Here is a 52777-nt window from a genome sequence, read left to right on the forward strand (position 1 = left end):
CACCAGCAGCGTCGGCAGGGACATGACCCCGTAGCGTCGCGTGGCCTGCGGGTTGTCGTCGGAGTTGAGCTTGGCGATGACCATTCGGTCGCTGAACTCCTGTGCCAGCTCGACGAGGCTCTTCTCGATCATCTTGCACGGCGGGCACCACTCTGCCCAGAAGTCGACAACGACGGGGCGGTCGTTGGCCAGCACCAGCTCGGCGAACGTGCCGTCGGTGACGGTGATCAGGGAGCTGACGCTCGTTTCCTGGGGCATGTTTCCTCCCGGTGCGCGATGGCGTGGGTGAGCTGGGTGTGCAACTGCTGACGGACCGCTCCGAGCCGATCGAGGTAGTCGTCGACCTCGGCGAGCTTGCGTCGCAGCACCAGCACGGAAGCCGGACAGACGTCGCCGGACGAGTTGCCCGCTCGCAGACAGGCGACGAACGGACGGACGTCCTCCAGGCCGAAGCCGACGTCGAGCAGCGCCCGGATCTCCCGGACGACCCGCAGCTCCGCCTCGTCGTAGACGCGGTAGCCGTTCGCCGAGCGCTGCGGGTTCACCAACCCGTGGGCTTCGTAGTAGCGCAGCGTTCGGGTGCTCGTGCCGGCCCGTTCCGCCAGCTCGCCGATCAGCATCAGACCTCCTCGACCAGCCTGTCGCGACCAGGCTAAACCTTGTCGTCAGCGTCAAGGCAAGGCTGCTCACGTGCCACGAGCACGGCTCAGGGCGCCGCGAGGCGGCGCCCTGAGCGTCTGCTGGCTGCCGGACTAGCCGATGCGGAACTGGTCGCCGTAGACGGCGAACACCAGTGGCGTGTTCAGGTTGAAGTTGCCGTTGTTGAGGAACACCCGCTGGGCGGTGTCGACACGGGAGGTGTCCGAGTGGGCCTCCTCCTTCTTCATCTCGATGACCCGCTCGTCGAGGAACGCGTTGAGCCAGGTCCGCTCGTCGCCGCCCTGGGCTGGCGGCTTGGCCCGGTTCAGGGCGCGGCTGCGGATCTGGCGCATGCCCTCGTACCCGTGCATGACCGCCGTGTCGTAGTAGGCGAACTGACCAAGCGCCCGGACCTGGTCGTTCTTGCCGTCGCGTACCGACGGGTTGAAGTAGACCCTGTCGCGTTCGGCCTCCTGGGCGGCCAGGAACACGGAGTCGGTGGCCGCGGTCCGCCAGTCGCGGGGGAAGTTGGGGTCGAGGCCGGCGTGCGACGGGGTGCCGTTGACGGTGCGCAGCGCCGGCAGGTAGCCGGCGAGGACGTTGCCCGGCTTGGTGCGGGTGTACGCCTCGACCAGTTCGAGCATGTCGCCGGTTCCGGAGCAGAAGCCGATGATGCCGGCGGTGTAGCCCCGACCGTCGCCGATGTCCTCGATGTAGGAGAACTGCGCGCGCCAGTCGAGCGAGGAGTTCTCCGCGGCCGAGACGAGCTGCATGGCGACGTTTTTCTTCGCCGGGTCGTCGAGGTTGGTGCCGGTCGGGGTGGTGGGCGTGGGGGTGGGGGTGGGCGTGCCGCCGCCCGGCAGGGTCCACCGCTGGTTCGTGGTGCCGCCGCAGGTCCAGATCTGCAACCGGGCGCCGTTCGCGGTGCTCCGGTCGGTGACGTCGAGGCACTTGCCGGAGCCCGAGTTGACGAGCGCACCGTTGCTGGCGGTCCACTTCTGCGCGCCGGAGTTGTTGCAGTCGTACAGCTGCACCTTGGCGCCGTTGGTGGTCGACGCGGCGGTGACGTCGAGGCACTTGCCGATCGCCCGGATCGAGTTGTCGGTGTTGCCCACGGTCCACGTCTGGGCAGCGCTGCCGTTGCAGTCGTAGAGCTGGACGGGCGTGCCGTTGGCCGAGCTGGCGCCGGCCACGTCGATGCACTTACCGCCGAGGCCGGTGATCGGGCCGGCGGTCGCGGCGCTCGCCGACGGCAGGCCGTAGCCGACGGCGGCGACGCCGACCAGCAGGGTGCCCACGACGTAGGCGGCTGTTCTCTTGTGAACCATGGTGTTCCTCGGGGAAGGGGCGGTGTGCCGCCGGCCGGTCGGTTCGCGGTGCCCGCCGGGGCCGGAGCGCCGCGCCGGGCCAAGCATCAGGAAACTGTATTAACAGATACCAGTACGTCGATTCCTCGTCAATCGACGACCGCGAGGCGTGACGGCGTCTGTTCATCAGGTCGTTGGCGGAACGTACCCGCCGGTGGCAGACCATGGCCGTCAGCGGCCTGAACGCGGAGGACCCGGCCGCGTCCGGCCGCGGCTTCCGCACCACCCTCGGCCAGCTGCGGGCCGTCGCCGCTCGAACCGGGTAGGACGAGTGGGAACGCGGACGGCACCCGCCGAGTGCCGTCCGCGTGGTCACTGCTCCCGGTAGGTGGCCAGGTCGAAGTCGGCGTGCACGCCGTCGCCGCCCAGGTCCTGCACCCACAGGCCGAGGAACGCGCCGGTGAAGCCCCACGCCGCCGGCTCACCGTCGATGATCAGCGCGGCGTGCTCGTCGGACAGAATGGTCGCGTCCAGCTCTACCGGTAGCCGCTGCCAACCGGCGCCGAGGTCGTAGTCGAAGCGCACCGCCGGCCCGTCGAAGACGGCCCGCAGGCCGACCCGGGAGACGCCGTCGGCATCGACGGTCAGATCGGGGTACGCGGTGCGCCGCCCGTTGTCGGAGCTGAGCAGCTCCAGCACCGTGCGGCCGTCGTCGGCCCGGGTCAGATAGAGGTGGTACCAGTTGAGGGTGTTGTAGTAGGCGGTGATCCCGGCGAGCTGACGGTGGTCGGCCGGTTCGAACTCCACAACGGTCTCCAGCGAGCACTCCATCGCGCCGACGCGTCGCCCGACCAGGCTGGGTGCCTGGCGACCGACCGGCGACTGCCCGCCGTGGACCCGCAGGTACGACGGGCGGGTGTGCAGGTCGACCCAGTCCGGGGTGGCCGGCCGACGCAGCGTCGACCAGCACCGGCCCAGCTCGGGGGCGTCGAAGTGGTCCGTCTCGGGCTCCGCCGGCCAGGGGTGCGCGGGCAGGTCGGGTGCGACGACGTCGTCCGCGGGCACCCCTCCGGCGATCCGCGGCCAGCCGCCCGACGGCCACTCGACCCGCTGGATCGCGGTCTCCCGACCCAGCACGCAGTTGCCCAGCGGGGAGTACGGGCGGCCAACCAGGTGGGCCAGGTACCACTCGCCGTTCTGCGTGTGGACCAGGCTGCCGTGACCCGCCTTCTGCAAGCGCAGGTCGGGCCGCCCGAAGGACGTGAGCAGCGGGCCGTCCGGTTCCACCTCGTACGGACCGAACAGCTCCCGGGACCGGGCCACTGTGACCTGGTGCTCCCAGCTGGTGCCGCCCTCGGCGGTGATCAGCCAGTACCAGCCGTCGTGGCGGTACAGGTGCGGACCCTCGGTGACCCCGGCAGGTGAGCCGGTGAAGAGGATGCGAGGGCTGCCGACCAGGCGGCGTGCGGCCCGGTCGTACTGTTGGATCTCGATGCCGCCGAAGCGGTCGCGGCCGGGTCGCCAGTCCGCGCTCATGCCCAGCAGCCACGTGGTGCCGTCGTCGTCGTGGAACAGCGACGCGTCGAACCCGCGCCCGTGCAGTTTCACCGGATCGGACCATGGGCCGTTGATGTCCTTGGCGGTAACCAGGAAGTTCTGCGGATCCCAGTAGCCGCTGGCGAAGCTGGCCACGTCGCTGTAGACGAGGTGGAACTGACCGTCGTGGTACGTCAGGTCGGGCGCCCACACACCGTTGGAGTCACCGCATCCGCGCAGATCGAGCAGGCGCCGGTCGGTGATGATCCCACCCAGGCTGCGCCAGTTCACCAGATCGCGCGAGTGGTGCACGAGCACGCCCGGATACCACTCGAAGGTCGAGGTGGCCAGGTAGTAGTCGTCGCCGACGCGCAGGATCGACGGGTCCGGGTGGAACCCGGCAAGGACGGGATTTCGGATCGACCGGGTAGCGGTCGCCACAGTAGCGATGTCGGTCGACACGAGCACTCCTCTGGGCGGGCTGACGGCAACTTCCGGAAACTCGCGGTCCCCGGCCATTGAAGGTTCCACCTACGCTAGCCGGTCTTTTCGCAATAAGACAGAGGCCTTGACCGTTGCGACAACAGCTCGTAGCGTGCCGGCCATCGATCGGTATTACCGGCGAAGTAGTGAAAGTTTCGGAGATCCGAAGACCCCCATTCGCCGGCTCAGCCGGATGACGAGGCACCACCGCGAGCAGACCCGAAGTTTCCAGCAGGACGCAGGGGGGACCGTGGGCACGGAGAACGGCCGAAACGTCACCATCGCCATGATCGCGCGGTTGGCCGGAGTCTCCGTGCCCACCGTCTCCCGGGTCATCAACGGCCGCTCCGACGTCGCCCCCGACACCAGGGACCGCGTCGAGGCGCTCCTCAACCGGCATGGCTACCGCCGTCGGTCACCGGCCCGGCGCACCGATGCCGCCCTCATCGACCTGGTCTTCAACGACCTGGACAGCCCGTGGGCCGTGGAGATCATCCGTGGGGTGGAGGACGTCGGCCAGACCAGCGGTGTCGGCACCGTCGTGTCGGCCATCCACTGGCGCATCTCCTCGGCCAAGCAGTGGCTCGACAACATGCGGACGCGCTCCACCGAGGGGATCATCTTCGTGACCTCGATGGTGAACCCGCCGTTGCAGGCCGAGCTGCGCCGGCTCCACCTGCCGGTCGTCATCATCGACCCGGCCGGGGTCGACCCGCAGGAGTCACCCACCATCGGCGCCACCAACTGGGCGGGCAGCCTCAGCGCCAACCAGTACCTGATCAGCCTCGGCCACCGGCGCATCGGCTTCATCGCCGGCCCGCCGCATCTGATGTGCAGTCGGGCCCGGATGGACGGCTACCGGGCCGCCCTCGGCGCCGCCGGGATCCCCATCGACGACGCCCTGATCCGCCCCGGCAACTTCTACCACGAGGCCGGCTTCACAGCGGGTACGCAGCTACTGGCCCTGCCCGACCCACCCACCGCCATCTGTGCCTCCAGCGACCAGATGGCCCTCGGCGTCTACGAGGCGGTCCGCAAGCGGGGCCTGCGGGTGCCCGACGACGTCAGCGTCGTCGGCTTCGACGACCTGCCGGAGGTGCGGTGGTGCTCGCCACCGCTGACCACCGTCCGGCAACCCCTGGCCGAGATGGGCATGCTGGCCGCGCGGACAGTGCTGCGCCTCGCCGGCGGCGAGCGGACCGAGAGTCCTCGAGTCGAACTCGCCACCGAGTTGATCGTCCGCGACAGCGCCGCACCACCACGCTCGTGACCTCCCTCAGCCGACGCGCAACGCGTCGTCGACGCCCGTCTCCCGGCGGCCGAGGTGCGCCGGGTCCCGATCGGAGAGCAGATCCAGCGCGGCCTTCAGGCAGGCGCCGTTCTCCCGGGACGAACTGAACCACCACGTCCTGGCGTACCGGTCACCACAGTGGCGCGCCGTACCCCGAAGATCCGCTCAGCTCGCGCTCACGAGTCGTACGTGTCGAAGCCGGCGTGGTCCGCCACCACCTTGTGCGCTGGTACACCCCGATCCACCAGCCAGCTCCGCATCGCGGCGGGCTCGTTGTAGTCGGCGCCACAGTGCCGCCGGTCAGCGCCACAGTTCCCACTGCGAGCGCGAGGACCGTACGGCGAACCAACCGCCGGTGCTCCCCGTACCACCGCCTGGCCGCGCCGAATCGTCCCCGCATGCCGCAAGGCTATTCCGCCCGCGCTCACGACTGTCGTCGGCGCACCAGCGGACCATCCCGAGCAGCGAACGAAGATCGTCGTCTATGACGTCTGTCGATTTCATGTCGGGCGTTGACGTCTTCCGCTCGGTGGAGAGTGGGTGCCACAATGAGGGCGGCGCTCAAGCGGTCACCGCTGGGCCCGGGGGAGGGCCTTCCGCAGGAAGCGGACGGTGGGCACCAACCCGGAGGCCGTCTCATGACCTATCTGCCAGACGCTACTGCCATTTCCGGCGTGGTCGATCTGCTCGTCGGCGTGCTGCAACTGGCCGCCGCGGTCGTCACTCTGTTGGCGGCTGCCGTGAGTGTCCGGGGGCGTCGTTCAGGTCGCGGCGAAGACGACGCCCGACGCACCTTGAGATTGTCGAACCGACAGTGCCATTGTGGTATGTCGATGAAGAGCCGCGCGCGGGGCTGACGTCCGTCCACTGGGCAGCCGGGATCCAGATGTGATCTCCGGGGGGCGGTGACACGAGCGATGGACCAACCAGAGTCTGCCGTCCACGAGATCGCCCGTCACCGGGTCGCACAGTGACCGGTCGGGCGGCTCATCTGCGCGAAGGAACCCCGCCCATGCGTACACCGAAGACCCGAGCAGCGCTCCTGGCGGGCCTGCTCCTCGCCGCGAGCGCGCTCGCCGTTGTCAACCCACCAACCGCGAGTGCGGCGCCCGACCCGGTCACCGTGACCGTCAACACCCGTGCGGGTCTGGCGACCGTCCCGGACACCGCTCTCGGCGTCAACCACGCCATCTGGGACTCGAACCTCGGCACCGCCGAGACGTCGGACCTGCTCAGAGATGCCGGCGTGCAGATGATGCGCTACCCCGGCGGCTCGTACGCCGACATCTACCACTGGAAGGACCACACAGCGCCCGGCGGGTACGTCGCGCCGGGGACCGACTTCGACACGTTCATGGCGGGGGTCCGGCGCGTCGGCGCGCAGCCGATGATCATCGCGAACTACGGCACCGGCACGCCGGCCGAGGCCGCCGACTGGGTGCGGTACGCCAACGTGACGAAGGGCTACGACGCGCGGTACTGGACCGTCGGCAACGAGAACTACGGCAACGGCCACTACGGGTCCGCGTGGGAGGCCGACGACCACCCGGACAAGAGCGCGACGCAGTACGCGAGGCTGGTCGTCGAGTACGCCGACGCGATGAAGGCGGTCGACCCGAGCATCAAGGTCGGGGCGGTGCTGACCATGCCGGGCAACTGGCCGGACGGGATCACGGCCGGCAGCGATCCGGGCCCGTGGAACCAGACAGTGCTCTCCATCGCCGGCCCGAAGATCGACTTCGTGGACGTGCACTGGTACCCGGGCGGCACCGCCGCCGAGTCGCTGGCCCGCGTCGACCACCTCCCCGACGCCACCTACCTGCTGCGGCAGCAGCTCGCCCGATACGCCGGCCCGAACGCCGACCGCATCGGCATCAGCTTCACCGAGCTGAACGTCGACGCCGGCCGGAACACGCAACCGGCCGCGCTCTTCCTTGCCGACGTCTACAGCGGTCTGCTGGAGAACGGTGTCTTCACCGCCCACTGGTGGAACGTGCACAACGGCATGGGCACCGTGACGCAGGTGGCCGGCCAGACCGACTACGGCGACTTCGGGATGCTCTCCAGCGGCGCCTGCACCGGGGACGGCTCGGTCTGCCAACCGCCGCTGAACACACCGTTCGCGCCGTACCACGGGCTGAGCATGATGAAGCTCTTCGCGAAGACCGGCGACCAGTTCGTTCGCGCCGGCACCGACGAGCCCCTGGTCACCGCCCACGCCGTTCGCCGGAGCAACGGTGACCTCGCCGTGCTGCTGGTGAACAAGGACCCGGACAACGACCACCCGGTCACCATCGACTACGCCGGGTTCACCCCGTCGGCCGTCGCGCCGACGGTCTCCACCCTCACCAACGGCGCCACCGGCATCGCCACCAGCCGGTCCGGCTCGGCGACCAGCCGGACGTTGCCGGCGTACTCGTTGACCACGCTCGTGCTGCGCCCGGCCGGCGCGACAGCCGGCCGGCCGGCCGCACCCGGCCAGCCGGCCGCGAGCGATGTCACCGACCGCGCCGCGACGATCACCTGGCCGGCGGCCGCCCCGGGCGCAAGCCCGATCGCCAAGTACGAGGTGCACCGGCAGCACGGCGCGCTCAGCGAGCAGCTCGGCGAGACGACGACGACCTCGTTCACCGTCGACAACCTCGTGCCGGGCAGCAGGTACACCGTCAACGTGCTGGCCCGCGACACCGCCGGACGGGTCTCCTGGGCCTCACCGCCGCTCACCTTCGCGACCGGCAGCCCCGCCGCCAGTACGTGCACCGTCCGCTTCAGCGCCAACAACGACTGGGGCAACGGTTACATCGGTGGCGTCGACATCATCAACAACGGGTCCAGCCCGATCAACGGCTGGACGCTCACCTGGACCTGGCCCACCGGCTGGCAGCAGGTGAGCAGTGGTTGGAGCGCCACCTGGGAGCAGGTCGGCACCGCGGTGCGGGTCACGCCCACCGCCGACAACCGGCAGATCGCCGCCAGCGGCACCGTGAGCGCCGGCTTCGTCGGCGCGTACGGCGGGCCGAACGTGCTGCCCACGGCGTTCACCCTCAACGGCACCGTCTGCGCCACCGGCTGACCGATTGGCCAGGGGCGTCGATGGTCAGGTCGGCTCGGGTTGGCCCCTCAGGCCATCCCCGACGTGTGTGATGCCTGTGGGTCATCAAAATGATTCACAGGCATCACGCTCGTCCGGGAAAGGCTGGCCCCCAGAACAGCCGCAGTCAGCGCCCCTGGCGCAGGATGACAGTGGCCGAGCCGGTGTCGTCCGCCCACGGGTCGAGCACGAGGGTGTACGTGCCGCCTTTCGGCAGCGGACCCGTCTCGAACCGCCCCGTCCCGCCGATGACGCAGCCGCTTCCCACCGCGTCGCCGGCCGGGCTGTTCAGGAGCAGGATCCCGCACCGGTCGGGCAGGCTGGCGGCGGTCACCTCGACGGTGATGCGACGACCGGCGTCGGCGGGGAACCGCAGCCGACTCACCGCGCCGGGCCGGCTGACGGTCACGGTGGCGGACCGACCGTCGGCGACGGTGTCGGCCTGCTCGTCGGTGGCGTCGCGCAACCGCACGTCCGCCGAGCCGGTGTCGGTGGAGGTCCCGTCGACCTCCAGCACGTACCGGCCGGTGGCCGGCAGGACGAACCCGTCGACCTGGCCCTGTCCGCCGATCACGCAGCCGCTGGCCACCTGGTCACCGGCCGGGTCGCTCAGGCGCAGCAGGTTGCACCGGTCCGGCAGTGTGGCGTCGGTGACCTGGAGGAAGACCTTCTGACCGGCGCGCCCGTCGAAGGCCAGGCGGCTGACCGCGCCCGGTTGCGCGAGGGTTGCCCGAACGGCGGGCCCGTCCAGCGTGAGCGTCTTCTCCTCGTCGGTCACCGCAACGACCCGTACGGTCGCCCGACCGAGGTCCGCATCCCACGGGTCGAGCACCACCTGATGGTCGCCGGTGGCGGTCAACGTGGTCGTGTCGATGAAGCCGACGCCGGAGATGACGCAGCCGGTGGCCAGCTGACGGCCCTGCGGGTCGAGCAGCAGCAACACGCCGCAGCGATCCGGCACTGTGGCGGCGGGCACCTCCACGAAGATCTTCTGACCGGCCCGGCCCGGTACCTTCATCGCGGCCGTTGCGCCGGCCCGGGTCACCGCCAGGTCGACGTCACCGGCAGCGGGGGCGTCGCGCTGCGCGCGGGCGGCGGCCTCGGCGAACGCCACCTGCCCGGTGAGACCGACGTCGAGCACACAGTCGGCGAAGATCTGCGGATCGGTGACACCCGCTCGTCGGCAGACGAGTTCGGCGGTGGCCCGGTTGGGCAGGTCCCCGACGGTGAGCAGTCGGTCCGGGAAGCGCCGGTCGGTGAACGTGCCGGTGGTCTGCCCCGGCTCGTAGTCGAACAGCGACCGCTGCGCCTCGACGCGCCAGCTGTCGGCGAAGCCGGGGTACAGCGCCTCGAACGTGGGCGGCTGCGCCACCCGCTTTCCGCCACGCACGGTCAGGTCGTCGCCGGGGTTGCCGTCATGGTCGCCGAGCAGGCCCTCCAGCGTCCCGGCCCGGGTGGTGGGCGCGCCGACGCTCACGCTCAACCCCCACACCCCGATCGGCTGCGCGGTCAGTCGGGCGCCGTCCGGCCACTCCACTGTCACAGTGCCATCTCCCCAGGTGGTGACGGTGCCACCGCGTGGCAACCTCACCCCGTCGGGCGCCGACACCGGCGCGGCGCCGTTCACCCGGATCGCCGGGCCGTCGGGTGTGACGTACACGCCGACCCGGTCACCGGCCACCCTCGCCGCGACAGCGGAGTTCACGGCCACCACCGAGCTGGCCGGGAACATCGTCTGTCGTACCTGGACCTCGAGGTCGTCAGCCGTCGAGCGGGTCAGCACGAACTCCCCGGCGGCCTGGAAGTCGTACCGCAGACCGTCGTAGGTGAGCAGGTGCGGGTCGCCGTTGCTGTTCGCGCACCGGTAGCCCTTGCCGATCACCGAGATCGAACAACCACCACCACCGGGTGGTCGGGGCTTGGGCTGGTCGCAGTCCTTGCCGTTGGACGGCAGCTTCATCCCGCTGTACGTCGTACGCAGCGGCACCCCCACGGCCTTGCGGTACGCGTTCTCCGCCAGCACCGCGTGCACCTCGGCGGGGTCCACTGTGCTCGCCTGTTGACCGCCCTGCGTGCAGAACTGCCCCCGGTCGGTGTCGTTGACCTCGTCGAGGGCGTGGTTCATCTCGTGGATCAAGGTGGCGCACTGGTCCTCGGTGAAGCCGGCCCCTTCCTCCGGCAGCGCCCGCCCGTCGTTCTCCGGCACCCAGTTGATCTGCACGTCGCTGCCCGGGACGTACGTCGTGGTGCTGCTCTCCGAGCCGAAGATGGGTCTGCGCACCTTGATCTGCTTGCCGGAGCGTTCCAGCTCGTCGAGCACGGCGCCGTTGCCCGAGCCGCGGATCTGTCCGACGCAGCCCGCGTACTCCGTCTGCAGGTCGCTGTTGACGCTGACCACGGCGGACGCCGCCTGTGGGGCGAGCAGCACCAGGACGCCCGCCAGCACGACACCCAGTCGCATTCGGCTCCGCAACCCGGTCACCCGCCCTTCACCTCGAACTCGACAGCGCCCTGCTCTGCCGTCGCGGCGCAGGCATCCGCCGGTACGCCGCGCAGCGGCGCTCGCAGGTAGCCCAGCACCAGCCGGTACGCCCCCGGTTGGTCGACCGGCCACCAGGTGACGGCGGCGCCGCCCCGCCCGTCCGGCGCGGAGGTCATCAGCGCCGGGCCGACCGGGCTCTGCGGGTCGCTGCCCAAGGTCAGCTCCACCGACCCGCGCGGCGGCACCCGCACCAGGTTCTCGGCCAGGTACGCGGTGAAGTCCCGGTAGTAGGCGGCGTCGCCGACCGCTGGTGCCACCGCCGTGCCGTCGCGGGTCAACGACATGACAGTCACCGCCCCGTCCGGCACCCGACTGAGTTGGCACTCGGCGTCGCGCTTGTTGACCAGCTTCAGCCGCAGGCTGATCTGCTCACCCACCCGGTACGACGGCTGTGCGGCGCTGACGGTCAGGCCGACCGTCGCCGTGCCGCCGCTCGGGGCCGGTGCCGGACGTGACCGTCTGCACCCGACAGTGGTCGCCATCAGTAGTAGGGCGAGACAGCCGGCGAGCGAAGCCGTCCCTATGCGGGGTACGCCCATGGGCCGCGCGCCTCCTCCGGGTGCCGACGGTCGGCACGGATCCCGGCCATCCTGCGCCGCGGGTGCCGGGAGCGCTGTCGTGATCCGGCCCGGTGGATGTCCGCTAGCCGACCGGAGGGGCCGGAAATCGATCATCGGGGGCGTTATGCTGCGGGACCGGACGCACGGGGGAGAGGTGGTCGATCATGACGCAGTCGCAGCCGGAGGTCGCCCTGCAACCGGACAAGCCGAACGCGGCGCGGATGTTCGACTACTACCTCGGCGGCAAGGACAACTTCGCCGCCGACCGGGCCGCCGCCGAGATGGTGTTGCAGGTGGCGCCGTGGATGCCCGAGGCGGCCCGGCAGGGCCGTGACCTGATTGCCCGGACGGTCCGGCACCTCGTGCAGGAGCGGGGCATCCGGCAGATCATCGACCTCGGGTCCGGGCTGCCAACCCGGGACAATGTCCACGAGATCGCGCACCGCATCGACAGGGACGTGCGGGTCGTCTACGTCGACAACGATCCGGTGGTCTGCGCGCACGGCCGCGCCCTGCTCGCCGACTCGACGTCGGTGTCGGTGGTGCGGGCCGACCTGCGCGACCCCGCGCAGGTGCTCGACCACCCGGAGATCAGCGCCGCGATCGACGTCGGGAGCCCGGTCGCGGTGCTGATGATGTTCGTTCTGCACCTGGTGCCCGACGAGCAGGATCCGCAGCGGATCGTGGCCACCTACCGCGATGCGCTCGCCCCCGGCAGCTACCTGGCGCTGTCGCACGCCAGCACCGACGTGCACCCCGACCTGATGGCCCGGATCTCCGCGATCTACGCCCGGGCGAACAGCCCCTTCGTGCCGCGCAGCCACGCCGACATCTCCCGGTTCTTCGGCGACTTCGTCCTGGAGCCGCCCGGGCTGGTCAACATGTGGCCGTACGCCGAGCCGCCGGCCACCGAGGACGCGCAGGTCGCCCGCACCGGCTACAGCGGCGTCGCCCGCAAGCCCTGACCCGGGTCGACAGGCGGGTCACCGCCCCGCTCGCCCACCGGACCCCGAAGCGCCCGCCCCCGGTCGAGGGGACGGGCGCTTCGCTGTGCGGGGTTGGTCAGCCGACCACGGACCGCAGCGGCACACGCGCCTCGCGCAGCGCGCGTACCAGATCCCTGGCGAACGGGTGCTCGTCCATCTGAAGTCCCTGCGGGTTCGGGATCACGACGTACGCCGAACCGTTCTTCGCGGACGCCCGCGCGTCGGTGGTGAAGCGTTCGACGATCGCCCGGGTGCGGGGCAGGTCGCCGGCCGCCACCTGGATGGTGATCGGCCGCCAGCCGCCGCCCAGGTCCGGCGACACCGGCGCGGCCGCGGCGCTGGCGCGCGCCGCGTCGACGCCGGCCGGGCGCCGCGCGTCGGGCGCGGCAGTCGCCGGGTAGAGCAGCGCGTTGGCGACCAGGTGCAGACCATTCTCGTTGTACGCGCGGAAGAGCGGATTGAACGCGAACAGCACCGCCCGACCGGCGCCGGTCGGCTCGTCGACGACGGCCGCGGTGCCCTTCAGCGTCTCCGCCCCGACTGTGTAACCGTTGGCCCAGAAGGTGTCACCCGTCGGGTACGTGAGCACGTTCGTCCCGGTGGTGCTCGGGGTGAGGATCGGGTCGCTGTTGTTGAACTCGAAGTCCTCCGCCGGGCGACCCAGCGCCACCGGGCTGTCCTGGTCGACGTCGACGCGCAGGTGCGAGCCGATCACCAGGTAGTCCGCCGGCTTGGTCTTCTCAGTGGTCGAGGTGAGCCCTGCGGCGCGGGCGACCCGGGTGCCCTCGTTGCGCAACCCGAGGTAGGTGTGGCCCCGGCCGATCCAGTCGCGCAGGTTGGCCTGCCCGGCGGCGGTCAGACCGCCGGTGGCGCTGCTGCCGTCCGGCACCAGCAGCACGCTACGCCCGGTGAACGCCTCGGTGTTGTCGTTGATGTCGGCAGTGGTGACCGGCTTCAGGTCGAGCCCCCAGCGCTTGCCGAGCACGTAACGGGCCTCGCCGTGCGAGCCGGAGGTGGTGGAGATGCCGGTGCCCTGGAACAACCCCACGTCGGGCAGGTCGAGGCGGGTGCCGGCGGGCCGGCCGCCCGGGGTGAGGGTGACCCCGAGAGATTGGGCCAGCCGGTCCACGGTCCGGCTCACAGTGGCCGCCGGGATGGAGACAGTGCTGGTCGTGAGGTCGCGGACCAGGGGTACGCCACGGCCGAGCAGGCTGAAGGTGAACTCCGCGGCGGCGGCCGAGTCGAGCGGGTACGTGTACGAGCCCCAGGGCCACGCCACACCGGTGCGACCGCCGGAGACCTTGCGGACCAGTTCGGCCCTCGGTCGGACGGAGTCTCCGGTGTAGATGGTGTTGATGCCCATCAGTAGCGGGTTGCTCCAGGACGACACGTCGTAGAAGTACGGGAACGGCACGTACGGGTCCTCGCCCATGATGGCCTGGATCCAGTGCTTCTGCGGCTGGTCCATCGGGATCCAGTACGCGCCCTTGGGCACTGTCACGTTGGTGGCGCTGCGCCCGCCGAAGACCCGCGCGGTGGGCACCCGGGTCGCCTTCTGCACCTCGTACACCTCGACGTCCATCCGGCGCAGCCGCTCGACGAGTTGGCGGACGTCGGCGAGCTGCCGGTCGGGCAGCAGGAAGTACGAGCGGATGGTGAGGTCCGGCACCGGGAACTGGACCTCGTTGGTGGGCTGCACCACCTCGTTGGGCTCCAGCGTGCCCGCCCTGCCCTGGGCGAGCGCGTCGGTCCAGATGTCGAAGTAGCCGTCCAGCACCTCGCGCTTGTTCGCGGCGGCCCAGCCGAGCGTCGACCACTGGGTGTGGAACTGCTGCTGGACCCGGTCGGCCACTGCCGACGCGCTGCCCTTCTCGTACGTCATGCCGGCCGCGCCGAAGCCGGTGGTCGGCACCGTGTCGCCGTAGCCCATGAAGAACATGTCGTACGTGTCGTAGTTGAAGTAGCACTCGGTGGTGACGGTCTCGTCGCAGGCCCCGTTGAAGCCGAAGCCGGCCTTGTTGGCCTCGCCGATGCGGTTGATCCAGTCCACCGCCTCACCGGCGATCTCGTGGTGGATCGGGTCGGCGTTGGGTGGGAAGAAGTACTGCCGGCCGCCCATCTCGTGCGCGTCGATGAAGACCTGCGGCGGGTAGCGGCGCAGCAGGTCGAGCTTGCCGTCGGTCTCCTGCTGGGTGCGGGCGAACCAGTCCCGGTTCAGGTCGAAGCCGAACTCGTTCTGCCGGCGGGTCGCGTCGCGGCCGTCCGGGTTCTGGGTGGGGACGATGATGGTGACCAGGTTGTCGTTGCGCTGGGCGACAGCGCAGGACAGGCCCGCCGCCAACTCGTACAGCGTCTTGAGCGCCGCGTCGGCGCCGCTCTTCTCGCCGCCGTGCACGTTCGCGGTGACCCAGACGATGGCCGGGCTGTCCTTCGCCGTCCGGGCGGCCGTTCGCGCGCTGGTCCGGCGCGGGTCACGCAGGTCCCGGATGTCGTCGGCGATCTCGCGTAGCGCGGCGGGCCGCACGTGGCGTTCGTTGGACACCACCGCGTACGGCAACGGCTGGCCGAGCACGCTGGTGGTCATCACGCCGGTGACGACCCGGTTGGAGGCGCGATCGACGGCCCCGAGGTAGGTCCGGACCTCGTCGTTGGTGACGACCCGCTCCTGGCCCACGCCGAGCGGGAAGCCGAGCACGTTCTCCGGAGTGGGCACCGTGCCCAACCGGGCGGTCGGGTCGTCGCTGCAGCGGGAGGGCTGGGCGGCGCTCGCGGCCGGTGTGCCGCCGAGCAGGGGAGTCATGCCGAGCAGGAGCGCGATCGTTGCGGCACGTGCCAGCCGCCTGGCGGGGACCATCCGGAACGGACGCATTGATGGGGCCATGAGTCGTGTTTCCCCTCTCGGGAACAACCTCGCAGTGGCCGGAGCCTATGAACCACCGATACGACGGTCAAGGGTTGATCGATATTACCGACTACTCGGCGTGCCGGTCCCGACGCGGACTGGCAGGATGGTGGCATGGGCTTGTCGTCGTCTGCGAGGGGGAGACGTGCCGGAGATGATCACGCTCTCGGTCCATCCGGATCTTCCGTCCGCCGATGCTCGGCGTTCGCTGGCATCCTGGCTGCGCGCTGAGGATCGGCTGCGGGAGGGGGTGACGACAACGTCCCCCGACGGGATGTCGGCGGACCGCGCGGACGTCCTACGGGTGGCGGCCAGCGACGCGGGCACCGCCATGGTGCTGGTGCAGGCGATCGCCGGCTGGCTGACCCACCGCCGCGACGATGTGACGGTGAAGCTCACCCGGCCCGACGGCTGGTCGGCCGAGGTGGATGTGCACCGGGCTCGGGACATGGACCAGGTGACAGCGCTCATCGAGGCCGCGGTGCGCGCGGTGACACCCGCGCAGCGGTGACCGGCCCGCCACCGGCCGAGAGATCGGCCGGCGACGGGCCGGGTGGCACACGTACGGCTACCAGGTCGTCAGGCCGAGGCCGATCGTCTTGGTGAGCGTGGCGTTGTCGTCGTCGCCGTCGAGCGACCAGATCATGGCGCCGGCCAGACCGGCCCGTCGGATGTAGAGCGTCTTCTGCAACACGACCGCCGGGTCGTCGTACGTCCACAACGTCGTACCGTCGAACAACCAGGCGTGCCCGGCGCGCAGGTCGCGGTGCACCGTGTAGCCGTTGGCGGCCAGGGTCTTGAGCTTCTTGTAGTCCTCGTACCCGGCCTCGAAGGTGGCCGGCGCGGGCCCGGTGGCCGGCTGGAACAGGCCGTTGCCGCCGCCGGTGACGCCGGTCCAGCCCCGACCGTAGTAGGGGATGCCGAGCACGAGCTTGTCGCGCGGCGCGCCACGGGCGATCCACCCGTCGATGGCCACCTCGACGGAGAAGTCCGGGTTGTCCGGGGCACCCGCCGGGACGCGCAGCGCCGACTGCTGGTTGGCCCGCGCGTCCCAGCCGCCGTGGAAGTCGTACCCCTGAACGGTGGCGAAGTCCAGGTACTTGAAGATCTTGCGGCCCTCGTAGCCGGCGTCCATGGTGGCCGGGCTGGCCGGCAGGAACGCGGTCAGCGGGTGGTGCGCCCGGGTCGTGCGCCCGTACGCGTCCAGCTGCCGGCGGAACTCGGCGAGCAGCTTGGTGAAGTTCTCCCGGTCCTCCGGACGTATGACGTTGCCGGGCTCACCCTCCGAGCCGGGCCACTCCCAGTCGAGGTCGATGCCGTCGAAGACGCCGGCCCCGGCACCTGGGGCGCTGCCCGGGAGATTGCCCTTGAGGTAGAGGTCGATGCAGGACGCGACGAACGCCTTGCGGGAGGCGTCGGTGCGGGCGGCGTTCGAGAAGTACGTCGACCAGCTCCAGCCGCCCAGCGAGATCAGCACCTCCAGTTTGGGGTGCTTGGCCTTGAGCTTGGCGAGCTGGCCGAAGTTGCCATTGAGGGCCTGGCCCGGGGCGTCCGCGACGCCGTCGACGCTCTCCTCGGCCGGGACGGGGCGCTGGTAGTCGGCCCAGGCGTCGCCCTCACCCGGCCCACCGTCCACGTAGCAGCGGCCGTCCTCGCTGACGTTGCCGAAGGCGTAGTTGAGGTGGGTGAGGCGGCTCGCCGCCCCGGAGGTTTCGAGCTTCTTGACCGGGAAGGCCCGGCCGTAGATGCCCCACTGGGTGAAGTAGCCGACCCGGTGGTAACCGGTGCGACGCTGGTGGTTGTCACCGGCGCTGGCGGCGGTGGGCGGAGCGGCGGTGAGGAGCAGGGTCGCCAGGGTGACGACGGCGGTGAGGCGGTGGTGGCGGAATGGTCGCATCGGCACACTCCCACGAGACATCAAGCAGAATTAGTAAAGAGACTTATCTGATTGATGAAGTTAAGCCGATCACCGTCCAGGGTCAAGAGCCGTCCAGCCACATGGGGGATTGTGACGGCGTTACCGGGTGGTAACGATGTTGTGCCATGGACTCCGCCGTGACTCTGATCGGACTACCCGTCGCCCTCGGCATCATCATGCTCGGTCTGGGTCTCGGACTGACCATGGCGGACTTCCGCCGGGTGGCCCAACACCCACGAGCCGCCGTCATCGCCCTGGTCTGCCAGGTGCTGGTGCTGCCGGCGCTCTGCTTCTGCCTCGTCCTCGCGTTCGACCTGGCACCCGAGCTGGCCGTCGGCATGATGCTGCTGGCAGCATCACCGGGCGGCACCACGGCCAACCTCTACAGCCACCTGTTCGGTGGGCACGTGGCCCTGAACATCACCCTGACCGCCATCAACTCGGTGCTCGCCGTGTTCACCCTGCCGATCCTGGTCAACCTGTCGGCGGCGTACTTCCTGCCCGAGGGCAGGAGCATCGGCCTCCAGCTCGACAAGGTGCTCCAGGTCTTCGCCATCGTGCTCGTCCCGGTAGCGATCGGCATGCTCATCCGGGCGCGGATGCCGCAGGTGGCCGAGCGGCTGAACCGCCCGGTCCGGATCCTCTCCGTCGTCGTACTCGTCGCGGTGATCGCCGGCGCGGTGCTCGGCGAGCGGGAGAACATCGCCGACTACTTCGTCTCGGTCGGCCTGGCCGTGCTCGCCTTCAACCTGCTCAGCCTCGCCATCGGGTACGGGGCGCCGCGCCTCGCCGGTGTCGACCGGAGCGCCGCGACGGCCGCCGGGTTCGAGATCGGCATCCACAACAGCACCCTGGCCATCACGATCGCGCTCAGCCCGGCGCTGCTCAACAGCACCCAGATGGCGATCCCGGGCGCCGTCTACGGCATCGTCATGTTCTTCACCGCGGCGGCCTTCGGCTACCTGGTGACCCGGGTCGGCGCCCGGTCCGCCACCGCCGTGTCGCCCTGACGGCTGGCGCCGTGTCGCCCTGACGGCAGCGCCCTGTCGCCCTGACGGCGGCCGTCAGGGCGACAAGAGCGGGCGGCGGCGGTCAGCCGACCTGGTTGTTGTCCTTCTGCTCGCCCCAACCGTGCCAGCGGTCGATCTCGATCAGGGCACTGACCCGGGCTCGTTCCCGGCGTGGGTAAGCGTTGCCCGTGTAGTGCTTCGACAACCGGTCGATGTCCGCCAGGCCCTCGTCGGCGCGCAGCTCGGCGACGTGCCCGATGATGCTGACGTGGGTGTACCAGCCGGCCTCGTCGAGCACGGTGAGCGACACCCGGGGGTCGTTGCGGACGTGCTCCAACCGGCGGCGGCTCTCGTCCATGTTCACCAGGATCCGGCCGTTCTCCCACAGGTACCAGGTGGCGGCGGACACCGGTTGGCCACCGTTGCGAAGGGTGGTCATGACGGCGGGGTTCGGCTTCTGGAGCATGGCGACCGCGGCCTCGGGAAGCGGTGGCTTGGACATGAAGTCTCCTCGTCGCGACAACGTTTACCCCTGCACGTTACGCACCCGCCGGTCCACTCCGGTCCGAATGGGGCGCACAGCGGGCTGAGGTCGGCATCCCGGGAACCCAGCCCATGGCAGCCACGTCGTAGGGAGCATGACGCGTAGCAGCGCCCACGTACCCCAGCCAACGGCCGCCAACGGCGCCCCCCGAGTCATGACTCCAACTCGCGTCATGGGACTGGCCCTGGTCGCCGGCCTGGCGCTGGTCACCGGCTGTACGGCGGAGCCGGCCCCCGCGCCGCCACCTGACCGGGGAGTGCCGGCCGGCGGGTTCCGGCTCGTCGCGTTCGACTCCTGCCCGGAGGCGCTGCGGCAGCTGAAGACGGCTGCCAGCGCGTACGTCGGGCCCTGGGGGTTCGGGCCGAACGGGGACGCGCGTGCCTTCGGCAGCGCCGAACGGGATGTGGCGCCCGCCGCGGCGGGGGTTGCGGATGCGGCGTCCACAGCCGCCGCCCCCGGCTACTCGGGCACCAACACGCACGAGGCCGGGGCCGATGAACCGGACCTGGTCAAGACCGACGGCAGGCGGATCGTCACCGTGCAGCACGGCACGCTGTACGTGGTCGACCCGGCCACCCGCCGGCTGACCGGAGAGCTGGACCTGACACCGGGCGCCGATCAGTTCCGCGGGGCCGAGGACGCCCTGCTGCTGCACGGTGACCGGGCGCTGGTGCTGCGCCGCAACGGGTGGGCCGGGAGGTTGAGACCGGCCGCCACCGAGGGAGGCGGGCGGGTCGTGGGCGCCCCGGCGCCGGACGGCATCGTCGGCCCTCAGCTGATCATGGTCGACCTGTCCGGCCAGCCGAAGATCATCGGCGAATACCGGATCGACGGCGACCTGGTGGACGCCCGCCAGGTCGGCACAACGGTTCGGGTCGTGGTCCGCTCCGCGCCCCGGCTGAACTTCCCGCATCGGGAACGGGCCACCGATGAGCAGCGCACCACCGCCAACCGCGAGATCATCGACAACGCCACCGCCGACGACTGGCTGCCCCGGTACGAGGTCACCTCCGGCGGGCGAACCAGCGCCGGACGGGTCGGCTGCGAGCGGGTGAGCCGGCCCGCCGTCTACTCCGGCACGTCGCTGGTGACCGTGCTCAGCTTCGACCTCGCTGCGGCAGCGCTCGGTGCTGGCGACCCGGTCACCGTGATCGCCGACGGCGACACCGTCTACAGCAACGGACCCCGGCTGTACGTCGCCAACGATCAGCGCTGGCGGGTGCTGCCGATGCTGACCGCGCGGAACATCGCACCGGATCCCAGGGACGAGACCACCGAGATCTACCAGTTCGACATCACTGGCACCGGTGCCCCGCGATACGTCGCTGCCGCGTCCGTACCGGGCTGGCTCGTCAACCAGTACGCCATGTCCGAGTGGGACGGGCATCTGAGGGTGGCCACCACCAGTGGCCGCACATGGGGCGACAGGCCGAACTCGACGTCCAGCGTGTATGTCCTGCGTGCCGACGGCACGGCGCTGACCCAGGTCGGAAAGGTCACCGGGCTGGGCAAGGGGGAACGGATATACGCCGTACGGTTCGTCGGTGGCACCGGGTACGTCGTCACCTTCCGGCAGACCGACCCGCTCTACACCGTCGATCTGCGTGATCCGGGGGCGCCGAAGGTGACCGGCGAACTGAAGATCAACGGGTATTCGGCGTACCTGCATCCGGCCGGCGAAGGACGGCTGCTCGGTGTCGGGCAGGAGGCGTCCAGCCAGGGCCGTATCCAGGGCACCCAGCTCTCGCTCTTCGACGTCTCCTCCCCGGCCAAGCCGACCCGCGTCGCCCAGTATCACGTCAGGCAGGGGCACTCCGAGGCGGAGTTCGACCCGCACGCGTTCCTCTACTGGCCGGCAGAACGCCTGGTCGTGGTCCCACTGACCGTCCACGGCACGGCCCGGCCGAGCAACGTGGCTGTGGCCCTGCGAGCCGGCGACGGCGGGTTCACCGAGGTTGGCACGATCGACCACACGTCGGACACGGGAGGTCCGGAGGGTCTCACGCCGATCCGCCGGTCACTGGTGGTCGACGGGGTGCTCTGGACCGTCTCCGCCGGTGGCCTCAAGGCGACCAGCCTCTCCACGATGCAGACCCTCGGCTGGCTGCCCACGGCGTGAACGGCGTGGCGGTGTCCGGCGTAGGGTCGTGCCGCTGTTCGGAGGGGGTCGGTCCGCACCCGCGTCCGGGGCGTCGCGCCTCGCCGGAGAAGATGTCAGCATGAGCGATTCCGTACTGCCCCAGCGCGTCGTCGTCACCGGTGCCACCGGCAAGCTCGGCCGTGCCGTGGTCGCGCACCTGCGCGCCGTGGGCGTCGACGTGCTGGCGGTGGACCGCGCCGGTGGCCGCGACCCACGCGACGTGAACGGCGAGTTCCTGCTGGTCGACCTGACCGACTACGGGCAGGTGGTGGAGGCGTTCACCGGGGGCGCCGACGAGCACGCGGGCGGCGTCGACGCCGTCGTGCACCTCGCGGCGATCCCGGCCCCCGGGCTGATGTCGAACGCGACAACCTTCGCGAACAATTCCGCCGCGACGTACAACGTGTTCGCCGCGGCCCGGGCGGCCGGGATCAAGCGGGTCGTGTGGGCGTCGAGCGAGACGGTGCTCGGGCTGCCGTTCGACACCCCACCGCCGTACGCGCCGGTCGACGAGGAGTACGCGCCACGGCCCGAGTCGACGTACTCGTTGAACAAGGCCCTGGAGGAGGAGATGGCCCGGCACTTCTGCCGGTGGGACCCGCAGCTGGTCATGGTGGGTCTGCGCTTCTCCAACGTGATGGACGTCGAGGACTACGCGCCGTTCCCCTCGTTCGACGCCGACCCGCGGCTGCGCCGGTGGAACCTGTGGGGCTACATCGACGCCCGCGACGGGGCCCAGGCGGTCGAGCGCGCGCTCGCGCACGACCAGCCCGGTGCCGACGTCTTCGTCATCGCCAACGCCGACACCGTCATGACCAGGTCCAGCGCCAGCCTGATGGCCGAGGTCTACCCGGGCGTCGAGATCCGTAAGGAGCTGGGTGAGCACGAGACGCTGCTCAGCATCGACAAGGCCCGCCGGGTGCTGGGGTACGAGCCACAGCACTCCTGGCGGGACCACGTCGACCAGACGTAGGCCTCACGTGGGGGTTCATAAACAGTTTTGACGTTACGAAACATCGATCGTTGTTAACCGGTCTGTCCGCGCTGCCGCGTCTCCTCCTACCTTTCGGCACAGCCCTCCGACTTCGGCGTCACCCGGACGCGAATCGCGGAGTCGGCACCTTGGAGGAGATCACCCGTGTTGCAACGACTCCCAGCCGCTGGCTTCGCGCTCGTCCTGGCGCTGGCCGGAGCCATCGGCGTCGGTGGTCCGGCCCAGGCCGAGCCGACCGGCACCATCAGGTACGCGGACGGCCCGAACGCGGTGGCCGACCGCTACATCGTCACGCTCAGGCCCACCGCGTTGGCGGCCACCACCGTCGACGGCAAGGCCCGTGAGCTGACCGGCCGCTTCGGTGGCCAGACCCGACACGTCTACGCGTCGGCCCTGCCCGGCTTCTCGGTGAGCATGTCCGCGAAGCAGGCGCAACGACTGGCCGCCGACCCGTCCGTCGCGTCCGTCGAGCAGGTCCAGCGCATCGGCGTGCTGAACACCCAGACCAACCCGCCGAACTGGGGAGACGACCGGGTCGACCAGCGCAACCTGCCGTTGAACCAGACCTTCACCTACCCGGCCAACCCGGGTCAGGGGGTCACCGTCTACGTTCTCGACACCGGCATCAACGCCAACCACAACGAGTTCACCGGCAGGGTGCGGCAGGGCACCGACATGGTGGACGACGACAGCACCCCGCAGGACTGCCACGGGCACGGCACGCACGTCGCCGGCACCGCGGTGGGCACCACGTACGGAATCGCGAAGAAGGCGGGCGTGGTCGCCGTACGGGTGCTGAACTGCCAGGGCAGCGGCACGAACGACGACCTGATCGCGGGGATCAACTGGGTACGCGCCAACGCGCAGAAGCCGGCGGTGGTCAACTACAGCATCGGCTGCGGCAGCCGGTGCACCAGCCAGGCGATGGACAGTGCCGTCACCAGCCTGATCAGCTCGGGTGTGCAGTTCGTGCAGGCGGCCGGCAACTCCTCGGACGACGCCTGCTACTACAGCCCGCAGGCGGTCACCGCGGCCATCACGGTCGGCAACAGCACCAGCTCCGACGGACGCAACAGCAGCAGCAACTACGGCTCCGGTACGGCGTCGTGGTCGAACTGCACCTGGAGGACGTACTCGCTGACCGGGGTGGAGAACCCGCGGTAGTAGTTGTCGGTCGGCAGTTGCGAGGTGCTGAGGAACTCGTACTCGATCACCACGGTGTCGCCCTGGGCCAGCATCCGGTCGAAGATGATCTCCGCGACGAGTAGACCGGAGCCGTGCTCCGAGCGGACCCGCCCGAGCCGACAGTTGCGGACCGCGTTGATCCGCGTCGAGGCGGTCACGTCGTCGGTGCGGAAGATGCCCACCGTCCGTGAGACCCGGTCGGTGTTGGCCCGGAGCACCTGCCGGCAGGTCAAGCTGATCTCCTGGCGTCGGTCGCCCACCACGTAGAGGTCGTGCAGACTGAGCCGGGTCAGCTCGTGGTACAGCCACCGGTCGACCTCGGCCACCATCTTGGCGACGCTGGTGCCGTCACTGAAGAGGCGGTCGATCTCGATCGTTCCGGGTGGCTGGCTCAGCCAGCGGCCCCGAGGCCGGCGCGGGCCAAGTTGGACGATCAACGACTCGGCCGGCAGTGACAGGATCGTTTCGAGGAGCCGGACCGCTTTGATCGACTCCGGGCGCTCCGGCCGGCTGCGACCGCGTCGCCAGTAACTCAACGTGGTGAGGCTGACGCTGACGCCGGCCGTCGAGAGCTTCTCCTGGATCTCCTCCAGCCGCATGCCGCGGTCCTCAATGGCGAGGTGGAGGGCCGCCGAGAACGGACCGGTACGCAGCGCGTGCGCCAGGTCCCGACCCAGCTCGGAACGGGCCTTCTCCATGTCGGCTGAGTATGGTCACGTCACCGCCGCCGCGCCAGCGGTGTCGGCGTGCTCAGCGCGCCGCCTGGTAGGCGCGGCCGACGGCGGTCGCCGTGCTGCCGGTACGGAACAGGCCGGTCTGGTCCTTGTCGGTGGCGGGCAGGCCGAACCACGCGTACCGCTGGAGCCAGGACAGCCCACCCAGCATCCGGGTCGCCGCGGTGAGGAACGCGGCCTGCTGTGCCTGGGTGGGGAAGCGGACGCCGTTGGAGAAGTTGATGAGGGCGAACTCGGTGAGCCAGACCGGCAGCTTGTACCGGTCGTGCACGGCCTGGAGGTACGACCTGAGCTGGTTGACAGCGTTGGCGGTGGTGAAGTCGCCGCCGTACCAGTGCAGGGCGATGAAGTCGACGCGGTAGCCGCGCTGCTTCGCCCCGGCCATGAACCGGTCGAGCCATTCGCCTGGCCGGTCGCCGCCCCAGGCAACTGCCGGGCTGCCCAGCGGAAGGCCGGTGGCCTGCAACTGCGGCCACAGCTCCAACGCCTGCTCGACGGTCATCTCCGCCTGGCCCTTCAGGTCCGGCTCGTTGAACCCGAGCAGGTAGCGGCCGTTCTTCCTGGCCTGTTGCAGGTTGCTGGCGGTGACGCTCTTCGCTCCCCAGATCATCGGGACGAAATCGGCGCCCTTCGGGCTGGTGACACCCGAATGGGCCACGTCCCAGGTGTAGTACCAACTCGCCCCGGAGTTCGCCAGCGCCTGGCTGACGCCGTCGAAGGTCCACACCCCGACGCCCTTGCGCTTCGAGGTCGCCACCGGGGCCGCCGGAGCGACCGGACGCCCGGTTGTCGGCTTCGCCGTCGGCGTCGGCGTCGGGGTCGCCCCCGCCGGGCTCGTGGTGGCGGCGGGGGTGGTCGCGCTGGGCGCGCCGGGTTTCGGGCTCGCGGGCGGCGGCGCGTCGAGCGCCTGTGTCGCCGCCGGGGCGGGCGTCGGCCCGGTCGGCTGCACCACGACGATCACACCCGTCACCAGTACGGCGACCACGGCGGCCACGAGGAGCGGCCACAGCAGCCGCCTCGCGCCGATCGGGAGGCGGCCGAGCAGACCGCGCCGGGGTTCCGCGTGGGCGCCCCGGGTGACCCCTGGTGTGACGGCTCCATCCGGACCGGATCCGCGCATCATCTCGACTCCTTCATGTGGTCGTACCGCTACCCGTTCTGAAGGGCTGGCAGAAGATCCGCTACAGCCTCCCCTCAGGAGACTCACCGGTCGCACCGGGATAACAGTTTCCACCGCTGGTGTCGGTCGTCGATCACCAGACGTCCGGCGGGATCAGATTCATCGCCGTCAACGTCCTCGCTTGACCACGGTGAGCGCGTAACCTACGGCCCGGTCAGCGTCGCAGGGTCGCGGACGGTGACTCCCCGAACCGCGTCCGGTACTCGGTCGCGAACCGGCCGAGGTGCACGAAGCCGTGTTGCAGGGCAACCGTCGTCACGGACATTCCCGGCGGGGCCGAGCGGAGCGTGCGGTGCGCCGCGTCGAGCCGGCACGCTCGCAGGTACGCGGTCGGGGTGGTCTGCAACTCGCGGCGGAAACAGTCCTGAAGTGTTCGTACGCTCACCCGTAGCGCCTCGGCGACGTCACCGACGGTCAGTGCCTCTCCATGGTGTTCGGAGATCAGGGCGCAGGCCCGGCGGACGAGACGCCCGGGGTGGGCGTGCTGGCCCGGCTCGGCCAGAAGGTGGGAGTGGCTGTGCTGGTGGGCCAGCAACAGCTTGCCGATGAGCCCCTGTTCGAAACGGGCGGCTACCTGCGGATGGTCGAGCAGGGACGCGTCCGCCGGCTGGGACAGCTCGTCGGCGAGGAACGCCACCCCGCGCGCCCATGCCTGCGCTGTCGGCGTGGTCATGAGCATGCCGACGTCGAGGCGGACCGGCTCATCCACCGGGTGGCCCAGCAGGCGGGCGAGTTCCCGGTCGACGGCGCGCCGGTCGGCGTAGAAGATCCGGTGGGGCGATCCCTCGGACCACCGCATGTCCGAGGGGTCGTACGGGGACAGGACCGAGGCGACGGCGGGGGTCGAGGTCACGGTCTGACCGGCGTGCCGGACCATCGTGCTGCCGGCGCTGGGGATCTGGACGAGGTAGAAGCTCTCCAGCGCGGGCGGTTGAATGCGCACCGCCTGCCCGTAGTCCAGGTCGATGACACCCACCCCGCCCGCCCGGCGAGCCGCCATCCGCAGTTGCACGTTGTGCACGCCCGGCTGTGGGGTGAGCCGGTGTGGACAGAAGACCCGACCCACCTCGGCGCGAGCCCGGTCGACGTCGTCCGTGCGGACCGTCACCGCATCCATCCGACACCTCCCGGGCGTCCCGTCGCGCTGACCGTAAGGGTCGATCGGCCCGGACCAGACCCGAAAGCCGTCGACCCGACAGGAGAAGGGTCCGGCCGCGTACTGCGGATAGCGCCCGCGTCGCGCGGATAGCGACCCTGCCGGCCTGCTCGCTAGCGTGCGGCCACCGCGGGCGGTCAGCGCCGGCACGGTTCGCACGTCCTTCGGAGGAGATCATGAGGATTGCCGTCGTTGGTGCCGGATTCGCCGGTGTGAGCGCAGCGAAGGTGCTGCGGCAGAGCGGATTCGACGTCACAGTGTTCGAGCGCGCGCCCGACGTCGGTGGGGTGTGGAGTCGTACCAGGCGTTACCCCGGCCTGCACACCCAGAACGACAAGGGCACCTACCACCTCTCCGACCTGCCGATGCCCGCCGACTACCCGCAGTGGCCGTCGGGTGAGCAGGTCCAGCGGTACCTGGAGAGCTATGTGGAGAAGTTCGGGCTGGCAAGCGCGCTGCGCCTGTCCACGGAGGTCGCCTCCGCCGAGCTCGTCAACGACGAGACCGGGTGGCTGGTCACCTCGCGGCCGGCGGGCGCCCAGGCCCCGCTGACTGTGGAACGGTACGACCACCTGATCGTCGCCAACGGCATCTTCTCCGACCCGTTCGTCCCGTCCTTCGACGGGCACGCGAACTTCGCCGCCGCCGGAGGGCGCGTACTGGCGACGGGGGAGTTCCACGACATCGAGGCGGCCCGAGGTAAGAACGTCCTCGTGGTGGGGTACGGCAAGTCGTCCTGCGACGTGGCGGTCCCGGTGAGCGAGGTCGCCGCTCAGACCCACGTCGTGGCGCGCGAGCTGCTCTGGAAGATGCCCCGCAAGCTCGGTGGGGCGCTCAACTACAAGTACCTGCTGCTCACCCGGATGGGCGAGGCGCTCTTCCGCTACCTGCACCTGAGGGGCTTCGAGCGGTTCCTGCACGGCCCGGGGAACGGTCTGCGCCGACGCATGGTCGACAGCGTCGGCTCGGTCGCGACCCGGCAGCTCAACCTGCGCGAGTTGGGTCTCGTACCCAACGGCAGCTTCGAGGACATCGCCCGCAGCACGGTCAGCCTCGCCACCGAGGGCTTCTTCGAGCGGGTCACCGACGGCCGCATCGCCGTGCACCGGGAACAGGTGATCACCGAGTTGCTGGTCGACGGCGGCCGGCCCGCCGCCCGCCTGGCCGACGGCACGGTGCTCCCCGCCGACCTGGTGATCTGTGGCACCGGCTTCCGCCAGCACGTGCCGTTCTTCGACGACGCGTTGCACGCCCGGCTCCAGGACGACGCCGGCAACTTCATGCTCTACCGGCAGATCCTGCCGATCGGCGTGCCGCGGCTGACGTTCGCCGGCTACAACTCGTCGTTCTTCAGCCCGCTCAGCGCGGAGATGGCGGCGGTCTGGACGGCCGCGCACCTGCGGGGTGGGATCACCCTGCCGACCGAGGTCCGGATGCGCGACGAGGTGCGCGCCCGGCTGTTCTGGATGACGAAGCGCACCAACGGACGGCACGCTCGCGGCACGAACATCATCCCGTTCTCGATGCACAACGTCGACGAGGTGCTCGACGAGTTGGGGCTCAACGTCGGCCCGCTGACCCGGGCCCGGCAGTGGCTGTTCCCCGTCGACCCGGGCACCTACCGCCGGGTGACGGCACAGATGATCCGGCGTACCGCCGACCCGGTATCCGCCATCAGCGGCGGGGGCCCGTTAAAGATGGATAAAATACGCAGATAGGGGTCCAGGTGGTGCCCGTCGGCGAGGGAGGCTCGGGGACGATGGCAGCGGAACAGGGTCACCGCCGTGGCGTGCCCGTGCCGGCGGCCCTGGCCGGCTGAGCTGTCTCGCCGTCCGTGCTGACGCGCACCGAGTTCTTCCGTGGTCTTGGGGACAGTAGGAGCCCCCGCTCGGCGACCGTCCTGGAACTGCTGTTCGACATCGTCTACGTCTTCGCGCTGGCCCGCCTCGCCGGGCGGGTCGCGGACGACCTGACCATCGTTCGGCACACGCTGCTGTCCGAGGCGGGCCAGACCGTCCTGTTCTTCACGGCGATGTGGATGATCTGGTCGCTCAACGCCCTGTTGGCGAGCACCTACGACCCTCGGCGCCCCGACCTGCAGGTCGTCCTGCTGGCGACGATGTTCGGCACGCTGGTGCTGGCGGTGACCCTGCCCCAGGCCTTCGGTCAACGCGGCGTCGTCTTCGCCTGCGCCTACGTCGTCATCCAGGTCGGTCGACCGCTCTTCCTGGCGTTCGCCCTGCGGGGCCACCCGGTGCGCGCGTTCTCGCTCCGGGTGCTGACCTGGCACCTGGCGACCAGCGTGCTCTGGATCAGCGGCGGCATCAGTGGTGGCCTCGGTCGGGGCATCTTCTGGACCATCGCCCTCGCCATCGAGATGATCGGCGCTGCCACCACCTACCCCCTGCCCCGAGTGGGCGGGAGACAGCTCACCAGCCTGGGGGTCACCGTCTCCCAGGAGCATCTCGCCGAGCGGTACAACCAGTTCTTCATGATCGCTCTTGCCGAGGTGGTGCTCGAAGCCGGGGCGGCGGTCAGCTTCCCGGGCTTCTCGACCGAGGGAACCATCGTCCTCGTCGCCTCGTTCGTGGCGGTCGTCTCGTTCTGGCGGATCTACTTCTACCACGTCAGGTCTGGTTACGCCGCTACCCCGAGCGGGGAGGGAATCCAGCTGTCGCGGTGGGCGAGCTACAGCCTGCTGCTGATCGTCGGTGGCATCATTTGCACCGCAGTCGGCTTCGGACAGATCATCGAGGACCCGCACCCGCCGATCGACTGGGCCCTGGTGGCCATCGTCTTCGGCGGCCCGGTGCTGTTCCTGATCGGGCGGAGCACCCTGGAGCGGGAGGACCGGTCCGCGCCGCGGTGTCGGGCGCTGTACTTCGGCGCGTTGGCGCTGGTCGTGGCGGCCCCGCCGATGGTGCTGCTCCCGCCGGTCGCGGTGGCGGCCGCCGCGGCGGTGATCCTGGCCGGCATCACCGTGTACGACCAGCGAGCCCACAAGCGTGGGGCGGAGACCAACCCGACGCTGTGACACGGCATTGCGGGCCGGCGACCAGTCCGCGTATGGTCGTCGGGCACGCCGTCGAGCTGGAAGGAGGTCAGAACAATGTCCGATGTTCTGCGCCCCCTCCGCGCTCCGGCGTCCGCGCGGATCTGATCTGGGGCGCGCGCTTCCCGGAGGACCAACCCATGACTGATCTGGTCATCCGTCCGCTCGTCGCGGGCGAGGAAAACCTGTTCGACTCCATGCCTGATCCGCTACCCCAACTGCGCCAGGTCGCGTACGCCGACGGGATCGCCGGCGGTGGCTACCGACCCGAGAACACCTGGGTCGCCCTCCGTGCCGGCCGGGTGGTCGGTCGGGCGGCCTGGGTCCTCCCGCCGGGTGCCATCGGTGCCCCGTGGCTGGAACGGTTCGACCTGGAGGCCGAGCCGGAGGTGGGCGCCGAACTGCTGCGCGCCGCCCACGACGCGCTGGGCGGTCCCCGTCTGTACTACGCCGCGCTGCCGGCGCACTGGCGGCGTCGGCCCGAGGTGCTGGCCGTGGTGCGGGCACCCATGGAGGCCGCCCGGCTCGCCGGGCTGGTCGAGCGGGGGGAGCGGCTGCGCTGCTCCTGGACGGGCACACCCCTGCCGGCGTCCTCCGGACGGTACGACTTCCGGGCGCCCGTTGACCTGGCGGAGATCAACGCCCTGGTCGCCAGGATCGCCGGGCCGGACGTGCTGACCGGCGTCGAGAACGCACGAGCGGTCGGCGGCGTCGACCTCGCCACCGATCCGCTCGCCTGGCTGGGCGACGCCACCGAGGGGTGGCGCGTCGCGGTGGACGCCGGTAAGCCGGTGGGCCTGGCCGGAACGGCCGGCGACGCCTGCTTCCCACTGCTCGCCTATCTCGGCCTCCTCGACGAGGCGGCCCGGCCCGAACTGCTGGCCGAGGCGGTCCGGGTGCTGGCCGCCGGCGGTGCCCGCGAGGTCATCGCCGACGTCGATTCCCACCGCGTGGCGGTGCTGGCGGAGCTGGAGCGGACCGGCTTCCGGCAGTTGCGCTCCCGGGTCGTCTTCGCGCCGCCGAACACCCAGGAATAGCTGACCGGGTGCGCCCGGTCACCCGGGCGCACCCTCAGCCGACGCCGAGCGCGACCCCTGTCAGCATCTGACCATGACGGAGATCATCGCGCTTCTCGTCGGCGGGTTGGCGCTCGTCGGGGCGGCGGTCGCCGGGCTCTACCTCTGGCCGGTGGGCCGCCGCGGGCTACGGGTCGCGCCGGCCCGACCGCTCGACTTCGACACGGCCACCCGTGCCGCCGCGGCCATCATCGCCGCCGAGGCGGCCGATCCGGAGGTGCGACCGGAGTCGCGCAGCCGCCTGCTGAGCCATGGCTCCCGAACCGGCCGGGCCGTGCTGTTGCTGCACGGGTACACCCTCGCTCCGGAGCAGTACGAAGGGTTGGCCGAGGAGTTCTTCGACAGTGGGTACAACGTCTGGGTTCCCCGGGCTCCCCAGCACGGGACCGTCGACCGGCAGGCCCACCACCGGGTCGAGGCCGGTGAGCTGACGGCGTACGCCGCGCGGGGATGGGCCGTCGCGGCGGCCCTGGGAGACGAGGTCGGCGTCGTGGGGATCTCCGGAGGCGCCGTGCTGGCCGCCTGGCTGGCCCAGGTGCCGGGCAACGTCGTACGGCATCTGCTGTTGCTGTCGCCGTTCTTCGGCCCGAACCCGCGACAGGCGCCGGCCTACGCGGTGAAACCGCTCATCGTGCTGTACGGGCGTCGCGTCCTGCGGGACCGCGTCACGTCGCGCGGATATTCGCTCGCCGCAGTCACCCAGTACCTGACGATCGCCCGTACCCTGCCGAATCCGCCCCGGCGGACCGGTCTGCGGACAGCGGCGGTCGCGATCAGCCCGCTCGACGGCGTGGTGGATCTCAGGGCGGCGGTCGACGTGCCGCGCCGGATCGCCGACGCGAACGCGATACCGCTGCGGGTGTGCACCCTGCCGGCGACGTTGGGCGTCGAACACAACACCCTCAACCTGGGCGCCGACGGGAACGAGTGGCGCCGGCGGTACGTCGCGCTCTACGAGGGCGAGCCGGCGCCGACGAGCGACGCGCCAATCCATCAGTAAGCGACGTCGCCCCGGGGCCCCCGCCCCGCCGATCTTGCACTTTTGGTTGTCGACATGAGTGGGATGCCCCTTATGCCGTGACAGTAAGTGCAAGATCGCGGGGCCGGGGGGCGTGATCGCGCGAGGTTCTACTTGCCGTTGAACACCGGCGGGGCGTAGCCGGCTGGCTTGTCGCCGATGCCGAGGCCGGGGCTCACCACCCAGGACTGGTACTGCGGGGTGAACATCACGTAGGGCGCCCCGAGCCGCGGGGCGCTGGCCTCGTCGAGACGGCGGCGGGCGTCGGCCGGGATCTCGAAGTCGAGCGCACCGAAGTTGCTGGCGACCTGCTCGGCGCTGCTCGCACCGATGATCACCGAGGCCACGGCGGGTTGGGTGGCGACCCAGTTGATCGCGACCTGGGCCATGCTGCGGCCGAGCTCGTTGCCGACGCTCTCCAGGGCGTCGATGACCTGCCACTCGCTGGCGCTGACCTCGCGGCCGCCGGCGTCGGGGTTGGTCAACCGGCCGGTCCCGCTCAGGCCGTCGCCGCTGCGCCGGTACTTGCCGCTGAGCAGGCCACTGGCGATCGGGCTCCACGCGGTGAGCCCCATGCCCAGAGACTGGGCCATCGCCACGTACTCCGCCTCGATGCCGCGACTGACCAGTGAGTACGGCAGCTGCACGTTGATCATCGGGGCCAGGCCGTGTGCCTCGGCGTAGCTCTGCGCCCGAGCCGCGTACCAGGCCGGGACGTCGGAGAGCCCGGCGTAGCGGATCTTGCCGGAGCGCACCAGGTCGTCGAAGGTGTGCACGACCTCCTCGACCGGGGTGATCCGGTCCCAGGTGTGCAGCAGGTACAGGTCGATGTAGTCGGTGCCGAGCCGGCGCAGCGATGCCTCCACGGCTCGCATGATGTGCTTGCGACCGTTGCCGCTGGCGTTCGGGTCGGACGGGTCGACGGTGTTGGTGGCCTTGCTGGTGAGCACGAGCCGGTCGCGTACGCCGGCCCGGTCGATCAGACGGCCGAGGATCTTCTCGCTCTCGCCGGCGGTGTAGAAGTCCGCCGTATCGATGAAGTTCCCGCCCGCCTCCAGGTACTGCCGGAAGATGGGCTCGGCCTCCTCCTCGGTCTTGCCGTACGCGGCGTGAAACCCGTCGACACCGAAGTTCATCGTGCCCAGCGCCAGCCGGCTCACCCGCAGACCGGACCGCCCGAGCAGGTAGTAGTGGTTCATCGTGGTGCCCTCCCGATCGTGGTGTCGGCCCGCTGCGGACCGTGCGTTCCCGACCTTGGCTCGACAAAAATGGACCTGCAAGTCCAAAAACTGAGGTACGGTTGGACCCTCAGGTCCAGACCAGGAGGTCTCATGACACGGGCGTTGACCCGCAAGGGCGAGGCGACCCGGGCGCGGATCGTCGCCGGCGCGGCCGCCGAGATCCGCGAGCGCGGCGTCGACGAGGTACGCCTTGAGGACGTGATGGCCCACACCGGCACCAGCAAGGGCCAGCTCTTCCACTACTTCCCGGATGGGAAAGAGGGGTTGCTGCTCGCGGTGGCCCAGCACGAGGCGGACCAGGTGCTCATCGACCAGGAGCCGATGCTGAGCAACCTGACGTCCTGGCCGGCCTGGTTCGCCTGGCGCGACCTACTGATCGAGCGCTACCGCGCGCAGGGGGTGAAATGCCCGCTCAACGGTCTGCTCGGCCAGACCGGGCGACGGGCGCCCGGCGCGCAGGCGATCGTGACCGGGCTCATGTGGCGCTGGCAGAAGGCGATCACCGAGGGCATCCGGCACATGCAGTCGACCGGCGACATCGCCCCGGACCTCGACGCCGACCGGGCCGCCGCGGCACTGCTCGCCGGCATCCAGGGCGGCGTACTGCTGCTGCTCTCCACCGGAAAGATCGACCACCTCGAAGCCGTCCTCGACCTCACCATCGACTCCCTTCGGGCAGGTGCCCGGACGACATGACTGTGTCAGGATCTGCTCGTCCGGCCACGCCGGTCACGGTCGGAGAGAGGCGGTCGGTCATGTCGGCAGGAATGGCGGCGGCACTGGTGGGCGGCGGGGTCGTGATCTTCGCTGGCCTGCTGCTGGTGATCATCGGCGGGCTGGGGCGCCGCGCTCGGGCCGGGCGACTGGCGGGCCGATACACGTCCCGCCGGGGCAACTCGTCGGACAACAGCTCGTCGAGCATGGGCGGGAGCTGAGCCGAAGCCGAGGGTGGCGCACCTGGAACTCAAGGCCCGCGACCGGCTGTTGGTGACCGGCCCCACCGGCGCGGGCAAGTCGACTCTGCTTGCCGTGCTCGCCGGTCACCAGGCCAACGCCGGAGCGCTCTGGCGACGACCGGAGCTGCGGGTCGGTCTGCTCGCTCAGGACAGCGTCTTCGAGGATGCGCGGCGGGCGGCACGGCAGGTCTTCGACGGTGCCGTCGGGGTGGAGCGGGCCGAGGTCGTACCGCTGTCGTCCCTCGGGCTGCTCGCCCCGGCAGACCTCGACCGCCCGGTGGCCGACCTGTCGGTGGGACAGCGCCGTCGGCTCGCCCTGACGGTGCTCGTCGCCGATCCGCCGGAACTGCTGCTGCTCGACGAGCCCACCAACCATCTTTCGCCGACGCTCTGCGACGGGTTGGAGGACGCCCTGGGCGCCGGCTTCAGTGCCATCGTCGTGGCTAGCCACGACCGCAGACTCCGCTCCCGCTGGCCAGGCAAAAGCTTCCCCTCCCGCCAACCACCCCCACCTCGTTGATCATGAAGTTGTCGACCTCCGGCCCGAGTCGTGGCAATAACTTCATGATCAACGGGGTGGGGGTGGTTGGAAACGTTTTCGTAACGGGCCCTTGACCTCTCCGGCATCTGCGGAGCAGACTCCCCGGAAACGTTTACAGCTATCGGGTGGAGGTGCCGGACGTGGGTCGTAAACGTTTACAGGAACCGGCGGACGGCCGGCCCACGGTGCACACCGTCGCCGCCCGCGCCGGCGTCTCCATCGCGTCCGCCTCGCGGGTGCTCAACGGCGTCGGCGGCAGCCCCGAGACGATCCGCAAGGTTCGTGAGGCGGCGGCCGAGGTGGGCTACGTGCCCAACGCGATCGCCAGGTCGCTGCAGTCCCAGCGCACCGGCCTCGTCGCGCTCGCGGTGGAGGACATCGGCAACCCGGTCTACGTGGAGATGATGCGGGCCATCGAGGCCGTTGTCGCGTCCTCCGGGCGGCAACTGCTGGTGCACGCCACCGGCGGGCGGATCGACAACGAGACCGCCCTGCTGCGACGGCTGGCCAACCGCTACGTGGACGGCATGATCGTCTCGCCGATCCGGGTCACCGACGACCACCTCGCCGCGCTGGTGGACAGTCCGGTGCCGGTGGTGGTCGTCGGCCAGCTCGGCGCGGACGCCCCGATCGACAACGTGCGTACCGACTCACGAGCCGGTGTGGCGCTGGCCGTGGATCATCTCATCGCCACTGGCCGACGGCGGATCGGTTTCGTCAACGGCCCGCTCGACACCGTCCCGGGCGCCGCCCGCGACGCCGGATTCCGGGCCGCCCTGGCCCGACACGGCATCCCGCTCGACGACGAGCTGATCGAGGTCGGCGACTTCCAGTACGCGGCCGGCCGCGCCGCCACCGAGCGACTGCTCGCCCGCGCCGACCCGGACGCTCTGGTCTGCGCCAACGACCTCATCGCGGTCGGCGCGCTGCACGCCCTGCTGGTCGCCGGTCGTCGGGTGCCGCAGGACGTCGCACTGGTCGGCATGGACGACACCGAGCTGGCCCGGATGATGTTCCCCCAGCTCTCCAGCGTCTCGCTCGGCTCGGCCGAGCGTGGTCGCCGGGCCGCCGAACTGCTCCTGCAACGCATTGCCGACGCCACAGTGCCGCCGCGGCGCGAGCAGGTGCCGCCAAGTCTCGTCGTCCGCGCGTCCAGCGCCGCGACGTTGCCGGTCCCTCGACCCGCCACCGCGCCGGCTGGCCCACCGACCATCCACCCGTCCAGCGAAGGGGTGACCGCATGACCACCCTGGCCGAGCGGCCGGACGTCGAGCGGGCCGAGCCGGCCCGCCGGCCGAACCGGTTCCGCTCCGACCGCACCACCATCTACCTCCTGTTGCTGCCGTCGCTGCTGCCGATCCTGGTGCTGTCGGTGTTCCCACTGCTGCGGGGCATCTACCTCGGCTTCACCGACGCCCGCGCCGGTCGCAACGTCGAGGTCAGCTTCACCGGCCTTGCCAACTACCGCGAACTCCTCGGTGACGAGCTGTTCTGGAACTCGTTCAAGATCGGCCTGCTCTGGGCGGTCGGGGTGACGGTGTTGCAGTTCCTGCTCGCCCTCGGGCTGGCGCTGCTGCTCAACCAGCAACTGCGGTTCCGAGGTGTGGCGCGGGTGCTGGCCGTCGTGCCGTGGGCGATGCCGCCGGTAGTGGTCGGCATCCTCTGGAAGCTCGTCTACCACCCCGACGCCGGCCTGATCAACGAATTCTTCCACCGCATCGGCGCCGACGGACTGCGCACGAACTGGCTGGGCGACTTCAGCACCGCCCTGCCGGCGGTGATCATCGTGGGGGTCTGGGCGGGCATGCCGCAGACCACAGTCGTCCTGCTCGCCGGTCTGCAGGGAGTGGGTCGCGAGCTGCACGAAGCGGCGGCGGTGGACGGGGCCAGCACCTGGCACCGGTTCCGACATGTCACGTTGCCCGCGCTGGCGCCGGTGATCGTGGCGATCACCTCGCTGGACTTCATCTGGAACTTCAACTCGTTCGGCCTGGTCTACGTGCTCACCGCCGGTGGACCGGGCGGCAAGACGATGCTGCCGATGCTCTTCGCGTACGAGGAGGCGTTCCGCTACGGCAACTACGGCTACGCGGCGGCGCTCGGCAACGTCATGGTCGTGATCATCATCGCGTTGCTCGCTGTCTATCTCCGTCGCCGGCTCAGGGAGGCGAACTGACATGTTCGGAAAACCGAGCCGCACGAGCCGGACGCTGCAGTACCTGGCGCTCGCCGGTTACCTGATCTTCCTCGGGTTCCCGCTGGTCTGGCTGCTCTCCACGGCGTTCAAACCGCCGCGCGAGCTGGTACGCCTGCACCCGACGTTGATTCCGGACAACCCGACAGTGCAGAACTTCGTCCAGGCCTTCACCGAGCAGGAGCTGGGCCGGGCGGCGCTCAACAGCCTCCAGGTCTCCCTCGCCTCGGCGGTGCTGACCGTGCTGATCGCCATGCCGGCGTCGTACGCCCTCGCCCGGTTCCGCTCCAAGCTCGGCACCGCCGCGCTCGGCTGGGTGCTGCTGTCCCAGCTCTTCCCGTTCGTGCTGCTGATCATCCCGATCTTCCTGGTGCTGCGGCAGGTCGGCCTGGCCAACACGCACGCCGGGCTGGTGCTGATCTACGTGGTCTGGGCGCTGCCGTTCGCGCTGTGGATGTTGCAGGGCTTCGTCCGCAACATCCCGAGGGAGCTGGAGGAGGCCGCCTCCGTCGACGGCGCGACCCGGGTGCAGGTCCTGCGACGGGTGGTCTTCCCGCTGCTCGCTCCGGGTCTGGTCGCGACCGCGCTGTTCTCCTTCATCTCGGCCTGGAACGAGTTCTTCTTCGCACTGGTGCTGATCAAGACCCCGGAGCTGGCCACCCTGCCGGTGGCGTTGGCCCGGTTCGTCGGCATCGAGGGCACCGCCCGGCTGGGACCCCTGGCCGCCGGCTCGCTGCTGGCCACGCTGCCCAGCCTGATCTTCTTCGCGTTCATGCAGCGCCGGCTCTCGTCCGGGTCGCTCGCGGGCGCCGTCAAGGGCTGACCCGTCCCCCCAGACCACCACCACCAAGGAGGTAACCCCTCATGCTCCGTACCCGATTCCGTCGACTCGCGGCGGCCGCCGCGGTCACGGTCGTCGGCCTCGGCGCGCTCACCGCGTGCGGTGCCGGCGACGACGAGGCCACCTCCGGCCCGGCCAAGCTGCGCTTCCTCAGCCTCGCCTGGCAGAAGGAGTCGTTGCAGGTCAACAAGGATCTGGTCGCCAAGTGGAACGCCGAGCACCCGGACATTCAGGTCGAGTACGTCCAGGGTGACTGGAACTCGGTGCACGACCAGCTTCTCACCTCGTTCGAGGGCGGCGACGCACCGGACATCGTGCACTACGAGGCGTCCTCCATCGGCGAGTTCAGCAAGCAGGGGTACCTGGCCGACCTCTCCGACCTGGTCTCCGACGACTTGAAGGGCCAGATCGACAAGGGCATCTGGGACACCGCCACCGTCGACGGCAAGGTCACCGGTGTGCCGTTTCTGCTGGAGTCGCAGGTCGTCATCGCCAACAAGAAGCTGCTCGACGCCGCCGGTGTCGCCGTGCCGCCGGCCGATGGCGGCTGGACCTGGGACGAGTTCCAGGCCAACGCGCAGAAGCTCACCAAGCCTGGCCAGTACGGTGCGGCCTGGGCGCTGAAGTCGCCGACCAACCGGGTGCTGAACCTGGCGCTCAACTACGACGGCACGTTCTTCTACGGCGACGGTGGGCGCACCGAGGTCAAGGTCGGCGACGCGGAGAAGGAGGTCCCGAAGCGGATCCACGACATGCTCTACACCGCCAAGTCCGCCTCCCCGGAGGCGCTCGGCATGAGCGGCGCGGACACCCTGCCCGGCTTCTTCGGCGGCAAGTACGCGATGCTGCCCGGCTCGGTGTCGCTGCGCCAGCAGATGGTCGAGCAGGCGCCGGCCGGCTTCGAATGGGTCACCCTGCCCCCGATCAAGGGGCTCTCCACCAAGCAGGCCGCCAACCCGCAGACGCTGTCGATCTCCGAGGACAGCAAGCACAAGAAGCAGGCCGCGCAGTTCCTGGAGTACTTCCTGAACCCGACCAACATGGCCGCCCTGGCCAAGGGCGACTGGTTGGTGCCGACCGGCAAGCAGGCCAACGAGGAACTGCTCAAGCTCACCGCCGGCAAGCAGGGCTGGGACGTCGCCGCGGACAGCGCCACGGACCTGACCGTCGCCCCGTTCCAGCAGGCCGACGGCTACCCGGAGTGGAAGACCAAGTACGCCACCCCGGCTCTCCAGCAGTACTTCGCCAACAAGATCACCCTCGATCAGCTCGGCACGCAGCTGGTCGACGGTGGCAAGCAGGTTCTGAGGTAACGACATGTCACTCTTGCTCGACACATCGGTCGGTTGCCTGGTCGGCGCCGCGGTCGGAGACGCCCTGGGTGGCGCCACCGAGACGGCGCTGCCTGAGCAGATCCGTACCCGCTTCGGCGGCTGGGTCGAGGGCATCGTGCCCCCGTACCACGCCGACTGGGCCACAGCGCGACCCCTTGCGCCGTACCACAAGGGCGACGGGCACATCACCGACGACACGTTGATGACCCACGCCCTGGTCCGCGCGTACGCGGCCAAACGCGACCACCTAGACGCGTACGACGTGGTGGACCTGCTGGTTCCCGACCTGATCGAGCGGGTGGTGTACATCCCCGACCTGGAGCGCGACGGGGTGACCTTCCACCGGCTCGCGGCCGCCGAACGGTGGCTGGTCACCCGACTGCACCACGCCCACGCGGATCCGCGTGAGGCCGGGGTCGGCAACATCGTCAACTGTGGCGCGGCCATGTACATGGCCCCGGTCGGCATCGTCAACGCGGGCGACCCGGCCGGGGCGTACGCCGAGGCGGTGGAAATCGCCGGTGCGCACCAGCACAGCTACGGGCGGGAGGCCGCCGCCGTGTTCGCGGCCTCGGTAGCGGCGGCGGCGACTCCCGGCGCGGACGTCGAGGACGTCGTCGCGGCGGCGCTGGACCTGGCCCGCGACGGCACCCGCGCGGCCATCGACGCGGTGGTCAAGGAGGCCCGCGGCCACCACGACTGGAAGCAGGCCATTCCGGCGCTGCGGGCCGCGGTCGCCCCCTACGACACGGTGGGGGAGGAGTACCGCAGCCCTGGGCTCGGCGCGCGGCGGCCCAGTCGGCTGCACGCCATCGAGGAGCTGCCGGTGGCTCTCGGCATGCTCGTGGTGGCTGGCGGCGACTTCCGGGCCGCGGTTCTCGGCTCGGTCAACTACGGCCGGGACGCCGACTCCACCGCCACCATGGCCGCCGCCATCGCCGGGGCGCTCGGTGGCGCCGACGCGGTGCCGTCGGAGTGGTCCGACGTGGTGGCCACCGCCTCCAAGACCGACCTGGTGGAGCCGGCCCGGGTCCTCGCGACGGTGGCCGGCGAGGTCTTCGAGCGCGACCAGACCCGGTTCGCCCGCCGGGCGGAGCGGTTCGCCGGGCTCGCCGCCGGTGCCACCCGGGGGGCTGGGGGCGAAACCCGGTGAGGATCACCTGGGTCCAGCCGGAGGACCTGTTGCCGCACGAGCTGGCGGCCAGCCGGGACGAGGGGCGCGACGTCGCCGCGATCGCCGAGCGGTGGACGGCGGCCGGCGGGGACCTGACCCCACCGGTCAGCGGGGCGTCGGTGACCCCGGTGCCGCCGGAGCTGCGGGCCCTCGCGACGGAGCTGCTGGACGCCGCCGACGCGCTGCCCGCCGCCGACACCGCCGACGAGGCCGACGACCTGGCCTCGCTGCGCGCCGGCTGGCCGGCCAGATGGTCCCTGCCGACCGAGGCGGCGTACGACCGGCTGCACGGCGGGTGGCTCGGCCGGGCGGTCGGGTGCCTGCTCGGCAAGCCGGTGGAGAAGATTCCGCGCAAGGGCATTCGGGAGATCCTCACTGCGACCGGCAGGTGGCCACTGCGCGACTGGTTCACCGCGACGGGACTCCCGGCCGACGTGGCCGCCCGCTGGCCGTGGAACCGGCGCAGCGCGCCGACCAGCCTCGCCGAGAACATCGACGGGATGCCCGAGGACGACGACCTGAACTACGCGTTGCTGGCCCTGCGCGTGCTGGAGACGCACGGTCGGGGCTTCGCCAGCGCCGACGTGGCGCAGGCGTGGCTGGACTGGCTGCCCGCTGGGCGGGTCTTCACCGCCGAGCGGGTGGCCTACCGCAACCTGCTGCTCGGGTACCCGCCACCGCAGAGCGCCCGCCGGCACAACCCGTTCCGCGAGTGGATCGGCGCGCAGATCCGCACCGACGTGTACGGCTGGGTCAACCCCGGCCGCCCGGACCGCGCCGCCGAGCTGGCGGTGCGGGACGCGACGGTCAGCCACGTCCGGGGTGGGGTGCACGGCGCGCTCTGGGCGGCGGCCCTGGCCGCCGCCGCGCCGGTGGCCGACACCGTGGACGAGGTGCTGGACGCCGCCGAGGCGGTTCTACCGCCGGGTAGCCGATTCGCCGTCACCGTTCGGGAGGCACGCGCCCTCGGCGCGGGCACCGACGACTGGGAGCGCGTGGTTGACGAGCTGTACGCACGGCACGGCCACCTGCACTGGGTGCACGTCCGCAACAACGCGGCGCTGGTGGCCGCGGCCCTGGCGTACGGCCGGGGGGACCTGGAACGGTCCATCACCGCTGTGGTCAGCGGCGGCTGGGACACCGACTCGACCGGCGCGACGGTCGGCGCGGTGACCGGTGCGCTCAGCGGTGCGTCCGGGCTGCCGCAGCGGTGGGTAGCCCCGCTGCGCAACCGGCTGGCCAGCAGCATCGCCGGCTTCGACGGGATCGGCTTCGACGAGCTGGCCGAGCGGACCCTCGCCCTGGCGCAGCCGGCGACGGAAGGGAGCGTGGCATGAGCGCGCGGGTGGCGGTGGTGGGCAGCAGCAACCTGGACCTGGTGGTCACGGCGTCGCGGCTGCCCCGCCCCGGCGAGACGGTGCTCGGGGAGAACTTCCGGACCGTACCCGGCGGCAAGGGCGCCAACCAGGCCGTCGCCGCCGCCCGGGCCGGAGCGGCCTGCGACTTCGTGGGCGCGGTCGGCGACGACGATTTCGGTACCCGGATGCGGGCGAGTCTCGTCGACGCCGGCGTGGACGTTCGTGGTCTGCGGACCGCCGCCGGCCCCTCGGGTGTCGCGTTGATCGCCGTCGACCGGGACGCGGAGAACTTCATACTGGTCGCGCCCGGCGCCAACGGCACGCTGACCGAGCTGGACGTGGACGACCAGGCGACGATCGCGGCGGCGGACGTGCTGCTGCTGCAACTCGAGGTGCCGCTGACCGCCGTGCTCCAGGCGGCGCACTGGGCCCGGGCCGACGGCACCACAGTGGTGCTGAACGCCGCGCCCGCCGCCGCGCTGCCCACCGCCCTGCTCGACCTGGTCGACGTGCTGGTGGTCAACGAGCACGAGGCGGCTGTCGTCGCCGAGGTCGCCTCCGACGACCCACCGGTCCTGCTCGATGCCCTGCTGAAGCTGGTGCCCCGGGTGGTGCTCACCCTCGGCGCGCGCGGGGCCGCGTACGCCGATCGACACGGCCTGCGTCTCGCGGTCCCGGCGCCGCAGATCGACGCCGTGGACACCACCGCTGCCGGTGACGCGTTCACCGGCGCGCTCGCCGTGAGCTGGGCCGAACGCGGCGCCAGCAGCGAGGACACCGTCACCGCCAGCCTGCGCTGGGCCTGCGCCGCCGGCGCGGCCTGCGCCCAGCGGCACGGAGCGTCCACAGCCCTGCCCGACCGGCCGGCCATCGACGCCCTCTACGACGCGACCTACCGAGGTGCACCGTGAGCTTCAACCCGTACGTCCCACGCCCGATCGACCGGCCGACCGAGGTGCCGTTGGGCGGACACGCCGACCTGAGCACCCTGGACGAGGCGAAGATCTTCGCCGCGCCGCCCGACCCGGCGGACTGGCCGGCCTGGCGCGAGCAGATCGCCCGCTGGCGGGTCGACGCCCGGGACCGGATCGGCTACGTCGGCGAGCACTACGACGAGATCGCCGGTGACTGCTTCAGCGTCTGCCTGGCCTGGCTCTGGGACGAGACCCTCTACGACCACGAGCGCGGTGTCTTCACCGTCGACGCGTTCCTCGACGCTGCCGGGCTGGACTTCGGCGGCTTCGACGGGGTGGTGCTGTGGCACGCGTACCCGGTGATCGGCCTCGACGACCGCAACCAGTTCGACTGGTACCGGGACGTCCCGGAGCTGCCCGCGGTGGTGCGCGCGTTCCAGCAGCGGGGGGTGCGGGTCTTCGTTGACTACAACCCGTGGGACACCGGCACCCGGCGCGAGCCGGGCAGCGACGCCGAGGAGGTCGCCACGCTGGCCGGCAAGCTCGGCGTCGACGGGGTCTTCCTGGACACCCTCAAGGAGGGCGCCGGGGAGCTGCGCGCCGCGCTGGACGCGGTACGCCCCGGCATGGTCCTGGAGGGCGAGAGCCGGGTGCCGCTGGCCCGCATCGCCGACCACGCGATGTCCTGGGCGCAGTGGTTCGCCGACTCCGAAGTGCCCGGCGTGCTGCGGGCGAAGTGGTTCGAGCGACGGCACGTGCTGCACCACACCCGGCGCTGGCACCGCGACCACCTCGACGAGCTGCACTCCGCCTGGCTCAACGGCGTCGGGGTGCTGGTCTGGGAGAGCGTCTTCGGCGTCTGGGTCGGCTGGAACGAGCGGGACCGCGCGGTGCTGCGGGCGATGCGCCGGGTGCAGGCCAGCCACGCGGCGTGGTTGCGCGCCGAGGACTGGGAGCCGCTCGCCGACCATCCCGGCGACGGCCAGGTGTACGCGTCCCGCTGGACGCACGACGACGAGCCGCTGTGGACGGTGGTGAACCGGGGCGCGGACCACGACGGCCGGTGGCTGATCACCGACCCGAGCGACGGCCGACACTTCGTCGACCTGGTCACCGGTGCCGAGCTGAGCGTCACCGAGACCGCCGACGGTCGACTGGCGGTGGGCGGCCCGCTCCCGGCCGGCGCGATCGCGGCCGTGACGCGCGGAGTCGCCGCCGCGCAGCGGCACGAGCCGCCGACCGGCGACCCGTCCTTCCCGGCCCGCGCCGCGGTGCGCGTCCGCACGCCGTGGGCGCCCCGGCCGCAGGTGCCGCCGGGCCTGGTCGCCGTCGAGGGCGGCCGGCACGACCTGGTCGTCCGGCACCGGGTACGGGAGACCGGGCTGTACGGCGAGGCGCCCTACGTCGACGAGTGGAAGCCCCTGCCGCCCCGGCTTCACCACCCCGGCACGCTGCGGCGCAGTGTGGCGCTCGGCCGGTTCGCCATCGCCGTGCAGGAGGTCACCCACGGCGAGTACACCGAGTTCCTGCGCGCCACCGACTACGTTCCGGTGCGCCCGGAGCGGTTCACCGCCGGCTCCGGTCCGGCCGACGCCCCGGTGACCGGAGTCGAGCTGGCCGACGCGCGGGCGTACGCGGCGTGGGCCGGGCTGCGTCTGCCCACCGAGGACGAGTGGCAGGTCGCCGCCGAGGCGGGGCTGCTCGTGCGACGGGAACCCCTGGTGTGGAATCTGACCGAGAGCGAGCACTCCGACGGGCGTACCCGCTTCGCCATCCTCAAGGGTGGCGCCCAGTACCGGGCGGAAGGCTCCGACTGGTACCTCGACGGCGGCCCACAACCGGCGGACGTCTCGGTGAAGCTGCTGTTCACCGGCGCTGGTCTCGCCCGCTCCGAGCAGGTCGGTTTCCGCTGCGCGGCCGACCTGTCGGAGGTGACCCGGTGACCGCGCCACTGGACGGCGTCACTGTCGTCGACCTGGCCACCCTCTTCGCCGGGCCACTCGCGGCGGCGTTCCTCGGTGACTTCGGCGCCGACGTGATCAAGGTGGAGCATCCGGCCAAGCCGGACCCGTCGCGGGGGCACGGCCCGGCCCGCGACGGCGTCGGGCTCTGGTGGAAGGTGCTCGGCCGCAACAAGCGCACAGTCACCCTCAACCTCTCCGACCCGGACGGCGCCGCGTTGCTGCGCCGGCTGCTCGCCGACGCCGACGTGCTGGTGGAGAACTTCCGCCCCGGAACCCTGGAGCGGTGGGGGCTCGGACCGGCCGAGCTGCACGCGGTCAACCCCCGGCTGGTGATCACCCGGATCAGTGGGTTCGGGCAGGTCGGCCCGTACGCCCGCCGGCCCGGCTTCGGCACCCTCGCCGAGGCGATGAGCGGTTTCGCGGCGGCCACCGGGGAACCGGACGGGCCGCCCACCCTGCCCCCGTTCGGGCTGGCCGACTCGGTGAGCGCGCTCGCCGCCGCGTACGCGGTGATGCTCGCCCTGCGGGCCCGCGACCTCACCGGGGCCGGGCAGGTGGTCGACCTCGCCATCATCGAGCCGATCATGGCGATGCTCGGGCCGCAGATCACCTGGTACGACCAGCTCGGCTACGTCCAGCCCCGGTTGGGCAACCGGTCCAACAACAACGCCCCGCGCAACACCTACCGGTGTGCCGACGGGCGCTGGGTGGCCGTCTCCACCAGCGCGCAGAGCATCGCCGATAGGGTGCTGCGGCTGGTCGGCCGCCCCGAGTTGCTCGACGAGCCGTGGTTCGCCGCCGGCAGCGGGCGGGCCGCCCACGCCGACGAGTTGGACGCGGCGGTGAGCGCCTGGGTGGCGCAACGGGACCGCGACGAGGTGGTGGCCGCGTTCGAGGAGGCGCAGGCGGCGGTCGCCCCCGTCTACGACGTGCGCGACATCCTCGCCGACCCGCAGTACGCGGCGCTGGGCACCGTGCGCACAGTGCCGGACGAGGAGTTGGGCGAGGTACGGATGCAGAACGTGCCGTTCCGCCTCGGCGAGACGCCCGGCGAGATCCGGCACGCCGGCCGACGGCACGGCCAGGACACCGACGCGGTCCTCGGCGCGTTGGGTGTGAGCGCCGAGGAGTTGGCCGCGCTGCGCGAGCGGGGGGTGCTCTGATGCTGTTGAGCTGGCTCTACGTGCCCGGCGACCGCCCGGACCGGTTCGCCAAGGCGGTCGCCTCGGGCGCCGACGCGGTCATCCTCGACCTGGAGGACGCCGTGGTCGCCGGGCGCAAGGCGTACGCCCGGGACGCGGTCGCCGAGTTCCTCGCCGAGGCGCACCAGGTGCCCGTGCAGGTCCGGGTCAACGAGCTGACCGGCCCGGACCTCGATGCCGACCTGGCGGCGGTGGCCGGCCGGCCCGGGTTGGCCGGGCTGCGGCTGCCGAAGGTCGAGTCGGCCGCGACGCTGGCGGCCCTCGCCGAGCGGGTCGACGTGCCAGTGCACCCGCTGATCGAGTCGGCGGTCGGGCTGGAGGCCGCGTACCCGATCGCCGCTGCCCACCCGGCGGTGGCCTCGATCGGGCTCGGTGAGGCCGACCTGCGCTCGGATCTGGGGGTGAACGACGACGACGGGCTGCTCTGGGCGCGCGGCCGGGTGGTGGTCGCGGCCCGCGCGGCCGGTCTGACCCCGCCGGCCATGTCGGTGTACGCCGACGTCGTCGACCTCGCCGGGCTGGCCGCCTCCTGTACGGCGGGTCGACGGCTCGGCTTCCTCGGCCGGGCGGCGATCCACCCGCGCCAGCTTCCGGTGATCGTCGAGGCGTTCCGGCCGGCCGATCGCGAGGTGGCCCGTGCTGCGGAGCTGCTGGCCGCCGTCGCGGACGCGCAGCAGCGGGATTCGGGGACCGTGGTCCTGCCCGACGGCCGGTTCGCCGACCGGGCGATGGTGGCCGCCGCCCGGCGCGTCGTGGACCTCGCCGCCCGCTACGCAGCCTGAATCGGGGCCTCGAAATCCTACGGTACTGCGCCGGTCACTCACGACAACCACAGTCTTACTTTGGGCTTATAGGGGTGTTAGATTGATCCCTACGATCCGGCGGGACCAGCGGTACCCGGCTGACGACGGAGGCGTAGAGGTGCTCGTACCGGCCAGGGTTGACTGATGGACAGTGTCCTCCAGTCATGGCCGCAGTGGGGCAGTTGGTTGTTGTTGACTCTCGCCGCCGCAGTGCTCGGGGCTGCCGGCACCCGGGTCAGCGACGCCGCCGTGAGCGGAATCGGGCAACTGTTCGGTCGAGCGCGGGTCGAGGTCTACTACATACCGCTGCCGGTACGAAACATCCTGATCGCGGAGAAGCGTCAGGTGGCGACGATCCGTCGGACCTTGCGCCGGTGTCGAGGTCTGTGCATCCTCACCGGGATGCCCGGTATCGGGAAGAGTCAGGCCGCCGTTCAGTACGCCCACCGACATCGCAGGCGCTACCAGATCGTCTGGTGGATCAACGCCAGCAGCGCCGAGGACGTCGTGTCCGGCTTCGGTCAGCTCGCCGGCGCCACCAGGCTTGTGCAACCCGACGACCCTCGCACGCCCGTTGCGCTCGCCAACGACGTCAAGACCTGGTTGGAGGGCCGTCGCAGGTGGCTGCTCATCTTCGACAACGCCCGGCACACTGATGTCCTGCTCTCGCTCATGCCGCGCAGTGTCCCCCGCACCGGACACGTCATCATCACCTCAAACAATCCCGTTTGGGAGGACCACCAAAACAGCGTGGTGGAGGCCACCGTTCCGTCCTTGCAGGAAGGGTCGGCCTACCTGATTAACCGCACCAGAAATCCCGATCTCGATGGGGCACGGATGGTCGCCTCCGAGCTCGGCTGCCTGCCGTTGGCCCTCGATCAAGCAGCGAGCTACATTCGCGTAACGCACATCCCGTATTGGGATTACCTTGAGCACCTGAAGCAATCGGCGCGGCATTTGATGGAGCGCTCCGCGGTCCTGTCTGCCAGCCACTACAGCGTCATCCACTCACTGGACACGGCACTCCAAGGTGCTGCCGCGATATCCCATGACGCATCAGCCGTCCTCGGAACAGCCTCCTATCTGGACAACTCCGCGGTGCCGCTCCCGCTGCTTCGCGAGGCGACCAACCTGGATGCTCGCCGCTTCAGTGAAGCCATCGCGGCACTCACCCGCTACTCGCTCATCTCGATGGCCAGTGGCAAGGACGTGATCTCCGTCCACTACCTCGTCCAGACCCTCATCCGTGAGAGTCAGCCTGAGGAGCGGGCGCAGCAGTTGCTGGCAGCGCTGCTCAGCGCCCTCGTGCGGCGATTCCCGGAGCGACCTTGGGACGTCAGCGTCTGGCCGCGGGCGGCGCCGATCTTCTCCCACATACTCGCCGCCAGCCAGCACGGACGTCGCCTCGGTATGCGTAGCGAGGAGATGGGCGACGCGGCGCACGCGTGTGGACGATTCGCGTGGAGCATCGGCGAGCTTCCTGTGGCCGGTGAACTATTTGTCGCCGCGTCGGGCATCTATCTCGACTCGTCCGGTCATGACCTTCGGCGCAAGGCCGCGGCAGCACTCAACGACCAGGCTGTTGTCCTCAGCGACTACGGTCGGCCGCGCGAGGCATTGAGACTGCACGGACGGGCGCGTGCGATTTCGCAACAAACGGATGGCCCCGAGTCGGCCGTCTATGCCTGGGCGACGACGGGCGCGGCCTGCGTTCTCCGGGACCTCGGGCACCCTCAACTGGCCATCAATCTCATCGAAGAGAGCATGGCGATCTATGCCAGCATGTCGCCGCCTCATCCCGACCTGTGGTGGTCTCGATCCGGCCGGGCCGGTGCACGGGCCGACCTGGAGGATTATCCCTCCGCAATCGCCGAGTTTCTGGCGGTGCTTGCCGAACGGCAGGACGCGCTGGGCGCTCAGCATCCGGAGGTCGCTCGCTCGCACCACGCACTGGCCTGGGCGTACTACGGTGCCGGTCGATACCAAGAGTCCAGGGATGCCTTCATGTCCGCAGTGCGAGCACGCGAGATGTCCCTCGGTCACGTTCATCTGCACACTGCCCGAAGTTGGACGGGTCTCGCGCTGGCCGAGCAGGCGCTCGGCGACGAAGCAGCCAGCGTGCCGCTGCTGAAGAGCTCCATCGCGCTGCAGAGTCGCCTACTCGATGAGCACCACCTCGACCTCGCCTGGACCCGGCTCGGGTTGGGGCGGCTGACGGCGCTAAGGGAGGACCGGGAGTCGGCTCGGGCATTGCTGCAAGCCGCGAGCAAGGCGGCCGTCGCGGCGCCTGGGCGCACGACCTTGCTGCGGAGGGAGATCGGCACCGCCACGGGCTCACTGGGGGACGGCCAGCTTGAACACTAGTGTCATCGTCACCACTCATCATCTCGTCGACGACTGGATCGAGACGGCGCTCGCCAGCCTGGCGGTGCAGACGGGTGGCCCGGCGTACGAGGTCATCGTCGTGCGGGAGGACAGCCGTCCTGAGCTGGATCGGTTGATTGCCAATGCCTGCGCAGGGCTCGACGTCAGCGTCATCACGGCACCGGAGCGCACACCCGTCGGCGCGGCGCGCAACCTGGCCGCCGAAGTGGCGACCGGTGAGGTGCTTTGTTTCCTCGACGGTGACGACGCGTATGAGCCCGAATGTGTGGCGACGGTGTCCGGCAGGTTCGCCGCCGAGCCTGACTACGACATCGTCTACGGCAACTCCCGCCGGTACGACCGGTTCTTGCGCCACGTGCTGCGCGACATCGACAGCTCTGCGTACCACCGCCTCTACGAACGTCATTACCTCGCGCCGACCAACCCCCTGTTCCACTCCGTGTTCATCGGCCACCCCTTCGCGGTCCGTGCCTCCGCCTTCAAGCGCATTGAGGGCTTCGACGAGGCGAAGCCGTGTGCGGAGCTGACAGACTTCATGCTCAAGTCCTACGTGTCGGGAGCCGTCATTGGTCACGTCGACGCGTTCCTCTGCCGTTACCGCGACAGCCCAAACGGGCTCTCCAAGCATGCTGACCTGCATCGGGAACGGTCAGAGTCGCTCCGGCGCTGGGCCGAGCGAGCGTTGCTCGTGAAGATTATTTCTGTCTCCTGGCTTGGCCGTGTCGCGCCGTATCGCCACGCGCACTACCAGTTGACGACAGAGGATGGACGTCTTGTGCTTCCCTATCTGAACTACGAACGCATGACGCTACGAGAGGACGTGTAATGACGGAGGAGTTCGTTGCCGCGAAGGACGGACACGCGGTGCCCCTCGTCGTCGAAGAGTCAGAGGGGGCCATCGGCGACGTCATCCTCTGCCATGGTCTGACGGCCGACCGGGACGAATACAGCGGCCTGTACGTTCGTGCGGCCGCTGCATTGAGAGCTGCCTCCTTCAACACGTTCAGGTTCGACTACCGCGGCCATGGTCGAAGCGACCTGCCCTCTGAGCAGATGACCATCGCCGGGGAGACCGCCGATTTGACTGCCGTCATGGATCTGGCCTGGAAACGCGATGGGCTGCCGCAGTATCTGCTCGCCACCAGCTTCGGTGCCGTGTCAGCCGTCCAACGCCTGGCGGCAGGCGCCGATCACGTCCGCGGGCTCGTGCTGTGGAACCCGGTCATCGACGTCAGGTCGACCTTCGTCGACCCTGGCACGCCGTGGTCCCGTACCGCCGTCAACGACGAGTCGCGGGGGGAGTTGGCAGCCGGTGCTCGAGAATATGTGTTGCTCGATGGGTTCCGGCTGGGCTTCAACCTGGTACACGAGATGGAACGGACCGACATCACCGGGGACCTGCGCGACCTTCGGCTTCCCATTCTCGCCGCACATGGCACCGCCGACGAACTCGTGCCGTACACGTACACCGAGGCGGCTCTGGCTGACCTACCCCGGTCGCGTCTGATCAGCCTGCCGAATGCCGGCCACGGGTTCCTCGAGCACCAGACCGATGTCCTGCGGGAAACGGTCGAGTTTCTCAGCGGATTGGCCCGAGCCGAGGGGGACGGCAGTGACTGGTGAAAGCGTCATCCATCCGACTGTCGATATGGGGCAAGGCGTCGTCGTCGGTAGCTGGAGTCTCCTGGGGGTGCCCCACAGGCGGCTCTCGGTCGACCACCACGACCCGGGGACCGACCAGCTTGAGCCGGTGAAGATTGGGAGCAGGACGATCGTCGGTCATCACGTGACCGTCTACGAGGGTGTCAGCATCGGGGACGACTGCTTCGTCGACGACTACGCACGCGTCGGCAGGCGCACCACAATCGGTTCCGGAACGATGCTGCTGTATGGCGTCAAGGTCTATGATCTGGTGGAAATTGGGTCCGACTGTCGCATCGCCGGCTTCGTGCCGACGCGGGTTCGGATGGGTGACCGGGTGACGATGATGGGTTCCATCGCCCACAAGTACAACCGTCCTCTCGACTGGTCGAGAGACGAACCCTCCGCAGTCCTTGAGGATGACGTGATTGTCGGCATCGGCGCCACAATCGTCGGCGGTATCACCATCGGACAGGGCTCGTACGTAGCAGCAGGTGCGACTTTGACCAAGTCAATCCCACCCGGTTCGGTGGTGCTCAACACCAACGAGATCATGACCGAGATCCAGTTCGAGGAACGGAAGCGCATTCACGCGGAGGTCATTCAATCACCGCTGCGGTAGACCCTCTCGGTTATCGCTGAAGTCTGGGCGGCATCGGCCGCCCGTTCGGCTCCGGCTCGAGATGATCGAGTCGTGCGAGGTCGGCGGTGCCGGATCGGACAACGGCCGCCGCCAGCGCGACGGTCGCCGACTGGACTCCGCTCTGCTGCTCGGCCGTGGCGATCCGGACCGACTGCGCGAGATGCGCCCGCAGGTGCCCGGCGAGCAGGCGGTGAAACGGCTGCCCGCTGGCCGCCCGCAACGCGGTCATCTCCTGGCCGGTGGCCATGCCCGGCATGTCGTGCCCCTCGTGGGGATTCGTCGTCGGGGCTGCGGCATCGGCCAGTAACCGGCGGGCGCGATCCAAGTCGGCGCGCCGGGTGGTCGCCACCTGGGTGGCCGTCTGCCGCCAGGCCGGGTCGGTGGTCCGCGCCGGTACCAGATCGAGGACGGGCAGCAGGCGTTCGATCATCGCCACCGTCAGTTGCAGCCAGGCGATGTCGGTGGGGTTGAACGCCGTACCCGTGGGTGTCGGCGCGGTCGTCGCCGGTGGCGCGGTCACGGGTGGTGTGGTGGTGCTGGCCGCGTCCCGTGGTCCGGCGCCGCAGCCGGCGACGAGCAGCACGGCGATGAACACTGTCCACGGCGTGCGCTGGCGCATCCGATCTCCCTTCCCAACCACGGCGGCGGGCCCGGGTGACCGGACCCGCCGCCGTCGTCTGGAGCTGTCGCTCAGATCGGTCGGCCGTCGTGACCGCACTTGATGACGGGACGGATGCAGTCCTGGACCCGGCGTGCCAACTCCGCCACCGGCCAGGCGTTGAAGAAGTCGCCGTGCATCGTGTAGCCCGGCCCGGAGGCCAGCCGGAACCGCGACGGGTCGCCGGTCACCGGGTACCGGAGCACCTGGCGCAACTTCGGCACGTGCACCGGGTGGGTGCTCGGGCAGGCCTGGTTCACCGGGTACGCCAGGTGGCTCTTGTGGTCCGGCGAGTCGAGGTCACGGCCGTTCCAACACTGCGGGAAGTCCAGGTACGACTCCAGCATCGTGCCCGACGGGCAGTTGACAAAGTTCTTCGACGGCGGCACGTGCCCGGCGTGCAGGCAGGACCAGCGGGCAATGCTGTCGTTCGGCCCGGTGGCCTTCGCGTTGCCGGCGACGAGCCGCAACCCCAGCGGGAACGGCTGGGTGTTCGCGACGACGTCGGCGCGTACGCCCTCGCCCAGGTAGTAGAACGTGGCGATCGACGGCTCCACCGCGACGTTGTCCCGATACAGGGTGGGCACCCAGTACGACGAGACGTCCACCCGCGGGTTGCAGGTGGTGGGCGAGTTGACCAGGTCGGGAAGGGTGGTCCTGGCGTTCGTCACCGTGCTGCCGAAGAAGCTGTGCATGTGCGACGCCCCGGGCAGCCCGGGGAAGACGATCGGGTCGTCCGGCAGCCGGTGGCTGTAGGTGCAGTCGGCGGGGAACTCGGCGACCCGGATGGCGTTGGCGCCGAAGTCAGCGCCGGCTCGGCCGGGGGCTGCGTCGGCCCGGTTGGTGGTGGACACCAGGTACGTGCCGAGTAGCACCAGCAGGGCGCCGATCGCCGTGGCGACGCGCAGTCGGCGGGGGATGCCGGAGAGGGGTGCGGCCCTGTCCATCGTGACTCCTGTCGGGGAACGGGTCAGGGACAGCTCCGGCGCCGCCGCCGAAGGCATCGGAGTTGTGCCTGGCCAGACTGGGTGGTGGCCGGTTGGGGCCGGTGCGAGAGAGCGCTCTCACTGCCTCTCAGCCTCACGTCGAAGTCGACAATTGTCAATACGTGCCGCAGTTGGTGGAAAAGTCGACGAAGGGCCGGGCCCCGTGGTGGGGTCCGGCCCTTCGGTCGTGTGTGGGTGCGGGTCAGCTGGTGGCGTAGCCGCGGGTGGCGATCCAGTCGGCGAGGTGTTCGACGCTGATCTGGTAGGCGGCTTGGTTGGGGTCGGCGGAGTCGGCGATGGTGGCGGTGTTGCCGTTGTCGTGGTAGCCGACGACGCTGATGTAGTGCCCGCCCTCATACGAGTGGCTCACGCCGTTGGTGTCGGTGCTGGTGCCGGCGATGTTGGCGACCACGGCGCGGCCGTCGTCGATGGTCGTGACGATGTCGGCGCGCAGGGTGTCGGTCTGCTTGGCGTCGGCGTCGGGGCTGCTGATTTCCACGGACCGGTAGGCGTTGGTCTTGCCGGTTTCCTTGTTCAGGACGGGGGTGATGTCGTTGATGGAGTTGGTGCCGGCCTCGGTGGTGCCCATCTCCTTGGC

The 52777-nt window shown here is 70.4% G+C and carries 47 protein-coding genes (1 of these 47 only partly in view); 31 read left to right on the forward strand and 16 right to left on the reverse strand.

Features of this window, described 5'->3' with window-relative positions:
• The 3 genes from trxA to ABZS40_RS16995 form a co-directional block, all read right to left on the reverse strand.
• On the reverse strand, positions 1-258 hold the 5' portion of the coding sequence (gene trxA, locus ABZS40_RS16985) for a thioredoxin (RefSeq protein WP_354944185.1). The gene continues 90 nt to the left of window position 1, outside the view; 258 of the gene's 348 nt are visible here — the first part of the coding sequence; its start codon is at positions 256-258; the stop codon falls past the left edge of the window.
• Positions 228-620 carry a MerR family transcriptional regulator gene (locus ABZS40_RS16990; protein WP_354944186.1) on the reverse strand — a complete coding sequence of 131 codons (393 nt, stop codon included), beginning with the start codon at positions 618-620 and terminating at the stop codon, positions 228-230. The genes trxA and ABZS40_RS16990 overlap by 31 nt, the downstream gene beginning before the upstream one ends.
• 132 nt (positions 621-752) lie before the next feature.
• Positions 753-1967, reverse strand: a complete 1215-nt coding sequence (locus ABZS40_RS16995) for a chitosanase (protein WP_354944187.1) — start codon at positions 1965-1967, stop codon at positions 753-755.
• A 173-nt stretch (positions 1968-2140) separates the two neighbouring features.
• Here ABZS40_RS16995 and ABZS40_RS17000 point away from each other — a divergent pair, with 173 nt between their 5' ends.
• The gene (locus tag ABZS40_RS17000; protein ID WP_354944188.1) at positions 2141-2272 is read left to right on the forward strand and encodes a hypothetical protein; all 132 of its coding nucleotides are present in this window, start codon (positions 2141-2143) and stop codon (positions 2270-2272) included.
• Between the two features lie 46 nt (positions 2273-2318).
• Here the strand turns inward: ABZS40_RS17000 and ABZS40_RS17005 are convergent, their stop codons facing one another.
• Complete coding sequence (locus ABZS40_RS17005) at positions 2319-3944, reverse strand: glycoside hydrolase family 43 protein (protein ID WP_354944189.1); 1626 nt, start codon at positions 3942-3944, stop codon at positions 2319-2321.
• Positions 3945-4215: 271 nt separating this feature from the next.
• On the opposite strand from ABZS40_RS17005, the gene ABZS40_RS17010 reads away from it, so the two are divergent.
• The 3 genes from ABZS40_RS17010 (at position 4216) to ABZS40_RS17020 (ending at position 8329) form a co-directional block, all read left to right on the forward strand.
• On the forward strand, positions 4216-5235 hold the full coding sequence (locus tag ABZS40_RS17010) for a LacI family DNA-binding transcriptional regulator (protein WP_354944190.1): 1020 nt from the start codon (positions 4216-4218) through the stop codon (positions 5233-5235).
• Positions 5236-5894: 659 nt separating this feature from the next.
• A complete protein-coding gene (locus tag ABZS40_RS17015) occupies positions 5895-6113 on the forward strand; it encodes a hypothetical protein (protein WP_354944191.1) in 219 nt (72 codons plus the stop codon).
• Between the two features lie 155 nt (positions 6114-6268).
• Positions 6269-8329 carry a cellulose binding domain-containing protein gene (locus ABZS40_RS17020; RefSeq protein ID WP_354944192.1) on the forward strand — a complete coding sequence of 687 codons (2061 nt, stop codon included), beginning with the start codon at positions 6269-6271 and terminating at the stop codon, positions 8327-8329.
• Positions 8330-8474: 145 nt separating this feature from the next.
• On the opposite strand, the gene ABZS40_RS17025 is transcribed toward ABZS40_RS17020, so the two are convergent.
• Positions 8475-10829: a VWD domain-containing protein gene (locus ABZS40_RS17025; RefSeq protein WP_354944193.1), complete on the reverse strand. Its 2355-nt coding sequence runs from the start codon at positions 10827-10829 to the stop codon at positions 8475-8477.
• Positions 10826-11428 (reverse strand): hypothetical protein, encoded by a 603-nt coding sequence (locus ABZS40_RS17030; protein ID WP_354944194.1) that lies wholly within the window; start codon positions 11426-11428, stop codon positions 10826-10828. The genes ABZS40_RS17025 and ABZS40_RS17030 overlap by 4 nt, the downstream gene beginning before the upstream one ends.
• Positions 11429-11613: 185 nt before the next feature.
• On the opposite strand from ABZS40_RS17030, the gene ABZS40_RS17035 reads away from it, so the two are divergent.
• Positions 11614-12414 carry an SAM-dependent methyltransferase gene (locus tag ABZS40_RS17035; protein WP_354944195.1) on the forward strand — a complete coding sequence of 267 codons (801 nt, stop codon included), beginning with the start codon at positions 11614-11616 and terminating at the stop codon, positions 12412-12414.
• A gap of 97 nt (positions 12415-12511) precedes the next feature.
• On the opposite strand, the gene ABZS40_RS17040 is transcribed toward ABZS40_RS17035, so the two are convergent.
• Entirely contained in the window at positions 12512-15304 is a 2793-nt protein-coding gene (locus tag ABZS40_RS17040) for a M14 family zinc carboxypeptidase (protein WP_354944196.1), read from the reverse strand.
• 187 nt (positions 15305-15491) lie between these two features.
• On the opposite strand from ABZS40_RS17040, the gene ABZS40_RS17045 reads away from it, so the two are divergent.
• Complete coding sequence (locus tag ABZS40_RS17045) at positions 15492-15848, forward strand: hypothetical protein (protein WP_354944231.1); 357 nt, start codon at positions 15492-15494, stop codon at positions 15846-15848.
• 57 nt (positions 15849-15905) lie between these two features.
• On the opposite strand, the gene ABZS40_RS17050 is transcribed toward ABZS40_RS17045, so the two are convergent.
• Complete coding sequence (locus ABZS40_RS17050) at positions 15906-17234, reverse strand: glycoside hydrolase family 18 protein (protein WP_354944197.1); 1329 nt, start codon at positions 17232-17234, stop codon at positions 15906-15908.
• A gap of 146 nt (positions 17235-17380) precedes the next feature.
• Here ABZS40_RS17050 and ABZS40_RS17055 point away from each other — a divergent pair, with 146 nt between their 5' ends.
• Entirely contained in the window at positions 17381-18265 is an 885-nt protein-coding gene (locus ABZS40_RS17055; protein ID WP_354944198.1) for a bile acid:sodium symporter family protein, read from the forward strand.
• A gap of 82 nt (positions 18266-18347) precedes the next feature.
• Here ABZS40_RS17055 and ABZS40_RS17060 read toward each other — a convergent pair whose 3' ends face one another.
• Positions 18348-18767, reverse strand: a complete 420-nt coding sequence (locus ABZS40_RS17060; RefSeq protein WP_354944199.1) for a PPOX class F420-dependent oxidoreductase — start codon at positions 18765-18767, stop codon at positions 18348-18350.
• Positions 18768-18981: 214 nt separating this feature from the next.
• Between ABZS40_RS17060 and ABZS40_RS17065 the strand changes: the two genes are divergently transcribed.
• The 3 genes from ABZS40_RS17065 to ABZS40_RS17075 all read left to right on the forward strand — a co-directional run bounded on the left by ABZS40_RS17065 (position 18982) and on the right by ABZS40_RS17075 (position 23107).
• Complete coding sequence (locus ABZS40_RS17065; protein WP_354944200.1) at positions 18982-20928, forward strand: beta-propeller domain-containing protein; 1947 nt, start codon at positions 18982-18984, stop codon at positions 20926-20928.
• A gap of 100 nt (positions 20929-21028) precedes the next feature.
• Positions 21029-21922 (forward strand): NAD(P)-dependent oxidoreductase, encoded by an 894-nt coding sequence (locus ABZS40_RS17070; RefSeq protein WP_354944201.1) that lies wholly within the window; start codon positions 21029-21031, stop codon positions 21920-21922.
• A 165-nt stretch (positions 21923-22087) separates the two neighbouring features.
• On the forward strand, positions 22088-23107 hold the full coding sequence (locus ABZS40_RS17075; protein ID WP_354944202.1) for a S8 family peptidase: 1020 nt from the start codon (positions 22088-22090) through the stop codon (positions 23105-23107).
• Here the strand turns inward: ABZS40_RS17075 and ABZS40_RS17080 are convergent.
• From ABZS40_RS17080 to ABZS40_RS17090, 3 genes are all read right to left on the reverse strand, one after another.
• Positions 23029-23826 (reverse strand): hypothetical protein, encoded by a 798-nt coding sequence (locus tag ABZS40_RS17080; RefSeq protein ID WP_354944203.1) that lies wholly within the window; start codon positions 23824-23826, stop codon positions 23029-23031. The genes ABZS40_RS17075 and ABZS40_RS17080 overlap by 79 nt on opposite strands.
• A 52-nt stretch (positions 23827-23878) precedes the next feature.
• A complete protein-coding gene (locus ABZS40_RS17085; RefSeq protein ID WP_354944204.1) occupies positions 23879-24985 on the reverse strand; it encodes a glycosyl hydrolase in 1107 nt (368 codons plus the stop codon).
• 211 nt (positions 24986-25196) lie between these two features.
• Positions 25197-26150, reverse strand: coding sequence for an AraC family transcriptional regulator (locus ABZS40_RS17090; protein ID WP_354944205.1), 954 nt, complete (start codon positions 26148-26150; stop codon positions 25197-25199).
• 224 nt (positions 26151-26374) lie between these two features.
• Here ABZS40_RS17090 and ABZS40_RS17095 point away from each other — a divergent pair, with 224 nt between their 5' ends.
• The 4 genes from ABZS40_RS17095 to ABZS40_RS17110 all read left to right on the forward strand — a co-directional run bounded on the left by ABZS40_RS17095 (position 26375) and on the right by ABZS40_RS17110 (position 31326).
• A complete protein-coding gene (locus ABZS40_RS17095) occupies positions 26375-27916 on the forward strand; it encodes an NAD(P)/FAD-dependent oxidoreductase (RefSeq protein ID WP_354944206.1) in 1542 nt (513 codons plus the stop codon).
• Between the two features lie 116 nt (positions 27917-28032).
• Positions 28033-29232, forward strand: a complete 1200-nt coding sequence (locus ABZS40_RS17100; protein WP_354944207.1) for a low temperature requirement protein A — start codon at positions 28033-28035, stop codon at positions 29230-29232.
• 158 nt (positions 29233-29390) lie between these two features.
• On the forward strand, positions 29391-30287 hold the full coding sequence (locus ABZS40_RS17105) for an acetyltransferase (RefSeq protein WP_354944208.1): 897 nt from the start codon (positions 29391-29393) through the stop codon (positions 30285-30287).
• A 73-nt stretch (positions 30288-30360) separates the two neighbouring features.
• Complete coding sequence (locus ABZS40_RS17110) at positions 30361-31326, forward strand: alpha/beta fold hydrolase (protein ID WP_354944209.1); 966 nt, start codon at positions 30361-30363, stop codon at positions 31324-31326.
• A 128-nt stretch (positions 31327-31454) separates the two neighbouring features.
• On the opposite strand, the gene ABZS40_RS17115 is transcribed toward ABZS40_RS17110, so the two are convergent.
• Positions 31455-32543 (reverse strand): aldo/keto reductase, encoded by a 1089-nt coding sequence (locus ABZS40_RS17115; protein ID WP_354944210.1) that lies wholly within the window; start codon positions 32541-32543, stop codon positions 31455-31457.
• 132 nt (positions 32544-32675) lie between these two features.
• On the opposite strand from ABZS40_RS17115, the gene ABZS40_RS17120 reads away from it, so the two are divergent.
• From ABZS40_RS17120 to ABZS40_RS17200, 17 genes are all read left to right on the forward strand, one after another.
• Complete coding sequence (locus tag ABZS40_RS17120; protein ID WP_354944211.1) at positions 32676-33281, forward strand: TetR/AcrR family transcriptional regulator; 606 nt, start codon at positions 32676-32678, stop codon at positions 33279-33281.
• A gap of 59 nt (positions 33282-33340) precedes the next feature.
• The gene (locus tag ABZS40_RS17125) at positions 33341-33520 is read left to right on the forward strand and encodes a hypothetical protein (protein ID WP_354944212.1); all 180 of its coding nucleotides are present in this window, start codon (positions 33341-33343) and stop codon (positions 33518-33520) included.
• Positions 33521-33533: 13 nt separating this feature from the next.
• Positions 33534-34061: an ATP-binding cassette domain-containing protein gene (locus ABZS40_RS17130; protein WP_354944213.1), complete on the forward strand. Its 528-nt coding sequence runs from the start codon at positions 33534-33536 to the stop codon at positions 34059-34061.
• A gap of 161 nt (positions 34062-34222) precedes the next feature.
• Complete coding sequence (locus ABZS40_RS17135; RefSeq protein WP_354944214.1) at positions 34223-35326, forward strand: LacI family DNA-binding transcriptional regulator; 1104 nt, start codon at positions 34223-34225, stop codon at positions 35324-35326.
• The gene (locus ABZS40_RS17140; protein WP_112678220.1) at positions 35323-36258 is read left to right on the forward strand and encodes a sugar ABC transporter permease; all 936 of its coding nucleotides are present in this window, start codon (positions 35323-35325) and stop codon (positions 36256-36258) included. Before ABZS40_RS17135 ends, ABZS40_RS17140 begins: the two co-directional genes overlap by 4 nt.
• Position 36259: 1 nt before the next feature.
• On the forward strand, positions 36260-37099 hold the full coding sequence (locus tag ABZS40_RS17145; protein WP_112678219.1) for a carbohydrate ABC transporter permease: 840 nt from the start codon (positions 36260-36262) through the stop codon (positions 37097-37099).
• 41 nt (positions 37100-37140) lie between these two features.
• Entirely contained in the window at positions 37141-38430 is a 1290-nt protein-coding gene (locus tag ABZS40_RS17150) for a sugar ABC transporter substrate-binding protein (RefSeq protein WP_354944215.1), read from the forward strand.
• A gap of 4 nt (positions 38431-38434) precedes the next feature.
• The gene (locus ABZS40_RS17155) at positions 38435-39604 is read left to right on the forward strand and encodes an ADP-ribosylglycohydrolase family protein (protein ID WP_354944216.1); all 1170 of its coding nucleotides are present in this window, start codon (positions 38435-38437) and stop codon (positions 39602-39604) included.
• On the forward strand, positions 39601-40962 hold the full coding sequence (locus ABZS40_RS17160; protein ID WP_354944217.1) for an ADP-ribosylglycohydrolase family protein: 1362 nt from the start codon (positions 39601-39603) through the stop codon (positions 40960-40962). The genes ABZS40_RS17155 and ABZS40_RS17160 overlap by 4 nt, the downstream gene beginning before the upstream one ends.
• On the forward strand, positions 40959-41894 hold the full coding sequence (locus tag ABZS40_RS17165; RefSeq protein WP_354944218.1) for a ribokinase: 936 nt from the start codon (positions 40959-40961) through the stop codon (positions 41892-41894). Before ABZS40_RS17160 ends, ABZS40_RS17165 begins: the two co-directional genes overlap by 4 nt.
• Positions 41891-43840 carry an SUMF1/EgtB/PvdO family nonheme iron enzyme gene (locus ABZS40_RS17170; protein ID WP_354944219.1) on the forward strand — a complete coding sequence of 650 codons (1950 nt, stop codon included), beginning with the start codon at positions 41891-41893 and terminating at the stop codon, positions 43838-43840. Before ABZS40_RS17165 ends, ABZS40_RS17170 begins: the two co-directional genes overlap by 4 nt.
• Positions 43837-45024 carry a CoA transferase gene (locus ABZS40_RS17175; RefSeq protein ID WP_354944220.1) on the forward strand — a complete coding sequence of 396 codons (1188 nt, stop codon included), beginning with the start codon at positions 43837-43839 and terminating at the stop codon, positions 45022-45024. Before ABZS40_RS17170 ends, ABZS40_RS17175 begins: the two co-directional genes overlap by 4 nt.
• Complete coding sequence (locus ABZS40_RS17180; protein ID WP_354944221.1) at positions 45024-45845, forward strand: CoA ester lyase; 822 nt, start codon at positions 45024-45026, stop codon at positions 45843-45845. The genes ABZS40_RS17175 and ABZS40_RS17180 overlap by 1 nt, the downstream gene beginning before the upstream one ends.
• Before the next feature lie 165 nt (positions 45846-46010).
• On the forward strand, positions 46011-48230 hold the full coding sequence (locus tag ABZS40_RS17185) for a tetratricopeptide repeat protein (protein WP_354944222.1): 2220 nt from the start codon (positions 46011-46013) through the stop codon (positions 48228-48230).
• Positions 48220-49077, forward strand: a complete 858-nt coding sequence (locus tag ABZS40_RS17190; protein ID WP_354944223.1) for a glycosyltransferase — start codon at positions 48220-48222, stop codon at positions 49075-49077. The genes ABZS40_RS17185 and ABZS40_RS17190 overlap by 11 nt, the downstream gene beginning before the upstream one ends.
• Positions 49077-49874, forward strand: a complete 798-nt coding sequence (locus ABZS40_RS17195) for an alpha/beta fold hydrolase (RefSeq protein ID WP_354944224.1) — start codon at positions 49077-49079, stop codon at positions 49872-49874. The genes ABZS40_RS17190 and ABZS40_RS17195 overlap by 1 nt, the downstream gene beginning before the upstream one ends.
• Positions 49864-50514, forward strand: a complete 651-nt coding sequence (locus tag ABZS40_RS17200) for a DapH/DapD/GlmU-related protein (RefSeq protein WP_354944225.1) — start codon at positions 49864-49866, stop codon at positions 50512-50514. Before ABZS40_RS17195 ends, ABZS40_RS17200 begins: the two co-directional genes overlap by 11 nt.
• A 10-nt stretch (positions 50515-50524) precedes the next feature.
• On the opposite strand, the gene ABZS40_RS17205 is transcribed toward ABZS40_RS17200, so the two are convergent.
• From ABZS40_RS17205 to ABZS40_RS17215, 3 genes are all read right to left on the reverse strand, one after another.
• Positions 50525-51154 (reverse strand): DUF305 domain-containing protein, encoded by a 630-nt coding sequence (locus tag ABZS40_RS17205; protein WP_354944226.1) that lies wholly within the window; start codon positions 51152-51154, stop codon positions 50525-50527.
• Positions 51155-51225: 71 nt separating this feature from the next.
• Positions 51226-52140, reverse strand: a complete 915-nt coding sequence (locus ABZS40_RS17210; RefSeq protein WP_354944227.1) for a DUF1996 domain-containing protein — start codon at positions 52138-52140, stop codon at positions 51226-51228.
• A 241-nt stretch (positions 52141-52381) separates the two neighbouring features.
• On the reverse strand, positions 52382-52777 hold a 396-nt coding region (locus ABZS40_RS17215; protein ID WP_354944228.1), incomplete at its 5' end, for a C39 family peptidase.

It is taken from the genome of Micromonospora sp. NPDC005324, assembly GCF_040607155.1.
GTDB classification, from domain to species: domain Bacteria; phylum Actinomycetota; class Actinomycetes; order Mycobacteriales; family Micromonosporaceae; genus Micromonospora; species Micromonospora trifolii.

What these genes read in the sequence shown, in the direction of transcription:
- ABZS40_RS17065 (WP_354944200.1), top strand. Translation starts at nt 18,982, where the DNA reads ATGGGACTGGCCCTGGTCGCCGGCCTGGCGCTGGTCACCGGCTGTACG.
- ABZS40_RS16990 (WP_354944186.1), bottom strand. Translation starts at nt 620, where the DNA reads ATGCTGATCGGCGAGCTGGCGGAACGGGCCGGCACGAGCACCCGAACG.
- ABZS40_RS17045 (WP_354944231.1), top strand. Translation starts at nt 15,492, where the DNA reads ATGATCACGCTCTCGGTCCATCCGGATCTTCCGTCCGCCGATGCTCGG.
- ABZS40_RS17115 (WP_354944210.1), bottom strand. Translation starts at nt 32,543, where the DNA reads ATGAACCACTACTACCTGCTCGGGCGGTCCGGTCTGCGGGTGAGCCGG.
- ABZS40_RS17110 (WP_354944209.1), top strand. Translation starts at nt 30,361, where the DNA reads ATGACGGAGATCATCGCGCTTCTCGTCGGCGGGTTGGCGCTCGTCGGG.
- ABZS40_RS17140 (WP_112678220.1), top strand. Translation starts at nt 35,323, where the DNA reads ATGACCACCCTGGCCGAGCGGCCGGACGTCGAGCGGGCCGAGCCGGCC.
- ABZS40_RS17155 (WP_354944216.1), top strand. Translation starts at nt 38,435, where the DNA reads ATGTCACTCTTGCTCGACACATCGGTCGGTTGCCTGGTCGGCGCCGCG.
- ABZS40_RS17125 (WP_354944212.1), top strand. Translation starts at nt 33,341, where the DNA reads ATGTCGGCAGGAATGGCGGCGGCACTGGTGGGCGGCGGGGTCGTGATC.
- ABZS40_RS17030 (WP_354944194.1), bottom strand. Translation starts at nt 11,428, where the DNA reads ATGGGCGTACCCCGCATAGGGACGGCTTCGCTCGCCGGCTGTCTCGCC.
- ABZS40_RS17185 (WP_354944222.1), top strand. Translation starts at nt 46,011, where the DNA reads ATGGACAGTGTCCTCCAGTCATGGCCGCAGTGGGGCAGTTGGTTGTTG.
- ABZS40_RS17060 (WP_354944199.1), bottom strand. Translation starts at nt 18,767, where the DNA reads ATGTCCAAGCCACCGCTTCCCGAGGCCGCGGTCGCCATGCTCCAGAAG.
- ABZS40_RS17165 (WP_354944218.1), top strand. Translation starts at nt 40,959, where the DNA reads ATGAGCGCGCGGGTGGCGGTGGTGGGCAGCAGCAACCTGGACCTGGTG.
- ABZS40_RS17195 (WP_354944224.1), top strand. Translation starts at nt 49,077, where the DNA reads ATGACGGAGGAGTTCGTTGCCGCGAAGGACGGACACGCGGTGCCCCTC.
- ABZS40_RS17015 (WP_354944191.1), top strand. Translation starts at nt 5,895, where the DNA reads ATGACCTATCTGCCAGACGCTACTGCCATTTCCGGCGTGGTCGATCTG.
- ABZS40_RS17035 (WP_354944195.1), top strand. Translation starts at nt 11,614, where the DNA reads ATGACGCAGTCGCAGCCGGAGGTCGCCCTGCAACCGGACAAGCCGAAC.
- ABZS40_RS16995 (WP_354944187.1), bottom strand. Translation starts at nt 1,967, where the DNA reads ATGGTTCACAAGAGAACAGCCGCCTACGTCGTGGGCACCCTGCTGGTC.
- ABZS40_RS17095 (WP_354944206.1), top strand. Translation starts at nt 26,375, where the DNA reads ATGAGGATTGCCGTCGTTGGTGCCGGATTCGCCGGTGTGAGCGCAGCG.
- ABZS40_RS17020 (WP_354944192.1), top strand. Translation starts at nt 6,269, where the DNA reads ATGCGTACACCGAAGACCCGAGCAGCGCTCCTGGCGGGCCTGCTCCTC.
- ABZS40_RS17150 (WP_354944215.1), top strand. Translation starts at nt 37,141, where the DNA reads ATGCTCCGTACCCGATTCCGTCGACTCGCGGCGGCCGCCGCGGTCACG.
- ABZS40_RS17040 (WP_354944196.1), bottom strand. Translation starts at nt 15,304, where the DNA reads ATGCGTCCGTTCCGGATGGTCCCCGCCAGGCGGCTGGCACGTGCCGCA.
- ABZS40_RS17050 (WP_354944197.1), bottom strand. Translation starts at nt 17,234, where the DNA reads ATGCGACCATTCCGCCACCACCGCCTCACCGCCGTCGTCACCCTGGCG.
- ABZS40_RS17145 (WP_112678219.1), top strand. Translation starts at nt 36,260, where the DNA reads ATGTTCGGAAAACCGAGCCGCACGAGCCGGACGCTGCAGTACCTGGCG.
- ABZS40_RS17120 (WP_354944211.1), top strand. Translation starts at nt 32,676, where the DNA reads ATGACACGGGCGTTGACCCGCAAGGGCGAGGCGACCCGGGCGCGGATC.
- ABZS40_RS17180 (WP_354944221.1), top strand. Translation starts at nt 45,024, where the DNA reads ATGCTGTTGAGCTGGCTCTACGTGCCCGGCGACCGCCCGGACCGGTTC.
- ABZS40_RS17080 (WP_354944203.1), bottom strand. Translation starts at nt 23,826, where the DNA reads ATGGAGAAGGCCCGTTCCGAGCTGGGTCGGGACCTGGCGCACGCGCTG.
- ABZS40_RS17210 (WP_354944227.1), bottom strand. Translation starts at nt 52,140, where the DNA reads ATGGACAGGGCCGCACCCCTCTCCGGCATCCCCCGCCGACTGCGCGTC.
- ABZS40_RS17055 (WP_354944198.1), top strand. Translation starts at nt 17,381, where the DNA reads ATGGACTCCGCCGTGACTCTGATCGGACTACCCGTCGCCCTCGGCATC.
- ABZS40_RS17205 (WP_354944226.1), bottom strand. Translation starts at nt 51,154, where the DNA reads ATGCGCCAGCGCACGCCGTGGACAGTGTTCATCGCCGTGCTGCTCGTC.
- ABZS40_RS17070 (WP_354944201.1), top strand. Translation starts at nt 21,029, where the DNA reads ATGAGCGATTCCGTACTGCCCCAGCGCGTCGTCGTCACCGGTGCCACC.
- ABZS40_RS17085 (WP_354944204.1), bottom strand. Translation starts at nt 24,985, where the DNA reads ATGATGCGCGGATCCGGTCCGGATGGAGCCGTCACACCAGGGGTCACC.
- ABZS40_RS17105 (WP_354944208.1), top strand. Translation starts at nt 29,391, where the DNA reads ATGACTGATCTGGTCATCCGTCCGCTCGTCGCGGGCGAGGAAAACCTG.